34 protein-coding genes and 2 pseudogenes are annotated in these 44,045 nt (G+C 45.1%); 16 read left to right on the top strand and 20 right to left on the bottom strand.

From position 1 onward, the window contains the following. Positions 1–321: 321 nt before the first annotated feature. The 3 genes from IEY09_RS18255 to IEY09_RS18245 all read left to right on the top strand — a co-directional run bounded on the left by IEY09_RS18255 (position 322) and on the right by IEY09_RS18245 (position 2,942). Complete coding sequence (locus IEY09_RS18255; RefSeq protein ID WP_188872178.1) at positions 322–1,110, top strand: type IV toxin-antitoxin system AbiEi family antitoxin; 789 nt, start codon at positions 322–324, stop codon at positions 1,108–1,110. Continuing rightward, positions 1,103–2,038 (top strand): nucleotidyl transferase AbiEii/AbiGii toxin family protein, encoded by a 936-nt coding sequence (locus tag IEY09_RS18250; protein WP_188872176.1) that lies wholly within the window; start codon positions 1,103–1,105, stop codon positions 2,036–2,038. The genes IEY09_RS18255 and IEY09_RS18250 overlap by 8 nt, the downstream gene beginning before the upstream one ends. A 331-nt stretch (positions 2,039–2,369) precedes the next feature. Next, positions 2,370–2,942 carry a tyrosine-type recombinase/integrase gene (locus IEY09_RS18245; protein ID WP_188872174.1) on the top strand — a complete coding sequence of 191 codons (573 nt, stop codon included), beginning with the start codon at positions 2,370–2,372 and terminating at the stop codon, positions 2,940–2,942. A 77-nt stretch (positions 2,943–3,019) separates the two neighbouring features. Here IEY09_RS18245 and IEY09_RS18240 read toward each other — a convergent pair whose 3' ends face one another. From IEY09_RS18240 to IEY09_RS18225, 3 genes and pseudogenes are all read right to left on the bottom strand, one after another. After that, complete coding sequence (locus IEY09_RS18240) at positions 3,020–3,184, bottom strand: hypothetical protein (protein WP_014610884.1); 165 nt, start codon at positions 3,182–3,184, stop codon at positions 3,020–3,022. A 21-nt stretch (positions 3,185–3,205) separates the two neighbouring features. After that, complete coding sequence (locus tag IEY09_RS18235; RefSeq protein WP_188872173.1) at positions 3,206–3,931, bottom strand: zeta toxin family protein; 726 nt, start codon at positions 3,929–3,931, stop codon at positions 3,206–3,208. 156 nt (positions 3,932–4,087) lie between these two features. Further along, positions 4,088–5,311 (bottom strand): annotated as a pseudogene (locus tag IEY09_RS18225) (IS3 family transposase). Between the two features lie 259 nt (positions 5,312–5,570). Between IEY09_RS18225 and IEY09_RS18220 the strand changes: the two are divergent. The 9 genes from IEY09_RS18220 (at position 5,571) to IEY09_RS18180 (ending at position 21,497) form a co-directional block, all read left to right on the top strand. Further along, positions 5,571–6,023 carry a MerR family transcriptional regulator gene (locus IEY09_RS18220; RefSeq protein WP_188872169.1) on the top strand — a complete coding sequence of 151 codons (453 nt, stop codon included), beginning with the start codon at positions 5,571–5,573 and terminating at the stop codon, positions 6,021–6,023. Further along, positions 6,001–8,178, top strand: coding sequence for a VIT domain-containing protein (locus tag IEY09_RS18215; RefSeq protein ID WP_188872167.1), 2,178 nt, complete (start codon positions 6,001–6,003; stop codon positions 8,176–8,178). Before IEY09_RS18220 ends, IEY09_RS18215 begins: the two co-directional genes overlap by 23 nt. A gap of 74 nt (positions 8,179–8,252) precedes the next feature. Beyond that, positions 8,253–8,420 carry a hypothetical protein gene (locus tag IEY09_RS18210; protein ID WP_156143203.1) on the top strand — a complete coding sequence of 56 codons (168 nt, stop codon included), beginning with the start codon at positions 8,253–8,255 and terminating at the stop codon, positions 8,418–8,420. A gap of 375 nt (positions 8,421–8,795) precedes the next feature. Further along, positions 8,796–9,503: a DUF3944 domain-containing protein gene (locus tag IEY09_RS18205; protein WP_188872165.1), complete on the top strand. Its 708-nt coding sequence runs from the start codon at positions 8,796–8,798 to the stop codon at positions 9,501–9,503. Positions 9,504–9,526: 23 nt separating this feature from the next. After that, on the top strand, positions 9,527–10,492 hold the full coding sequence (locus IEY09_RS18200; protein WP_156143204.1) for a hypothetical protein: 966 nt from the start codon (positions 9,527–9,529) through the stop codon (positions 10,490–10,492). 747 nt (positions 10,493–11,239) lie between these two features. Beyond that, positions 11,240–12,136 carry a WYL domain-containing transcriptional regulator gene (locus IEY09_RS18195; protein WP_188872162.1) on the top strand — a complete coding sequence of 299 codons (897 nt, stop codon included), beginning with the start codon at positions 11,240–11,242 and terminating at the stop codon, positions 12,134–12,136. Between the two features lie 2 nt (positions 12,137–12,138). Further along, on the top strand, positions 12,139–15,027 hold the full coding sequence (locus IEY09_RS18190; protein WP_188872160.1) for an SNF2-related protein: 2,889 nt from the start codon (positions 12,139–12,141) through the stop codon (positions 15,025–15,027). 36 nt (positions 15,028–15,063) lie between these two features. Next, the gene (locus IEY09_RS18185) at positions 15,064–18,099 is read left to right on the top strand and encodes a site-specific DNA-methyltransferase (RefSeq protein WP_188872158.1); all 3,036 of its coding nucleotides are present in this window, start codon (positions 15,064–15,066) and stop codon (positions 18,097–18,099) included. 2 nt (positions 18,100–18,101) lie between these two features. After that, a complete protein-coding gene (locus tag IEY09_RS18180; RefSeq protein ID WP_188872156.1) occupies positions 18,102–21,497 on the top strand; it encodes a DEAD/DEAH box helicase family protein in 3,396 nt (1,131 codons plus the stop codon). Positions 21,498–21,556: 59 nt separating this feature from the next. On the opposite strand, the gene IEY09_RS18175 is transcribed toward IEY09_RS18180, so the two are convergent. Next, entirely contained in the window at positions 21,557–21,859 is a 303-nt protein-coding gene (locus IEY09_RS18175) for a hypothetical protein (RefSeq protein ID WP_188872154.1), read from the bottom strand. Between the two features lies 1 nt (position 21,860). On the opposite strand from IEY09_RS18175, the gene IEY09_RS18170 reads away from it, so the two are divergent. The 3 genes from IEY09_RS18170 (at position 21,861) to IEY09_RS18160 (ending at position 25,213) form a co-directional block, all read left to right on the top strand. Next, a complete protein-coding gene (locus IEY09_RS18170) occupies positions 21,861–22,160 on the top strand; it encodes a hypothetical protein (RefSeq protein WP_188872152.1) in 300 nt (99 codons plus the stop codon). A gap of 104 nt (positions 22,161–22,264) precedes the next feature. Then, complete coding sequence (locus IEY09_RS18165) at positions 22,265–24,988, top strand: ankyrin repeat domain-containing protein (RefSeq protein ID WP_188872150.1); 2,724 nt, start codon at positions 22,265–22,267, stop codon at positions 24,986–24,988. Between the two features lie 84 nt (positions 24,989–25,072). After that, positions 25,073–25,213 carry a hypothetical protein gene (locus IEY09_RS18160; RefSeq protein WP_023268020.1) on the top strand — a complete coding sequence of 47 codons (141 nt, stop codon included), beginning with the start codon at positions 25,073–25,075 and terminating at the stop codon, positions 25,211–25,213. 446 nt (positions 25,214–25,659) lie between these two features. Here IEY09_RS18160 and IEY09_RS18155 read toward each other — a convergent pair whose 3' ends face one another. Together IEY09_RS18155 and IEY09_RS18150 are read right to left on the bottom strand one after the other, a co-directional pair. Then, positions 25,660–25,983 carry a hypothetical protein gene (locus IEY09_RS18155; protein WP_188872146.1) on the bottom strand — a complete coding sequence of 108 codons (324 nt, stop codon included), beginning with the start codon at positions 25,981–25,983 and terminating at the stop codon, positions 25,660–25,662. A 186-nt stretch (positions 25,984–26,169) separates the two neighbouring features. Next, the gene (locus IEY09_RS18150) at positions 26,170–26,361 is read right to left on the bottom strand and encodes a hypothetical protein (RefSeq protein ID WP_188872144.1); all 192 of its coding nucleotides are present in this window, start codon (positions 26,359–26,361) and stop codon (positions 26,170–26,172) included. A gap of 130 nt (positions 26,362–26,491) precedes the next feature. On the opposite strand from IEY09_RS18150, the gene IEY09_RS18145 reads away from it, so the two are divergent. Continuing rightward, entirely contained in the window at positions 26,492–26,806 is a 315-nt protein-coding gene (locus IEY09_RS18145) for a helix-turn-helix domain-containing protein (RefSeq protein ID WP_229778027.1), read from the top strand. 1,724 nt (positions 26,807–28,530) lie between these two features. Here the strand turns inward: IEY09_RS18145 and IEY09_RS18135 are convergent. The 14 genes and pseudogenes from IEY09_RS18135 to IEY09_RS20400 all read right to left on the bottom strand — a co-directional run. After that, positions 28,531–28,881: a YdbL family probable chaperone protein gene (locus IEY09_RS18135; RefSeq protein ID WP_023267320.1), complete on the bottom strand. Its 351-nt coding sequence runs from the start codon at positions 28,879–28,881 to the stop codon at positions 28,531–28,533. Positions 28,882–28,905: 24 nt separating this feature from the next. Continuing rightward, positions 28,906–29,106: a YnbE family lipoprotein gene (locus IEY09_RS18130; protein WP_011716849.1), complete on the bottom strand. Its 201-nt coding sequence runs from the start codon at positions 29,104–29,106 to the stop codon at positions 28,906–28,908. 13 nt (positions 29,107–29,119) lie between these two features. Next, positions 29,120–32,287 carry an intermembrane phospholipid transport YdbH family protein gene (locus IEY09_RS18125; RefSeq protein WP_188872141.1) on the bottom strand — a complete coding sequence of 1,056 codons (3,168 nt, stop codon included), beginning with the start codon at positions 32,285–32,287 and terminating at the stop codon, positions 29,120–29,122. 258 nt (positions 32,288–32,545) lie between these two features. After that, positions 32,546–33,733 carry an aromatic amino acid transport family protein gene (locus IEY09_RS18120; RefSeq protein ID WP_188872139.1) on the bottom strand — a complete coding sequence of 396 codons (1,188 nt, stop codon included), beginning with the start codon at positions 33,731–33,733 and terminating at the stop codon, positions 32,546–32,548. 715 nt (positions 33,734–34,448) lie between these two features. Continuing rightward, positions 34,449–35,108, bottom strand: coding sequence for a bifunctional phosphoribosyl-AMP cyclohydrolase/phosphoribosyl-ATP diphosphatase HisIE (gene hisIE, locus IEY09_RS18115; protein WP_229778025.1), 660 nt, complete (start codon positions 35,106–35,108; stop codon positions 34,449–34,451). 44 nt (positions 35,109–35,152) lie between these two features. Further along, positions 35,153–35,926, bottom strand: coding sequence for an imidazole glycerol phosphate synthase subunit HisF (hisF, locus tag IEY09_RS18110; protein WP_188872137.1), 774 nt, complete (start codon positions 35,924–35,926; stop codon positions 35,153–35,155). After that, a complete protein-coding gene (gene hisA, locus IEY09_RS18105) occupies positions 35,908–36,645 on the bottom strand; it encodes a 1-(5-phosphoribosyl)-5-[(5-phosphoribosylamino)methylideneamino]imidazole-4-carboxamide isomerase (RefSeq protein ID WP_188872135.1) in 738 nt (245 codons plus the stop codon). Before hisA ends, hisF begins: the two co-directional genes overlap by 19 nt. A 104-nt stretch (positions 36,646–36,749) precedes the next feature. Next, on the bottom strand, positions 36,750–37,400 hold the full coding sequence (gene hisH, locus IEY09_RS18100) for an imidazole glycerol phosphate synthase subunit HisH (RefSeq protein WP_188872133.1): 651 nt from the start codon (positions 37,398–37,400) through the stop codon (positions 36,750–36,752). 146 nt (positions 37,401–37,546) lie between these two features. Further along, positions 37,547–38,638 carry a bifunctional histidinol-phosphatase/imidazoleglycerol-phosphate dehydratase HisB gene (hisB, locus tag IEY09_RS18095; protein WP_188872131.1) on the bottom strand — a complete coding sequence of 364 codons (1,092 nt, stop codon included), beginning with the start codon at positions 38,636–38,638 and terminating at the stop codon, positions 37,547–37,549. An 82-nt stretch (positions 38,639–38,720) separates the two neighbouring features. Beyond that, on the bottom strand, positions 38,721–39,911 hold the full coding sequence (gene hisC, locus IEY09_RS18090) for a histidinol-phosphate transaminase (protein ID WP_188872129.1): 1,191 nt from the start codon (positions 39,909–39,911) through the stop codon (positions 38,721–38,723). A gap of 66 nt (positions 39,912–39,977) precedes the next feature. Further along, a complete protein-coding gene (gene hisD / locus IEY09_RS18085; RefSeq protein WP_188872127.1) occupies positions 39,978–41,294 on the bottom strand; it encodes a histidinol dehydrogenase in 1,317 nt (438 codons plus the stop codon). A gap of 3 nt (positions 41,295–41,297) precedes the next feature. Continuing rightward, positions 41,298–42,197 carry an ATP phosphoribosyltransferase gene (hisG, locus tag IEY09_RS18080; RefSeq protein ID WP_169547694.1) on the bottom strand — a complete coding sequence of 300 codons (900 nt, stop codon included), beginning with the start codon at positions 42,195–42,197 and terminating at the stop codon, positions 41,298–41,300. 662 nt (positions 42,198–42,859) lie between these two features. Next, on the bottom strand, positions 42,860–43,687 hold the full coding sequence (locus tag IEY09_RS18075; protein ID WP_188872125.1) for a hypothetical protein: 828 nt from the start codon (positions 43,685–43,687) through the stop codon (positions 42,860–42,862). A gap of 65 nt (positions 43,688–43,752) precedes the next feature. Next, positions 43,753–43,908 (bottom strand): annotated as a pseudogene (locus IEY09_RS20400) (DUF7716 domain-containing protein); the annotation flags it as partial. Between the last annotated feature and the right edge of the window lie 137 nt (positions 43,909–44,045).

The raw sequence follows: 44,045 nt of genomic DNA, 5'->3' as shown, positions 1-44,045 counted from the left end.
AGCTTACGCGATGATTAGGGCTTTGAACAAACTTACTGGGCTAGGTATGCCTGAAACCCACTATGTAGCTTGATATTTGAACAATGATGAGAGTGTTGTTCGCTCACTCGATTTAGGAAACAAAGCCGCTCAGGGGTTAAGTTTAACGTTTTAAGTAAGTATCCCTCCTTAGCCTTTTACTGGTAACTAATCTTCCCCTCATTCTGCTAGTTTGCATTTTTCGATAAACATGTACCTAAGGTACTAAGTAATTGCAATTTATAAACTCTGCTTCTATAGTTGGTTTAATTTACTCTATATTTTGGTACTTATGGTGCAACTATGTCATCAAAAATAAACTGGCTGATTAATCATACGAGTCCTGGTGCGGTAGTGCTTCAGTCGTGGTTGACACAAAATGAGATCAGCTCATCTTTGGTGAGAAAATATGTGCAGAGTGGTTGGTTGTACAAGATAAGTGCGGGGGTTTATGTTCGTCCTAAGTCAACAGGCAAGTTACAGCCTCATTGGGTTGAAGCGCTCAAGGCTGTGAATGAGCAGCTAAAGCTTCCTGTTCACCTTGCGGGAGTCAGTAGCCTAACGCATCAAGGGCTTAGTCATTATCTTCAACTAAGCAGCAAACAAGTTTGGGTTGGCTGTCAAAGTAAGCAGGCGTTGCCAAAGTGGTTCCGCGAATTGGAGGAGCAAAATTGGCTTTTCTATACCAGTAGCAAGCTGACCCAAACGTTGGAAAAAGACTTTATTACTATAGGGGTGAACAATAGGGAAGTTAAGGCAAGTTGTGCGGAGCTTGCCGCCTATGAGGTCGTCAATGCCATTGGCAAACATATCAGTTTTGAGCATGCCGCGGAGCTGTTTCAAGGGTTAGTGAATCTCAGCCCACGTAAAATACAGTCAATACTAAATCGAAGTGAAGCCGTACAAGCTAATCGCGTATTTCTCTTTTTAGGCCACTACTATCAACACCAGTGGAGCAAAAGGCTAGATGAGCAGCAAATCACGCTTGGTGCGGGAAAGCGTCAGGTGGTGGCTCATGGCCGTTACGATGGGCGGTATCAAATAACAGTGCCAGCATCGTTTATTAAGACAGAAGAAAATCAATATGAATAAGTCATCGATATACTACCAGCAAGTGACCTTGCTTATTCGGATGTTGCCGCTCGTCGCCCAAGAGAAGGTATTTGCCCTAAAGGGCGGTACGGCTATCAACCTATTTGTACGCAACTTCCCACGCTTATCGGTCGATATCGATTTGGCTTATCTTCCTTTGGAGCCAAGGGAACAAGCGCTACAAAGTGTGAAGGAAGCGCTTGGTCGTTTGACTGCGCAGATCAATCTACAACCGAACCTTAGTGCAGTATTTCAAGACAATAAATATGATGAGCTCAGGGTTGTCGTGACAAGTGATAGAGTCACAATAAAAATTGAAGTCTCTCCTGTTGCGAGAGGTACGCTACACAAAGCGGTATTAATGCCAGTCGTTGAGTTAGTTGAAGAAGAATTTGGGTACGCAGAGATCCCCGTTGTAAGCCTGCCTGATCTATACGGTGGTAAGTTATGTGCAGCGATGGATAGACAGCACCCAAGGGATCTTTTCGATGTGAAAATGCTGCTGGCGGAAGAGGGGATCAGTCGAGATATTTTAGTCGGCTTTCTCACTTATACACTTAGCCATCCAAGGCCCATTAATGAAGTGATGTCTCCACGCTGGAAACCGCTTGATGAAAGCTTTCAAACTGAATTCAATGGAATGACGACAAAGCCGATTAAACTCAATGAGCTGCTTTTAACTCGCTCAGAAATGCTAACAGCGTTGCAGCATCACTTTACTGCAAAAGATAGAGACTTTTTATTATCCTTTAAACAGGGTCAGCCTGATTGGTCATTGTTTGATGAACCGAGCATTGCGGCACTACCTGCGGTGAGATGGAAGTTATTGAATATCCAAAACCTAGCGAAAAACAAATCCAAGCATCAAGAACAACTCATTAAACTGGCTGATGTATTGGAAACGTGGGTTGCAGGTCGGATACTGTAATGTGCAGTATATTGCCGATTTTATCTGATAGTTCGCTGTTTGTGGGCGTTGGCTGCTTAGATGTGAGTAAGGGTTTAAGCAAAAAGGTTCGCTAGTAGGTGATTATTGAGGCGCGTTAGATTGTGCTTCAATCATCTGCTTTTCCCAATATTGTTCCGCGGCTTCAAAGTAGACTGTCGGGTGATACCCTAAGACATACTCAAACTTTGCGGCAAATAATTGGAAAAAACTTGTTATATCATCAACATACATGAGTATAAGTTATCTCAGTGAAGATCCTACGTTACGCTTTAAGCTTCCCAGGCTACCACGAAGACTCCCAAAAGGTTTTTTGGTCGACGTAGAGATAGATGCCATTTTTAAACAGACGGCAATGCATGGTGATATTGGTCTACGTGATCGTGCGATTTTGGAAACCTATTATGCTACAGGGATCCGCAGAGCCGAATTGGGGCGATTAAAGTTAAATGACATTGATTTTGAAAATTTTGTTGTGCGAATTGAACAAGGTAAAGGCAAGAAAGATAGGGTTATTCCGATCGCAAAACGTGCATGTCAGTGGGTTAAGCAGTACGTTAACAATGTTTGCCCCAGCTTTGCCATATTCGCATCAGGTTCAGTGTTATTTTTGAATAATGACGGTCTCCCATTTACCGATAGGCAGCTTACCGCTTTGGTGTCTAAGTACGTGCGGCGGGCTGGCGTAGATAAACCTGGTGCATGTAATTTGTATCGACATACCACCGCTACCGCAATGTTAGAAAATGGTGCCGACATTCGCTATATCCAAGAGCAGGTAGGCCATGCAGATATTTCGACAACACAAGTCTATACCCAGGTGACGATTGGTAAGCTAAAGGAGGTTTATCATCATACGCACCCTGCAGCACGAGAGGGGGAATGAATCTTGAAGAGTGTTGGTGATGATGCAGAGGAAATAGGAAAAGCCCCTAACGGGGCTTTATTCACAAAACCAATGAATTACACTGCCATGGATTTGGCTTCAATAATCATTTTATTCTGTGACTCAGTCGCTTTCTTGATAACTTGAGTATACACACGTTTTTTCTCTGCTGAACTTGCGTTCATAACAAAGGCTGAAAGCTTGGATGTAGTAACGTTAATTTTAGCTGTATTGGTCGACATAGATTTCTCACATAAAACAGCCTAAAAAATAGGCTCAGGTGGCAAGTTTAGCAGTCTTATTAATTCTGTGCGAGAGTATTTTTTCTTTATATGATGCTCAACATCCGTAATGTTATCATGGTAAATACGAGTGCTACCATCATTGTTCTTTATCAGTAAATCTATCTTGATTGCCGCGCCATATTTGGCTTTGACTTGCCGGACTACCTCTTGCGAATTTAAGAATTGATCGATAAATGTAGTAGGTAAAATGCGTCTGCCTTCAAGCTTTTCTCTTGCTTGGACAAACTCCCAGGCTAGTGTAGGTTCTTGATAAACAAAGATGATGAGCACGGCTCGATTTCGCTTTAGTGAGCGCTCGATATTTTTACAAGCGATATCAAAGTTTGAAAAAGTACCATCTAAGATGAAACTTTGGTTGTTGTTAAAAATTCTGTCTAGGGTTCGTTCAACAATAAGGCTGACAGCTTTCTGAAAGAGGAATGAATTTTCACCAGTGTACTCTTGGAAGAAGACTCTTAGCTCATCAGGGTCAAGCCTAATAATTCCCGTTTCATCAAACATTTCAAGAAACGCTTTTGAAGCTTCGGTTTTTCCAGCGCCAGGAGAGCCGCACATAAAAATAGACACAGGTTGTTGATCAGCTGGAAACTTGTCCAAATCGGTCAGTTCTCGAGCTATCCGAGTACGATTTGCTTTCGCATAGGTGACCGCTTGAGTTTCAATTTCTGTTTCTTGCTCTGTCATAGTCAGTGATAACGTTACCAGATTTAAACAACATGATATCAGCCAACTCAAGTTGAGTATAACTTATCATAGCTTGTATGCGTTCATATGAACGGCCGGATTTACGACTATAACCTTGGCAGGTTTATGTCGGTGGACCCGTTTATTCTGTATTGGTCAACCCAAACTGGACACTTTTACTTGAGAATTTTCAAACTCTACCGGTGACAGATCGTCATTAGCAGAATGCAGCCGCTCCAAGTTGTAATATTTCATGTAAGCAGTCACATCTTGCTTCATAAACTCCCTTGTTGGTTGATTAACTTTAAAAATCCAATCGTGTTTTAAGCTGTCAAAGAATCGCTCAACAACGGCATTATCCCACGACTCCATGGATGCAGGAGGTAGAGCAACGCAGGAGCAGTTGCCTAACACGCCCCCACATCACCCATGCTGGCTCGGATACCATAGCTCGATAGCAGCCTACCGAATTGCTTACTGGTATATTGCGAGCCTCGGTCACTGTGAAATACCAGCCCTCGCGCTGGTTGTCGCAGGTTGTAGGCTTTTATTAATGCCTTAGATATCAAATCTGTGGTCATGCGTTTGTCTATGTGCCATCCCACAATCCGGCGTGAATATAAATCCATCACCACTGCTAAATACATCCAGCCCTCACCCGTCTTTAAATAGGTCACGTCACCCGCCCAGACCTCATTAGCCGATACTGGATTAAAGTTCATATTTAACAGGTTATCAGCCACTGCGTCTGAGTGTTTTCGCTGCGTAGTCACCTTGTAAGCGCGTCGCTGGGTTGCTTTAAGTCGAAGGCGGTGCATAATATTACGAACGAGATAGCGACCAACGTGGTAGCCTTCCTTGCGTAATTTCTTCACCATTTCACGATTCCCTAAGCTGCCTCGACTTTGCTTAAATAGCTGTCGAACAAGGCGATAAAGCTTCAGTGTTTCAAGGCTTATCACGTTTGCAGGGCGTTTATGCCAATCGTAATAGCCTGACTTACTGACAGTCATTACTCGACATAACAGTGCTATGGGAAACAGGTGAGATTGCAGTTTGATGAAACGAAATCTTACTTCATTTCTCTCGCAAAGAAGGCGCTTGCCTCGGCGTGCCCCTTGGGTATTTTAGAATTTCTTTCTCCATTCGTCATTCTTTGTTTTCTCTACGCAATCGCTTCAACTCATCACGCTCAGACTCTTCTAAGGTGACACCTTGTTTCAGGGCTTGGTGCTTTTCCTTCCAGTTGTAAAGCAGGCTCGTGCTAACTCCAAGAGACTTTTCCGCATCGGCAACGCTATAACCTTGTTCTAGCACCATCAAGACAGCTTCATCTTTAAATGCCTGCGGATAACTCTTATGTGATTTCTTCAGACTCATATAGACCTCTTAATTTATTGACCATACTGTCTCAAAATGGATTAGACCAGAACAAAATAAGATGGGTTTAGATATTACATAGAAAAATTTTAATACCAGAAAGAACATGGGTCACCGATAGAGTTTGAAGCTAATCAACCTATCCTTATTGTTAATTTTTTCTCTATTGATTCAAACGTCATAAAAATTATTATTCATTACACTTGATCTATACATCTCTAGTGTATACATTTGAGTGAAGTTTAAATGGAGGTACAGGATGCAAGAAAAATATGGCATCAGCGATCTGGCAAGATTGCTCGACTTTCCAGTTAGAACGATCAGGTTTTATCTGCAAAAGGGGCTGATTAAAGGGCCTCATGGCGCTGGTCGTGGAGCCTGGTACGACACAGAACATGTTGAGCAATTGCTAAAAATTAAACGTTGGCAAAGTGCGGGGCTGTCTTTAGAGCGAATTCAAGAATTACTGAATTATGCAAATGAACCTGAGTTGCCTGATATGCAACCCAAAGCAGGGGACATGCGTGTAATTAGTCATTTGTATCTGGGCCAAGGGCTGACACTAATGATTGACCCAGTTGCGGCAGGTGTGAGTAGTGAGCAGTTAAGGATGTTAGTTCCTGCAATGGTAAGTAGCTATCAGCAGGTTATGCAGTGCTCTTTGCCTAAAAATAATGGTGGGGTGGAAAATGAACAACAATGTGATGAATAACATAGCGCTAGGTAATTCTGAAGGATTTGGGTTTAATCATGACATTGTTTTAAAGCACAGTTTAGTTAATGCGCAACTGAATGGAGCTATCAGTGAAGTCGAATTGGTTCACGAATTTGTAAATCGTGAAACTTGCCCTATTGAAGCCATATTCTCATTTACGTTACCACTAGATGCGGTCATTTTAGGGTTATCTATGGCGATTGGTGAGCGTCAGTTCACAGGTGAAGTGACGCCAAAAGCTATCGGAACTGATAAATACGAAGGTGCCATAGCAGAAGGTGACAGTGCAGTATTACTGGAGCGGTTGAATGATGGGTTATATTGTCTCAATGTTGGTAATTTGCTACCTAATGATGACGTTACCATTTCTATTCAATATGCCCAAGTCCTGAACTGGCAAGACCGTAAACTGCGGTTTTATTTTCCGTGTACAATTGGTGACCGTTACGGACATCAGCGATCAGCAAATTTACAAGATTATCAACAGATTGAGCACACACTAGATAATGGCGCACGCTTAACATTTAATCTGACGGTTAATGGTGAATTATCTTCCTCATTAGTTACCAGTCCAAGTCATTCATTAACAGTAAAACGAGAAGAGAATTCTTTAATTTTATCAGGGGATAGGGTTATTCCTGATAGGGACATCATAATTACACTAGAAGCATTACCTTCATTTACTGGCGAAATTCTAGTTGAAAAGAGTGCTTTTGGGTTGCAGTACTGCGCCAACCTGCTATTACCATCCTCAGATAACCACAATGAGTCAGCTCAGTGCTTCCAGTTTATTGTTGACCGCTCAGGTTCAATGTGCGGAGATGCCATTGAGCAGGTACGTAAGGCCTTCGTCGCAATTAAAACACTTCTCAAGCCATCAGACTGGTTCAACATCATCTCCTTTGGGTCTCAAGCACAAAGTTTGTTTCCATCCCCTGTTCCTGCCGATAGTGAGCATCTTGCAAAACTTCATGCATACATCAACCAGCTAGATGCCAACATGGGGGGAACTGAAATTGCAGCAGCATTAAACTTGGCTCGCAAAACTGGACGGCATGCAGAATTTGCGACGCAAATGTTGCTGATCACTGATGGTGAAGTGTGGGATACCGCGGCAATAATCGCGGATGCAACAAAAGCAAATATACGATTATTCAGTGTGGGCGTGGGTTCTGCAGTAAACGAAGCTTTTCTGAATAAATTGTCACGCAGTACTGGCGCTTCAGCCATCTATGTATCGCCAAACGAGTCGATGGCAGATGCGATTGTGGGACAATTTAAACGATGCCGTCAGCCAGAGATAACAGATCTTAAAATACATTGGCCGATACCAATTAATGAGCAAGTTGATAAACAGTTACTGTTTACGGGTGATGGATATCAATGCTATGCCACATCTGAGACTGAAATATCACCAAAAACCTACGTGAATATTGAAATTATGCAGCAAAATCAGTCAATCCCGGTAAGACATTTTCGAGGGATTGGTAATGCAACTCTATCACGTTTGGCTGCTTACCAAAGATTGTCGAGCAGCAAGAAACCTGAGGAAATTGCCGTTAAGTATAGTTTGCTTTGTGAGCAAACCTGCTGTGTGTTGGTCGCCGTACGTGACCAAAAAGCTGACGGTTTACCAGAGTTGCGAACTATAAGGCACACTCGTGCAGCCGGTGAAGCGGGGTTTGGTTCGGTAGGGGCAGGGGTTGTATCTCTTTGTTTTGCCGCGCCAGTGTATAGCAGTTCAGTGCTTGATTGCCTTGATATCCCAGCATTTCTACGCAAACAGGACGTAACGTTTGTAGATGATATTGCTGAACCAGTTGATAGTGATATGACTGCAATCGCCAATTGGCTAAAGATTTTCAACAAAGCTGCGTCCAATGGTTCGTTGGAGTTGAGTTTTGCTTGTATTAAATCATTAGGCATTGATTTGCAGAAAATCTTGATGATTGATATGAATTTTTATCCTGACATACCGGAAAAACTTCTAGTGTTTGAAATCCTACTAGCATTCCTTGAAGTATCTAATGCTGGAAGAACTGGTCGAAAGTTAAGGCATTGGTTACAGCAACAACATGTTATTGATCAAGTCGATCCCGATATTGCGATAGATCTTCGCGCTAATCTAGCCTTGCATCTCACTGGTAGTTGAACGGTAAAAAGCTTTTTCGCCCGGCATATACTAAATAGTCATTATAATCATTCTATTACGAAGGATTCATTTCTATGGACTTGTTTGTTGGAATGCTTATTCGATTCATGCCTTTGATTCTCATCATTGCTGTGTTGCTTGTAATTAGGTTCGTTATTCTTAAGCCTGATTATGATGCTTTTAAGGCATATAAGGAGAAGAGGAAAAATGAAAAACCTTGGTGGGATTTTACTGATGAATAGAACAGGTATTAAATTGATTTACCTCTCGTTTTTTGGCTGTAAAAACCTGTATTTTGGTTGGCAAATATCCATCTCAAACATTCACGTTTTTAAGTCAAAGAGATACCATGCCACCCAATGGTTTTTAAGCTTAATTTAGTATTTCGTGTCAACACCAGCCTGCCGCGCTGGCTAGTGTGAATAACTTTAATCGATTTCGGTTGAGAAGTTTCATCGCGAACTGACCGCCGATTAGAGTGCAACCCACTTTTAGCTTAACCGCGCCGAGGTGTTGCTTGCGAAAAATAAAGTTGAGCGTTTAGCGATTTGCCCTCTGAAAAAATTAGGTAGTGAAGAAGACGTCAGTATGCAAGCTGTTTATAAAAGGGAACTAATATGGATTTTGTGAAGCGGAACTACATGTACCGGGAAGATGATGATTTACAGTTTCTTTCCCTTTGCACTCATAAGCAACTGACACCACTTGTTAAATATTTGACTAAAGACAAAACTGGTAAACTTAGAACCACTGAGACACTAACGACTAACCCAAGGTTTAAAAAGAATAAGCATGACTTGGCGCTAGTATGGCAAGAGATCTGCGCTGAATTGCAAACTTTTGGTAATTCAACAGTGATGAATCTTATTACCGGAAAGGGGGGAACCTATCTCAATTTACTGCAATATACTGCCCGTTCAATTGGTTGCTCGGTCAGTGCTAAAGATAAAGATAGTGCTCTTGCAATTGAAAAAGCTATTGTCGCTAAGGTCATGAAATTGCAATTGGACAAGATGACGCAAGCTGATCGTTCGGCATTTGTCGAGAGAATGAGTAAAGATTATCAATGCAAGATTGATAATGCGCTTGACTGGAGCAGCAAAGATTTCGCTATTGTAACTAGGGTCCTTGCATCGGCATTTGGTGGTGCAGCGGTTGGTGCGGCACTCGTGCCAAGAGTGCTGATGATATCAAGTCCATTGGGAGTATTGGGTGGGATTTTTAGTGTATTTGCCGATGCCCCAAATGTTAACGTTACTTTACCCTGTGTTATTCATATTGCAATGCTCCGAGAACTGCGACGTAACGATAATCCATTCAAATAATATTTGCTAAACAAGGAGTTGTAATGATTAGTAATACAATTAGAACAATAATGGTACCAGATTGGGACAAGGTTGATCCGGAAATCATTGAGCTAATTAAGTCAGGTCACATGCGGTTGCGCGAGGGTATTGTTTACTGGTCAAAAGGCAAGAAATTAATTGATGGTGCAGGGAGTATTGTTAAGCATTTACCATTCAAGGAGATGACTGTAGATCTTAGTGAGGGGGTTAACGTAGTAGAGCTTGCAAAAGCAAGCGCTGCAGTTAAGCAAAGTATCTTTCTTGCCGCAGGCTTATCGACAGGAATCATTCTTGGTGCGATTGTTATCCAAACGGTATATTTATCGAAGAAACTGGAAAAAATTCAAGCATCCATCGACAAGATAGCCGTCGAAATCCAAACGCAAAATCAATTGTTTTATCTTGAAAAACTTTCGTCTTATATTGGTAGTGTAATGGCAGCACATGAGTTGCTAGGTATTTATCAAGAACATGAACCTATACCTGAGATTATAGCTCCTTTGTTGGTCACTTTGGCGCAGCAACGGAATGAGCTTTGTACCTTTTTGATGAAATTGATCGGGTGGATCGAGCAGGGGAATAATCGAAATGGTAAAAATACCATAACCCAAGAACATGCAGCTTTAATAATTGATTTTATCACTCATGTTTTAGATATGATGCCCAAAGCTATTTATATTGAGTCAACTCTTTACACTAGATTAGGTCATTACCATCATGCGGATACCTTAGTCGAAACTGCTGGAGCTAAATATACCATGGTGCTTCAAGCTTATCGTAGATGGGCTAGAGATTCTTACGACAATTTATTGACTGGTTTATCATCTAGTCACAATAATCGTTTGTTAACCAATAAGTTTAATGACATAAATAGCTTACTTAACTCATTGGAAAACAATATTTTGCTTGGTAAAAATGAGCAGTTGAATCAGCAAGATGAGAAGCTGGTTATTGCTTTACCAGTGTAAGTCACTCGTAAAGTGGCATAATTCTGAAGATATAGTACAAGTCATTTCTATTGCTCTTACTGAGTTTAAGATGCTATTCCAAGTACCATATTCACTTAATTCAATGAGGAAAAACCAGCTATAACCCAGTAATAAAACGAACCTTAGTATAGCTATGTCATACGCGAAAGGCACAATCGTGTACAAGCATTCTAGATAATTGTTGAAAGTGGCTTTAGTTATAATTCCGCACCTAATTATTTGAACGCGTCGAAAGTTAAATGGAATTGACAGGTATCCTGGCTGAATTCCAATATCGTGCCGAAGTCTATTATCGGCAAACCTTTAACAGTAGTTAGGGTCTTACGGAGCTTTCTTCGGATTGTGTGTTTGCTAACCAAGAAAAATTGGCCTAAGACAGGGATATATTGACGGTGCATGTGGGCCATATAGCCTCTTAATGGGGTTAATTTACCATGGCGTCATCACGCGTGCAGAAGTGACTAACCTTGATAGAGTGGATTTAAGGATTATTAGACTGATCTCAGGTTGATTAATGTCTGATGAATTGAGTTAAGACTATGAATACTTGATTGAAATTTCAACACTCCTAAGAAAACTTAATTTTTGCTTCAAATCACAATCTAACACACGATAGAAGTAGCCGCGGGATAAACTAGTTGGTAGTATTGGCCTACTTAAATTCGGTAGGCTGTATAACAATTCTGAGTTTGTTTTACTACCATGCGAGCGTGCTAAGGATAGACCTTGACTCAATTAACATTGGAAAGTTTAACGCTTGCGCAGCGCGAGCGACTTGCTCACATTGATTTTGTGTTGATGTTTAAAGGTGAGGCTCGTCGAACTGATCTCGTTGAACGATTCAATATTGCCCCTTCTGTAGCGACCCAAGACTTTGCCCGTTATAAAGAGATAGCGCCACAAAATGTGGTTTATGATGAAAAGCGTAAACGACACCTCAAGGCCGCGTCTTTTGTATCCCTGTTCGATTTCGATGTAATCAGAACTCTAGCCACCTTAAGCCAAGGCTTTGGTGATGGTTTTTCTGGCCAGCTAAAACCACCTCTTGCGTGTGAAGCGCCTTATCACCTTAACAAGCCGAGTCTACCGATAGTGGCGAAGGTTACCGAGGCCATACACAAAGGCAAAGCCTTGAGTATCACCTATGTGTCGTTATCGAGCGGTGAAACAACGCGTGAAATTGTACCGCATACGCTGGTGGACAATGGCCTGCGTTGGCACGTTCGTGGCTTTGACCGCAAGCATAGTGAATTTCGTGACTTTGTCCTGACCCGAATTAAAGCAGCGCTTGTGCTTGAAGACTCCACTTTGTCGCCCTCTGTTATCAAAGAAAGTGAACTCGAAACTCAGGACCGGCAATGGAACCGCTTTGTAGAGCTGGAGTTAGTACCACACCCACGTATTAAGCACAGCGAAGCAATTGAACTGGACTATGGCATGACGGGTGGCGTGATGAAAGTGGAGATTCGGGCAGCAATTGCAGGTTATTTACTGAGGCTATGGAATGTTGACTGTTCACAAGAGCATTTATTGAAACAACCTGAATATCAACTTTGTTTAAAAAACAAACAAGCTTTATATGGTGTAGCAAATTTAGCAATAGCGCCTGGCTTTGAGGAATAATAATGATTGATATAACACCATATCACGCCAAATACTTTGCCCACGAATTATCCATTCTCCATGCCAACAACGGTGTCGATAGGCTGTCTCAGTCCTTGTTTGATGCCAGTGTCGATCTCAATCCTCACCAAATTGAAGCCGCACTGTTCGCCATTGAAAATCCATTGAGTAAAGGTGTTGTTCTCGCGGATGAAGTGGGATTGGGTAAAACCATCGAAGCCGGTTTGGTGCTGTGCCAGTACTGGGCTGAAAGAAAGCGAAAGCTGCTGATCATCTGCCCTGCGGCTTTGCGGAGACAGTGGGCGAGCGAACTGTTCGAAAAATTTAACCTACCAGCGCATGTACTCGATGCCAAAACCTTTAGTCAGCTGCAAAAGGATGGGATTTATAACCCGCTAAATAACAAGCAAATTGTTATCATGTCATACCACTTCGCTGCCAAGCTGGAGGATAAGCTGGTGGGTGAAATGTGGGATTTGGTGGTGATAGATGAAGCGCACAAGCTCAGAAATGCGCACCGCGAAAGCAATAAAATGGGCCAGGCACTTAAGCGCGCACTAGACGGTCGAAAAAAGCTATTGTTGACGGCGACACCGTTACAGAACTCCTTGATGGAGTTGTACGGCATGTCGACCCTGATTGATGAGCATACTTTTGGGGATCCCAAGGCTTTTCGTAAGCAATTTATGCAAGCAGATAGCGATATCCTGGAGCTTAAAGAGCGCTTAGCAGGCTTTGTAAAGCGCACCTTGCGCAAAAATGTTCTTGAGTACATTAAGTACACTGAGCGTAAAGCCATCACCATCCCTTTTTATCCAAGCGAGCAAGAGCAAGAGCTGTACGATCAAGTGCAGTTACTGCTGGAGCGGGAAGACAGTTACGCCTTGCCCAAGCGGCACAGACACTTAACCGGGCTTATCCTCAGAAAGCTGTTGTCGTCCAGTACCAAAGCCGTGCTCAACAACTTACAGGTACTAAAGTACCGCTTAGAAAAGCTTGAGCGTGATGGCGTTGCTGATGATGATATCGACATCATCAAGCAAATTATCACAGATGATGACCTTGAAGATGACTTTGTCGAAGAAAGCGATATCCAAGAAGAGGTCACAGAACCCAAACCTGTTGATAAAAACGCACTGCGAGCAGAAATCGCAGAGCTTAACATGCTGATAGCCAAAGCAGAGCTCATTGGTATAGACACCAAGTCCAAAGAGTTGCTCATTGGTCTGGATAAGGGATTTGCGCAGCTGGCAGAGATGGGGGCCGCAAGAAAGGTCATTATCTTCACTGAGTCCATGCGTACGCAGCAATACCTTGCCCTGTTTTTAGAAAACAATGGCTATGCAGGCAAAGTGGTTACCTTCAGTGGGTCCAATACTACGCCACAAGCCAATCAAATTTATCAGCACTGGCGCGAAGAATATCACGGCTCATCGCGCGTCACCGGTTCTGCACAAATCGATAAACGCACAGCGCTTATTGATTACTTTAAAGATCACGCCGAAATCATGATAGCCACAGAGGCGGCGGCAGAAGGGGTAAACCTGCAGTTTTGCTCGTTGCTCATCAATTACGATTTACCCTGGAACCCGCAGCGTGTTGAGCAGCGCATTGGTCGTTGCCACCGTTATGGTCAAAAGTTTGATGTGGTTGTGGTCAACTTCCTCAATGAGCGAAATCAAGCTGATCAGCGCGTACTCGAACTGCTCACAGAAAAGTTTAATCTGTTCGATGGCGTATTCGGCGCGTCTGACAGCGTGCTTGGCAGCATTGAAAGTGGTGTGGATTTCGAAAAGCGTATTCAAGCCATTTATGAATCTTGCCGGACCCCGGCAGAGATTGAAGCCGCCTTTGAAACATTGCAAAAGGAACTCGAAGACGAGATAAACAGCAAAATGCAGCATACCCAAGCACAGCTGCTAGAGCACTTCGATGAAGATATTCACGATATCTTAAAGCTTAAGTTGGACGAGGCCAAAGACCGCTTGGATAAGGTTGGCCGCTGGTTTTGGGCGGTAACCCATCATCAGTTGCAGCCCTACGCAGCCTTTGATCATCAACATTACCGTTTTACCTTGCAAAAGCCGGTACATCATCAGCCCATGGGGCAATATCAGCTGCTTCGCAAAGCAGAAAATGGCAACAGTGCCTTGCAAGTGCAGGATAATCACAGCTTTGCTTATCGCATCAACCATCCTCTCGGTGAACATGTCATTGACTCTGCCAAGTCGGAGCCGACGGCGAATGCCCATTTGATTTTTGATTACAGCAAACATCAAACCAAAATCTCAGTTGCCGAGCAGCTCCAGGGCCAATCCGGGTGGTTAACCTTAAATATGCTGGCGGTGGATGCTTTCAATCGGCAGGAGTTTCTGCTCTTCACCGCCAGAACAGATAAAGGCCAGCTGATTGACAATGATGCCTGTAAACGCTTGTTCAATCTTGACGCAACCATTAACACCACGGCCCACGCCGTTGACGTAAACCAACCCCCAGCTGACTTAGTGGTGCTGAAAACCCGTCAAATAGAGGCCAAGTTGGCTGAAGTCATGGAACAAAATAATGCACTGTTTGAGGTCGAACGCGACAAACTGGAAAAGTGGGCCGAAGATAAAATGTTTGCCGCCGAAGAGTCACTGCGCGACACCAAGGCGCAAATTAAGTCGGTAAAGCGCGAGTCTCGCTTGGCGCAAACGACTGAAGAGCAGAAGCAAACCCAAGAAAAACTCAAGCAGCTTGAAAGGCTACAAAAGCGCCAGCGGATGGCCATTTTCGATATTGAAGACGAAATAGCTGATAAGCGGGACGAGCTCATCGCAGCCCTGGAAGCCCGTATGAAACAAAAGACCCACATTTCCGAGTTGTTTACCATCCGTTGGCATGTGGCATAACCCTTTACGATTTAAAAAGTGATTCGAGATAACCCAATGAGCAAATACAACGAGCTAGTAAAAAAACTCAAAGAGATTTTTCAGATTGACCGTCCAGAGTTGGATTTTGGCATTTATCGTATCCTTAACGCCCGTGCTGATGAGATAAACGATTACCTGGATAACAAACTCAAAGCCAAAATTCAGGCTGCGCTCAAGGATGCCGGAAATGCTAACAAAGCTGAGTTAGAGCAGCAGCTGCAAGCGGCGATTAAAGCGACAACCGATGCGGGCTTCGAGCCGGATCAAAGCCCAAAAGTGCAAGATTTAAGAAAGCAGTTGGCAGGTATGGCGTCAGGTAGCGTAGAGCATGAAAATGCCGTGTTCTCACACCTACTCACCTTTTTCTCACGCTACTACGATAACGGCGATTTTATCAGCAAGCGCCGCTACAAAGGCGATACTTATGCCATCCCCTATGCCGGTGAAGAAGTCATGCTGCATTGGGCCAATAAAGACCAGTATTACATCAAAAGCGGTGAGAACTTTGCCAACTATGCTTTTAAGCTTGATGATGGTCGCAAGGTTAGTTTCAAGTTGCTGGCGGCCGATACCGCCAAAGACAACCGTAAAGATAACGATGCCGATCGTCGCTTTGTGCTGATTGAGCCACATACCCGTACCAAGATTGATGAAGAAGGCGAGGAGTTTGAGCAAGCTTACCAGCCGGTTGAAGTGATCAAAACCACAGGGTTTGTTAATGGTGAAGCCATTGAAACCGAGGAATTGGTCATTCATTTTGAATACAAGGCAATGAAAAAAGGCACCAAGCAAGATGCCTTGGTGCAATCTGCGATTGCTACTATTCTTTCTGAACCCCAAGTGCAGCAGTATTGGGCCGAGCTTGCCAAACGCGCGCCAACCGAGAGTAACCCAAGTCGCACAGAACTTGAACGCCACCTGACAACCTACACTCAGCGCAACACCGCAGATTACTTTATTCATAAAGATCTCGGCGGATTCTTAACCAATGAGCTGGATTTTTACATCAAAAATGAAGTGATGAATCTGGATAACCTGCAAAATGCGCAGGTGTTTGCCAATATCGAAAAACAATTGCGGATGATCCAGTGTTTGCGGGCAGTGGCCCAAGAGTTGATCACCTTCTTGGCACAAATCGAGAATTTTCAGAAGAAACTTTGGAATAAGAAAAAGTTTGTAGTTAACACTGATTATTTAGTGCCACTTCAAATTCTTCCAGAAGATATCAGGAATAATTTTTTGTCTTACAATAACACAATAGTTGATACATCTCTTTTAAGTTTTAAAGAAAGGCAGCAAGTAATTAATTCAATATCTGATTTTGAATTAAGAACAATTGGTTTGTTGATTAAGGGTGATAATGCGCATGGTTTGCGGTTACTTTCATCACGACAAAAAAAATTTGATATGATCCACATTGACCCTCCATATAACACGGAGACTAGTGGTTTCTTATACAAAAATAATTTTAAAAGCTCATCATGGTTGTCAATGATGGAGGATCGTCTGGAGCAAAGTTCGGTACTTCTAAAGGATGATGGTGTTTTTTGTTGTCACATCGATGAACATGAATTTGAACATTTATCAATTCTAGCATCTAGCATTTTTAGTCAAGATTTAGGTAATATGATTTGGGATAAAGGTTCTCCAGTGACAGGAACTCATGGGTTGGCAACTCAACATGAATATATTTTGTGGAGATCTAAATATCAAGCAGTTAAGTTGAAATCTCAAAAGGAAAATATTGAAAAAATGCTTTCTCAAGCAAAAAATCTGACTAAAAATATTAAAGATGCAGATGAGCTCAAAAAAGCATGGCGCTTATGGCTTAAGTCTCAAGATTCTCTTTCCAAAGCAGAGTTGATTTATGACAATGTGGACTGTAATGGTGAAGTATTCAGATCTGCGGATATGACTGCTACGGATCAACGAACAGATCCTAAATATTTTATACCTTTAATACATCCCATAACAAAAAAAGCGTGCCCTGTTCCAAAATATGGTTGGCGTTATAAGCCAGAAACTATGAATTATCATCTAGAAAACAATGCAATATTATTTGGTGATGATCATAATAAAATACCGAGAAGAAAGGTATTTCTTCGAGATAATGAAAGTAGTCAATTGCCTAGTATGCTTAGAAGTGGATTTAGAGGTAAGCAAGAATTAGATAATTTGGGTATTTCTTTTCCATTTGCTCATTCATCTAAACTTTATTCGCGTTTGATCTCATCGTTGGAACACGATAAAAACGCTGACGTACTTGATTATTTTGGTGGTTCTGGAACAACAGCACATGCAATAATAAGTTTAAATGCAGAGGATCGAGGTGAACGTAAGTTTACTTTAATCGAAATGGGGGCTCATTTTGACGACACTCTTAAGCCAAGAATTACAAGGTTGTTGATGTCTTCTGAGTGGAAAAATGGTGAGCCACTGACTGATTTTTCGTCTGAAAAAATTGTTAAGATAATTAGTCTTGAGTCATATGAAGACACGTTAAACAATATTTCTTTAGCGAAAAAGGATGTGGATTTATTTAATTTCCTGTCTGCAGAAGTCGCTGATGATTACTTGCTGAAATATATGCTAGAGGAAGAAAGTAAAGAATCTTTGCTTAATATCGATAATTTCCGCAAGCCTTTTAACTATCAAATGGATATTGCGACTGATTCGGCTGGCGCGACAGAGCGAAAGCCGATTGACTTGGTAGAAACTTTTAATTTCCTGATTGGTCTGCATGTTAAATCGGTTGAGTCCAACATCGAACGCGGTTATGTGCGTATTGAAGGCACATTACCAACGGGCGAACGCACCCTGATTTTGTGGCGTGATTGCGACAAAATTGGCTATGAAGAGTTAACCAAATATGCCAATCGTTTCGATCTCTATGCCAAAGAGCAGACCTTTGATGTGATTTACATTAATGGCGACCACAATCTGCCAACCGCCTTTACGGTTGATGGTGACGACGCTGAAGTGGTGCGTAGCCTGAAATTGCGCCAGATAGAGCCAGAATTCTTAAGCCTGATGTTTGCAGAGGAGGCGTAACCATGGCGCGTGCTCCACAAACAAAAAACACAGTAGGCAAGGGCAAGGCGGTAAAAAAGGTAACCAACAGCAAGCTCAGCTTCCATAAGCAGCTGGTGCTGAATCGCTTTATGTTCCGCTTTTTTAAAGATGGCAGCTTACACGGATTAAAACTGCGCTTGGGCGAAGACCGCTTCGAGGGCATTCATGAGGATGGCCAGAGCCTGTTTTTTCATGAGCTGTGCAGTAACTTGTTTGAGGTGGATTTAATCGACCTTGATGAGCTGCGTCGCTACGACTTGAACATTGTTAAGCACTGGCAGCAGATCACCGAGCACCGTAACCGTAAAGAAGATACGGTACTGAATATGAAGTATTTTCAGTACCTTTCCTTGCTATTTACCGAGATTTACCTCGACTGGCATTTCAACCGAAAGCAAGAGTTGCTTGATGGGTTGAATCGCGAGCTGACAAGCTACAACAGCGAAAACAGTGCAACGGCGAAAGATAAAGCTAACCAGTTTAGAGACTATATACTGGATGACTTGAACAAGCTGGCATTTTGGAATGCGACGGGCTCGGGCAAAACCCTGCTGCTGCACGTCAATATTTTGCAGTATTTACATTACTTCCAAAATGGCAATGCCAGCCATTACCCTGACAAAATTATTCTACTGACGCCGGATGAGCGCTTGTCGCAGCAGCACATGAATGAGCTGTATGACTCGGGTTTTTCGCATATTCAGCTGTTTGATAAATCTAAGCCGACGCCATTTAAAGGCACGATAGAAGTGATTGATATCAACAAGCTTGCCGATGACATGGGTGACAAAACGGTCGCTGTTGAAGCTTTTGAAGGTAGAAACCTGGTGCTGATTGATGAAGGCCATAAAGGCACTGGCACTGCTGCAGGGGCCTGGATGCGCCGCCGTGACAAACTGACCCGCGATGGCTTTGCCTTTGAGTATTCCGCCACCTTTGGTCAGGCCGTATCTGACGGCAAAACTGTCGATGCATTGGAAGAGGATATCCGAAAGAAAAAGGCCAAGATGCTGTTTGATACCACAGCCCTGGGCAAACTTTCAAATGAGCAATTAGCGCAGCTGGCCTTAGACACGGAAGAGCAGCGCGATGCGCGTATTCAAGCCACGCGGGAAGTGTACGGTAAGTCAGTGCTGTTTGATTACTCGTACAAATTTTTCTATGAAGATGGTTATGGCAAGGAGTCGCTGATCCTTAACCTGAACCCAGAACAGGATAAGCATGATGAACGGCGCTATGAGTACTTCACAGCCTGTTTGTTAAGCTTCTATCAGCAGCAGTACTTGTTTAATAAGCACAAAGATAAGCTGACTGAGTTCAATATTGAAAAGCCGCTATGGGTATTTGTGGGTAACACCGTTGGCGGCGAAGATTCTGATATTCATGCCGTACTTAAATTTTTAGCGTGGTTTTTAAACCATGAAGCTCAAGCGAGGGCATGGATTAACGATCTTGTCGCTAACAAGGCCAGGATCCTGGACAGCAAAGACAGGAATATCTTCGAAAACCGCTTCACGGCCTTGATGAATGGCCCTACCGATATCTATGCCGACATTTTGGCAAAGTTGTTTAACACCACTCACTCAGGTCAACGTTTGCGGGTGCTGAACCTGATTGGCAGCAAGGGCGAGCTTGCCTTGCAAGTGGGTGAAGCATCAGCGTTTGGATTGATTAACATTGGTGATTCACCTTCGCTTTACGCCATGTGTGAAGAAGATGAGACCTTTGATTATCAGCGGGATGACTTTGCCAAAACCCTGTTCCATACCCTGAATGACAAAGATTCTAAATTGCATATCTTGATAGGGTCGCGCAAGTTTACAGAAGGCTGGAGTAGCTGGCGAGTATCGACCATGGGCTTGTTGAATATGGGCCGTGGTGAAGGCTCGCAGATCATTCAGCTATTTGGTCGTGGAGTACGGTTAAAAGGGCGTGATTATTCGCTTAAGCGCAGCACCCCGGCACAGCGTCCAAAGGGTATCCATCTTGATAAGCTCGAAACGCTGAATATTTTTGGTGTACGCGCCGACTATATGGCGACCTTTAAGCAATACCTTGAAGCAGAAGGGATTACGCCAAGCGATGAAATGTTGGAGCTCAATTTTGAGATCCGGCCAAACTTGCCTGTGACTTCGCTGAAAACCTTAAAGCTTAAGGATGGCTATAAAGACAACCAAAACCTTGGATTTAAGCGTGTGCATTTTCCTGAGCTGTACCAAGTGCCAGCGGAGTTTGAGGGCAAAATCAAGCTGCCACACGTCAAACTGGATCTGTACCCCAAGCTCGAAGCCATTGATACCAGCCGAAAGGGCACTAACACGCCTGTGAATGTACGCCACGAAGGAAAGCTGGACTGTAAAGTGGTAGCTGCGTTTGACTTTGAGCGTTTATACCTCGCAGTTCAGGATTTTAAATTGCAGCGAGGCTGGTCGAATTTACGGCTTGATAAAGAGCGGCTGATGAAGTTTTGTTTGGGTAAAACTATGGCTTCTAACGGCTGGTATACCTTGCTGATCCCTGCGTCTGAGTTGGAAATAAGACAGTTCTCGGATGTAAAAAAGCAAGAGGACATTATGTTGCGTCTGTTGCTGGATTATACCGACCGCTTTTATAAGACATTGAAAAACGCTTATGAAGGCCAGTTCTACCAGGTGACTCAGGTGCAGGAAGATGACCCTTGCATGATTAAGGTATATCACTTTGAAATCGAAGAGTCGGATGATGGCCTTGATTACGCTGAGCGTTTGGAGCAATTGCAGCAACTTGTTGTTAAAGGTGACATTGGCCAGGCCAAAGCCTGGGATGCGCCGGGTATGATTGCCATTACCTTTGATAGGCACTTGTATTATCCACTGCTTTCACTTGAGCGAAATGCCGATTTGCCACTGAAGATGCGGCCTGCCGCCTTCGATGCGCCCAGTGAAGTGGCGTTTATTAAGGACTTACAGGCTTTTATCGAAACGCCAAAAGGCCAAGAGACTATTGGAGATAAAAGCCTGTATTTACTTCGTAACGCGGATACTAAATCAAGAGGCTTAGGCTTTGCTACCGCAGGTAATTTCTATCCGGATTTCTTGCTGTGGCTGGTTGATGATGTGACAGGTAAGCAATGGTTAAGCCTTATCGATCCCAAGGGTATTAGAAACCTGAATTTGGATGATGCCAAATTCGGGTTATACAAGGAGATTAAAGTGCTAGAGCCAAAGCTTGCAGACAAAGACTTGAGCCTGAGTGCATTTATCGTGTCAGAAACCTTGCATTCTGACTTACTGAACGTGTCTGCACCTAAGCATGAGCTTGAAGAACGAAATGTGCTGTTTATGGAAGACTCGGGTCCTGTGTATTTGGAGAAGCTATTCCGTAAGATGGTCGCCTAATCTTGAGGAAAAGTTACAGGCAGTCGCATGCATAAGGGAGCTTGAGCTCCCTTAACTAATTATCGCCAATGCTCGGGAATGATTAACTCGAAGCTCCCGGCAACATACTGAAGCATCGTGATGATCTCACGATGCTTTTTTTCATCGTAGGGTAAGCCATTTTGTTTTTGGGCGATTAGAGTTTGCAGCTCAGGCAGTTGAAACATTTCCAGACGATAAAAATTGCCCCAGCTAGGCTCACCAAATAGGTTGTAAATGACCTGGGTATCATCCCGTTCACTGGCTAGGCGCTTTGGCCCTTGCACCTTGGTCAGAGCAACTTCGGCTTCGTCTTTGTCTTCGTAAGTGTTGAGGAGTTTCATAATGAGTTCGGTACTGGATTTTTGGGAAGCGGACATTGAACTTGATATGGGGAGTAATTGCAAATTCTGGTTTCGATTTTGTCTGATAGACTTGGCAGATACATATGGATGTATTTCACAAATATCAGCGGATATCTTTAGTTTAAGTATTTTAAAAAATCCACTCTTAGAACCAGAAGTAATCGAACACGCGGTTTATATCGATTTGGATAGGTCTAGTACAAAGGAAGAATTTGAGATTGTGGTTCAAGCAAACACTTCAACCAAATTAGTTGAAAGCAATTATAAAACAAGTATATAAAGCAGTTGCTCATTTGTTTTATAGGGGGATACATCAGGTTTCAGTGAAAACAAGGAATGTAATTGCCAGAATGATCAGCAGTCGGTCAGCTAAAGGAACTAACGATGAGCAGTTTGCCACTAATTGAGTCTATTTTGCTTGAAATCCGCCAAAGTGCGGGGATTCAAGGTTACCCAACCAATAAAAAAGATAAGTTTGCCAAGGGCCAGTTAAGCCTAGATATGCACAGGGTGATGTGCGTAGAAACCTTAGAGGCTGTCTTTGACGCCTTTGACATGGATCCGCGAATGCAACTCAATGCAATGGATAACCTAATGGAGTTTGCTAATGCTTATAAGCATATTGAGCTCAATACATGGACCTTTGCTGCAGACCAGCGGCAAATTGTCTGGGATATGTTGGGCTATTTTCTCGTGCCAGGCCTTGCACGTCGAGTTGCATTTTGGAACCTGCCTAAGCCGTTAGATGCGGGTATGCCGGGCGGTCGATTCTGGTATCTTCCTGAGATTATTGAACATAACGGAAATGCCACTTTATATATGCCAGTTGCGCAAGTGGTAGACTGGTTGCTTGACTTGCTCGGAATGCCACTAGAAGTGTTCTCTGATCAACGTAGTGATTCTACTGATGGCCAGCATGAGGCGATGAGACGGTCTTTATATAACTGGCGATCTGCCACACCCATCAGCCCTGATTCTATCGAAAAGTATTTTGCAGATGATGCGCAACTAAGCTTCGCAGGCGCATTTCAACTTGATAACTCGCAAACACCTGCCCAGCAGTTCGATACCGCGTTAGCCTTTGTTAGAAGTAAAAACCTTTCAGCTGAGCTGCTGCGTATGGAAATCCCGATGACTCAACCAGGGCTGTTGGAGGCCATATTAGCTGGCAGTGCCAGTGAGGAAGAGCAAGCCAGATTTATGGCGTGCATAACGCAACGCTATGCTACGCCGTCAATGAAAACCATCCGCCAGCGCCTTCTGCTTGCGCGTACTGTGCAGGATGGATACTCGCGCTTATTGAAGTTTCTGTGTCCTGATATTGATCGTCAGTGCGTAGATGAACAGCAAAACAAAGTACTGCAACTATCTGGTATTTATAAATTTGTTTATAACACGACAATTGGAGCTTGGCGTAATTGTGCTGATCAAGGTGTGGCTGCAGAAAATCGTTGGTTTGAGGAGCAGCTTCCTGAGTGGGATAAGTTCGGTATTTTCCTGTCAATACTCCCGTCACGATATACAACGGCCAATCAAGAACTAGCACAACTGCTAACTCGTCGTTTTTATGCCATGCAACCTGGCGAGCCGTTGGAATGCCATATTGGCATGAATTCAGAGTCGGTAGCTAAAATTATCCGGCGTAATGTTGAGAGAGCTGAGTTGTTCTTTTCTGAAATGGAGAGAGCTGATCAGCTGCTATCGAGAATGCAAGTTGCCTCTCCCTGGAGAGCATTGCAGCATGAACAAAGTTACTGGGTGGTAAGTCAGGTTGCTGCGCATCCTAGGCTGTCTACTAATGCAAGAACCCTCGCTACAAATCGTTTGCGTGAGCTAGCTGCGTCGCCTGCTGAAACTGTTCAAGCCATTCTTTTAGAATTGGGTGGTTTTTTGAATGGTGATCGTAAGCAAAGACCAAAAGACACTGCCGCAAAAGTTGCTTTGCTTCTTGCCGAGGTAGATGAAAACAAAGGCAATGAACTCTGGAAAGCGCCTATTCTCCAGTATAAAGCTAAGCATTTGCTGGCTTGCAACCAATTTGAAGATGCAGCGAAATGCTTTAGGGAAGCTCTAGATGCTGTAAATGATCGCAACTACGGTCCGGTGCGTGGCGAGATTGCCAGAGATGCTTTCGCTTTATCGGTCGCCAATCAAAAACTAATTCATAACAACCATGAAAAGTTTTATCGTGAGATGCTTGCTGGTGGAATGATGAGTGAGTGTGATCAAATACCTTCAATTGAAGATACAGCGCGGTGGGTATCTGATTATTTTTGGGAAACACTTTATAAACCTTATCCGGGTGTGCCGGCAATTGTCAGAGGTAACAGCAAGCAATTTGATAGGGCTTTCAAAGAAATCGTGAAACTGCTTGTTGCAGGCACAGAAAGCGAGCTGTCCCAGTGGATTAAATCTAACCGGCAGCTACTCAATTCAAACTTACCGGAAGTGGACGGTAACACTGTTTTAATGTTGCTGTTTAAAATGAGAAGTAACTTTGTTGAGCGGTTACCAATTATTAAGCAAATTGCCCCCCTTGAGTTACAGGGCGAAGTGGACAGGTTTAATTTGTGGCTCAAAAAGTGGCGGAACTTTATTGGCCAACTTGCAAAAGAGCATCCTAAACAACTTAATATCGTTGATATTAAAGGGCAAACACCTTTAATGCTGGCGGCTCAAGCTGGTGATGCTGAATTGGTCAAAATCATGCTTGAGGCGGGTGCCAATCCGGATTTACAAGACATAAAAGGTATGACAGCTCTTCATTCAGCAGCTAAATCAAACAGCGTTGATTGTGTGAACTACCTATTAAACCTGCCATGTCGTTTAGATTTGGTCACCGTTGATGGGAGAACTCCGCTTCATACCGCTACCTGGATGGGTAACTTGCATGCAGTGCGGCAGCTAATTGCGATCGCACCTAAAATGGCCTGGCAGCGTGACGCCGGCAAACAGACGCCATTAGAGTTAGCAGAGCATTTGCTTGAAAATCAAGACGAGTTTGAGCAACTGTCAAAAGAGAGGGCGAAATTTGGCTCACGATGTGCAACGCCTGAAGAATTAGAGCAAGTAGTAAAGGCATTAGAAAATGTTGTTGCAGTCAGTTAAAGGGCCGAGCTATTTCGCCCAAACATTAGGCTTTCTCATAGCAATTGTTCAAACACTTAAATTTAAACTTCGAGGAAAACCATCATGAGCAGAACACCAAACGATGATCGTAGTGACAGCATGAATCCAAATAATGATGCTTACTGGGATAGCCTCGATAACCATGCTAACCAGTTAAATCCTAACCATGATGAATACCAGGGTTATGATGAGGAAGAGGATTAGAATTAGAATTAGAAGAAGGTAACGTCACCATTACAAACAATTCCTTAGCTTGTGGTGGTGACATCTCAGTGTTGAGTTTGTCTTGGCATTATTGAAGATGCCGATATATTCGGCGACTAGGCTATATTGTTCGGGGCATTGACGGCCGAGAGTGAATTGTCTCCGAGGGGATCTCTCCTCCGCAGAAGCAGTACGAGCAGAAGTGCGGTAGCCTTTACGAGCTATTGAGGCACAGTTGACGGTTATGTAGCATGTAATGCTTAAGTAAATAAGGCTGGCTAGACTTAAATGCACAATGCTAACTGGCGTTACCCAATAAGCCTTTTTGTTGAGGCTTTTTGATGCGTTTTTCAGAATAGGGCTCTAGCTATTCAAGATGGCTTGTACAAAGGATTTCGTTTGCTAGCACAGGAGGTTAGCACCTCCTGTATCAGATTAAGGTCAACTCAGTAGGTAACTGTCCAGCTCCCATTATTGGTTACTACGTCAACTTGTGTTAGATCACACGAGCCTCCATAAGAGACTGAAGTAGATTGACCAAATTTAAGCTGTTTGGGAAAACCTTTTTTTTCGAAAAGGCTTTCACAGTTGCCTCTGTTTACAATGATGTCGTTTACGATGACATCATCTTCAATAGCCTTGACCTTCACTTCGATTGATTTGATATAAAAACCCGCTCTGTCGTAAACTTCAATTTCAACATTCGGTTTTGAATCACTGCAAGCGCTAGTCATCCCGAGCAGCGCAAAAGTAAAAAGCAATTTCTTCATCTTAAACACACCTTAAATTTGTGATACACAGCTAACGATGAAGGGCATTAAATGGAATTTTAATTGTGTAAATTGGCATTGCATTTATAGCGCTAATCGTCGCTGTACAGTATTTCACTTTGCTACTAGCTGATTGGTAATCAGTAGATTGAGGCCCCTATCCACATTAGGGGCACAATTGATTGTTTAGGTGGCGCTATTAGCTGCATTTTTAGTTTTAACAAAAACAGTGATGGAATACCCAATCCCGTATAAGGCGGCAAACATCCCCCATCCAGCTGAAGCTTCTAGATCGATGTCTGCAAATGCAGAAGCAAGAATGAGGCATAAAGGGAAAAACACCATCCCTATGATTGACATGGTTTTTACGACTGACATGTGTAACTCCTTTTAATTAGCGTGTTTAAAGACACTGCTTGTTCTGAAAGAAAATATTTACTTTCTATCGGTAGGTGTTCTTAATGTAAAAAAACAAAATGAACACTATACAGGTCTAAATGTAATGTTTATGGCGTGGTTTGTCTATCATGAGTCCTTGAGAATTATCCAGTATTCAATATCCTGGGGTTCTCAAGTGAATGATGATGAAGTGTTAAAAATTGGGTTGGCCTTCGGCCGAGCAATTAAGTTGCGTCGTGTTGAGGTGGGGATTAACCAAGAGGAGCTAGCAGATAAGGCCGAACTTGCTCGTTCGTTTGTATCAAGCGTTGAACGCGGTGTGGCTAAGGCATCTATCGCTTCAGTGTGGAAACTAGCCCAAGCGCTAAATTGCAATCCATCGGATTTATGGATAACGGCAGAGAGACTTTATGATGTGCGTTGAGGTCCGTGTAAGCCTTGAGGATTATGCTTAGTAACGCAATCAATCACTTTATAATTCAAAGTTTAACCAAAGCTGACACCACTTACAGGTAGCTGTACAAAGGTTATTGTTGTGAAAGTTATTAATCAAACAATATATTAAAGAGCCGATTTTAAAAATTATCATTTAATTACAGGTATTTAATCGTTGATTTTATTTGATGTCATACTGGATGATCGTGCAGCATGATGCAGGTTTGCGAGGTATTAATGATTACCAAGTGTCGTAAGGTCAAATCGACCGCTTTCTCTGATTTTGTGCGCAACGCATCATCCAGGGAGAAAAGAAAGTTTTTTGCAAAAGTTATCGAAGAGGCGACCCAAAAGCAAACAGAGGTGATAGCCAAAGCGAATGAGATCGATGGTTAAGTATATGGCATGCTATATTTATTTACAAATGTCGCTACAAAAACAGCTTTAGTTACAAGAGACTTAGCGGCTTGTCGCATAAGTCGATGCCGCCAAACAACAAGTCTTTGTTCGGTTGTTCGCAAGGAAATACTGCCGGATATCGGCATCTGATTGACGTTCTGTCAATTCGCATTTTTAGCTTGATGGGATATGTATACTGTTAGCAAGTCGAAGTACATGAAGCTATAGAATGATAAATAGAAAATTAGAAATTTACGGGGTTCAAGTGGTCACAAGGCCGAAGATCAAAGCGACCAAGCAACTTGATTTATCTGGTGACTTTGGGCGTCAAATCGTGAAGTCAGAAACGGAACGAGTATTAAGAACCCATCCTAAAACTTTCCAAAAACTGGCTGATATGTAATTTGTGGCAGAGTATACTTGTCGTTGTCCACTAAAACTTACAGATCATGCAAGCGTTATCTCACGTTTGCCAGTCAGTGATGAAACCGTTACTGAAACGATGTCTGATCTAGACATTGAAGCTATCAAAATAAGTCACAGATGTGCGAATATTGGTTAAAAATGACGACTAGCGTTATTTGTTTTAAATTTTTATTGACTTTTTTGAAATTGAATTAAATCCATTAAATACAATTGGTTATGTTGTTATTTTGAACAGAAGTTAAGGAGTCGAATTCTCAGGGTAAGTCATTGGTCTAATTGAAGAAATTATCAAAAACTGGAAGTAATGCAAAAAGTAATGCTGTCCTGTTATGCGTCTTTATTAGTTATGTTTTTCAATGTGTTAAGCCTGTAGTTCGACTCCCTCTCTCGCCACATTCTAAGAACCCGATCACATGGTCGGGTTTTTTCTTTTCTATCATAAACCTATGAATTATAGTTGCTAAATCCAATGGCTCACCAACCTTTGGCACCTTAAGGTGGTACAAAAGGGTGGTACAAAACGATGGCATTTATGACTCAACCACACCGCGATCCAAAGTCTGGGATCTGGAAAATCCGCAAGGGTGTTCCTAAGCATTTACCTCCGTTCCTTGATGACAAATTCACTATGCCACTTCAGTCTAGAGACTAATGATGCCTATATTGCCAAAACAACTGCGGGTGGTGTGATTGTGGAGTTTGAGTCAGCTATAGCTTTGTTACGTCAAGAAAAAGAGCAGAAAATAACACCTGTACTGTTAGTTTGAGGGAGCAAAGCCATCAGGAGGATTACCATGCTCGTGGCGGTCGATCTCGATAAACAAAACGCCTGCAATTGCAGGCGTTCTTCGATGGGTTTAGTCGGTGCTCAATTGTCATTAAAAAAGGCTATTTCTTAACCCATTTGCCTTGAGCATTTTGCACATAGTTGCCTTTGTCTGTAGCCGCGATGGCTTTTTCACCAGCTAATTTGGCGACATCTGCGGCAGAAATATTGTTCTTTTTAGCGATGGTTTCGTAATGGGCGCGGCGTTTGTTATTCACATCGTCCATCACGGCCTTGGCCTCGCTATTATTTTGCACTAGGCCTAAATAGCCATTGAGCTGTTCACCTAAGTAACCTTGGGCTTTGGCTTCCTGCAATGACATGGCAAAGGCATTTAAGCTGAATAAACTAAGGCCGAGCAACAGCAGTAATGTGGGCTTTTGTAGCAGGGTTTTGAGTGGTATTGATTTCATTGTATATTCCTCAATTCTTTGTGATTAGAACAACTTATCATCTGATAGAAGCTGATCTAGCTCCTTATCCACTTTGATTTTTATCTCGTGTTCAATTTTCACATTGAGATTAATCACAATCGGTTTGTCAGGCGGCTCAATCTTTACTGTTGGCGCACAGCCTTGCAATGCCGCCAGTAGCAGCAATGTACCTAAACTCACTTGCTGTAATTGAATGATCTTCACTGAGGTTTCCTTGTTACTTCACGGATTTTTCGATTCTGTCCTGCAGATCGTTACCAATCTGAAGACTCCTGAATAATTGCAGCATGTTCTCTTCATGAGAGTAATTCAAGTGGATGGGGCGTTCAATCCCTCGGCTGTGGCCTTTGACTTCCACTAACAAGTTGGCATCGCCGGTTTGATCCATATCGAAACTACTGGATAACTGGCTGTATTCTAAATGTTCTAGTGCCGAAAATACAAAGTCGAGATAAGGCTGCGATTGGCGCATTTGATCGACCGCCGGATTGCCTGAAATCGCAATAAGGCCGCCGGGCGCACGGGCCGCCAGTTGGCCATCGCTGATCGAGACTTTGCCATCGACCAAATCCACGGGTAATACACCATCGAAAATACCATCGGCATAGATACCAATTTGCGGCTGAATGCGCAGCACTTCCTCAAGGCTCATGCCCTGCAATAATAGATAGGCGTGGGATTTGTCCTGCAATTTTAAATTAAAATCAGGCAGTAAGAACTGGCCGCTCAATACTTTGCCCCTAGCAGTCATCGACACGTCGGTATCACTCAAGCCCGTGAGTTGTTGCAGCCAATTGTCGGGAAGCTTTTCGGCATCCTTGGCGAGGACAATATCGGCCTCCACTTCGATATCGGTCAAGGGGAAGCCGGGATCGAACAAGTTAAAAGTCATCATGGTCTGCGGGCAGTTCAGCCGACTTAAACTGCTGAAATAGCCTGGCGCTTGCGGCGACTTATAGGATTGCCCCCAGGTGAACTCGCATTGGGCCTGTAATTTCCCGCCTTCAAAGGTCGTGTCTTGATAAAAACCTTCCAGCTCTGTCATCGACTGGGTAATTTGCATGGCAAATTGGGTCTGCTCTGGCTCATGTGTCAGCTTAAATTGTGCCTGTAATTGGTTATGACCGGTCACATTTAACTCAGCGGGCAAGGGCTGGGTTTGATTAAGCAAAGACAAAGCCTCTGTCATGCTGGTATCGACAACCCACTGGCCCGTTAACAGCAGAGGCTTGTGAGGCGTGGCGAACTGTAATTGATGATCGCTTTGTAGCTCAACCGTGCCGACTTGCCACTGTTCATGACCGTTAATACGCTGGTTTTGCCAGTTTAACGTCTGCGCGAGTGCCAAATTATCCAGTTTAAGGACAGTCTGCTTACGTGTTCGGCCTTTGGCGCTGAGCTGCTTTTCAATCAAGAGTTGCTGCGCTTGCCAGTTAACTTGATTAGTCAAATGACTCGATTGAATAGTATTTGCAATGGATTGCAATGACGAGTAATCGAGGAGCATCGGCTTTGATGTCTCAAGGGTGAACGCCTTGAGGCTAATATCGTTGCGACTGCTCTGTATTGCGGTCGCGGCGGTGCCCGCAAGATTCTCTACCGTTTGGCTCACGCGCAGCTGCGACAAGGCAAGTGAGAGCGGCGGCAGCTTGAAGGCAAACTCGGTCGATTGTGCGCCAGTCGTATCCTTAGCCGCTAAGGGAGTTGCGCTTGCGGCCATGGGGGCCTTGGCGTTGAGCTGAATACTGCCAAGGCTTAACTGCGTCTGTTTAGTTTGATGCTCGGCGGCTTGCGCCGTTTGCTGTAGCTGCACATCTTCCAGCGCAAATTGCAGAGTGTCACTTGAGTCACTCGTCACTGGCGCAGTGCTGATTTGCCAATTCAGCCCTTGAGGTGACTGAGCAACACTGACATGACCCGCCGTTTGCAGCATTCCCGCGCCCCAACTGAGATCCTGCGGGGCTGCGCGCCAGAGCTCCTGCAGCGACAGTGGGGTCGTTTGCTTAAGCACCAGTTGCCAGCGGCTCTTGACATTCCAAGCATCTGGCGTGGGCGTTAACTGGATATCTTGTAAGTGAATACGCGTCTCAAGCTTACTGCCTAGGGTGGTTACCTCTAATGCGGGCATCGGTATGGGTTTATGGGTGTTCGCTTGAGATGTCAGTGCATAGTGCAGCGGCGCCGTCATCGAAAGGCCAAGGCCCACGGGCGCCTCGGTGCTTTTCAGCCCCGAGAGCAGGGTAAGGAGCGCTTGATAGTCCACATCGCTCAATTGCAGAGACTGATTAAGTGCCGCTAATAGCTGGGTGTGCTGTGCCGCATTCGGCGTAAGCGCAAGGCTAAAGGGCTCAAGGGTGAGATTGAGTGAGGCAAGTGATCCACTAAGCTCAAACCCTAAAGCCGGCTGCGGCGCGAGCGTTAAGTCGGCAAAATGGCTTAAGCTGATGCTGGGTTGCTGAATGCGGTGGCGGCTTGTAATTTCGCCGCTGGCGAGTGTCATTGCACTCTCAGAACTTAATTGCCCACTTAATCCTATCCCAAGTTGTTGCCACTGTTGATCCCACAGGGTTAATTGGCTGAGGATGCTCCCTTGGGTTTGGCGCAGGCCAATTTGATGCAGGTTTTCCAGTAGCGGCGCGATATTCAGTTCGCTCTTCAAGCGCCATTGTTCGTTGCCAAGCGTCGCGGCAAGCTGGGCTAACGGTTCACCCTCAGGGCTGCTAAAGGCTGTGGTTAATTCAGCTTGATGATTCAGGCTGAGTTTATCCATCACCAGCTGATAGGCCGGAAGCTCTGCTTGCGGCGCTAATCTGAGTGTGGTTTTACCTATATCAATTAAAGGTAAAGATTTGATATTTAACGCCAACGCTGGCGTTTGTTCATCGGCGATGGTGGGGCTTCGCTCCAGCAGTGATGCGCCGAGTTCAACGTCTATCTCGCCCGTACTAATGCGCTTGATTTTTTGAGTCAAGCTCTCAACTTGGACAAGTTGCTTCAGTTCTTCAAGGCTTTTGGGCCAGTTGAGTTCAAGCTGAATATCCAGGTTATTGATCACTAAATACGAGTCATGTACACGCAGGCTCGCAGAGCGAATGTGCCAATGTTCTAAACCCATGGGGCCTAAACGAATATCGCTAAGCTCACCGTCCATGCCGCTTAAGGCATAATTCGCGACGCGAAGGATCAGGGCTTCGGTTTGGCTGTTGACTATCCAAATGGTTAGCGCCGCGCCAGCTAACAGGCCAGCCACAGTGGTGGCTATCAAGCTTTGTTTTAAGCGCTTTTTGAGTGTAGAACCGCGACGGTGCGTCGCCGAATATGGCGCTGCGACCGCAGTCGTCTCTTGAGGCATCGCCTGATTTGGCGATGTCGGCGTGTTAACCATGGGGTTCGAATATCATCCTTATCATCAGCGCCTAGCGATTGCTCCCCGTGGGAGCGTGAGGCGATTTGGGGCTGCCGATGCTCAGCGGCAAGCGGGATTAGCGGCAGTTTAACATCCAAGCCGCTGGCTGACTAATAAAGAACTTGGCAATCTTGCGCGAAGCAAGACTGAGTGCCTGTCATTATTCATCATGATTTTACAGGCACTTATACGGCTTAAGCTAAAATAGCGTTTATCCCGATTGTTTATCCGTACAGCTTATCCCAAGAGCTGAGCGCCAATCACGGCCACTCCGCAGAGCATAGCTAACAGTAAACCGAGCTTCCCCCCTGCGACGCGGTAACCTTGTGGCAGTTTTGCTTTATCGCGGGCTTGTCTTTGTACCCACACCATGGCCACGGGTAAAAAAATCGCGAGGATCACGAGTGCGATTGCCGCATAACCGAGGGCGGTAATAAATCCCTGCGGGTAAAAGAGGGCAAACCCCAGAGGAGGCACGAAGGTAATGGCGGCGGTAACACTGCGACCCGCGGCATTATCCTGCTGCCTTAAATTCGCCGCCATAAAGTCAAACAGACCTAGGCTGACCCCTAAAAAGGAGGTGGCCAGCGCCAGATCGGCAAACACACTGATGGCAGAACTTAAGTATTGGCTGTGCAGTACACTGGCTAACTGATTGATAAAGCCTGAAAGACTTTGATTCGTCATCAGTTGGCTTTGGTTGAGCACGCCTTGACTGCCCAGTTGCCACAGCAGGTAAATCAGCAGTGGTAACGCCGAGCCGAGCAGCATGATTTTACGCAGGCTTTTTACCTCAACGCCTAAGTAGCGCACCACGGATGGAATCGAACCATGAAAACCAAAGGAGGTAAAAATCACTGGAATGGCTGACACGATAAGCCCTTGCTCTAGTGGCAGTTCGAGTAAATGTGTGCCTTCGACCTGTGGCAGTAATAAGGCCAGCATTAGGATTAACGCAATGATTTTTAAACTAAAGAGTACGCGATTGATCAAATCGACACAATGGGTGCCTAAGCCGACAATGGTGCCGACTAACAGGGTAAAGAAGATGGCACCCGCCTGTGGTGGCAGATTTAATCCTAACCAAGCATTGAGCTTTTGATTAACTTGCTCGCCGCCACCTGCGATATAGGCGGCGCACAGGGCGTAAAGTAAAAACATTAACGCAACACTGGCAATCACTTGGCCCTTGGCGCCCAAAAGCGTGCGGGCTAATTGGTTCAGGCTCGCATCGCTCGGGGCAAATTGATGGATTTCAACCATCAGCAGAGCGGTGTAGGCCATCAGCGCCCAGAGGAGCAACATAATCAGGCTCGATACACCAAAACCGAGTCCTGCAGAGGCGATAGGAAGTGCGAGCATACCCGCGCCAATGGTGGTGCCTGCAATTAGTAGCAAACTGCCGAAAAATTTATTCTGTGTCATAACTTTACGCTCAAACGTCTTTATTAATGGCTCAACTGTCTCAGATGAGTGCTTTATTGAGGAGCTGTGCAGAATGGCGCGTGATACTGGGATCTAAAGGGTACGTGGTGTACCTGTATTGTGATCGTGGCGCAATCTGCGGATCGTTGGGGATATGGCCACAATGGAAGGTCAGGCGAGTATGCCTATCTATGCCATTGCGGCTACAGATAGGGATAATAAGCTGTGGTAATACGCATAAAACTCGCCTTTGCTTGGGGTTAATTCGGCACTTAATGACATCGAGTAACTTGACCACATCTAATGGCTTGGTCACATCACATAACAAAGACAATTTGCCCTGTTTTTTAAATTTATCTTAAATGTTAATAAGTTGCGACAATGCCTCGGTGTTGGTTCGAGGACGCTGGCTACGATAGGCAGTTAAGGTGTACTTGTCAACCATTACAACAGTATTTTGCTGATTTTTTGTCAGGGGCCAGGTGTACAATTTGCGTGACGTCGTGTGGTTTTTAGGTCAGGTTAAGGGTTACAAGACGGACTGTGGAGGCGAGGCTTTGGTTAGCACTAGAAGGGGTTGGCAACAGCAGGGATTAAGTAAAACCGGGGTTAGCAACAGCAAGTTAATTGGCCGTCACTGAATGCAAAATGGAGAGTACTCTGCCGTAGACCAAAAGGAATGCGGCAGAGAGATACCGTGATGTTTGAAAGCGGACTACTTTTGCTGCGCCTTTTGATGGCGGGCGAGCAAATTGGCGTTGATATCACTTAAGCTTAGTGATTGATCTTCAAGTAAGACTAATATGTGATACACCAGATCCGATGCCTCGTTAATCAGCTCTTCTTTATCGTGAGTCGCAGCGGCCAAGGCGGTTTCGAGCCCTTCTTCACCGACTTTTTGGGCGATGCGTTTGGTGCCACGGGCAAAAAGGGAAGCGGTGTAGCTCGACTCTGGGTTTTGCCCCTTACGCGAGGCGATAAGCTCGGCCAGATTGTTTAAAAACGGGTGAGCATTGCCATCGAGCCAGCAGCTTTCGGTGCCTTTATGGCAGGTTGGGCCATTGGGTAACACCTGTACCAGCAAGCTGTCGTTATCACAGTCTTTATCGATGGCGACCAATTTTAGGGTATGGCCTGAGGTTTCGCCCTTGGTCCATAAACGTTGTTTAGAGCGGCTAAAAAACGTCACATCACCGGTCGCCAGCGTGTGCTGTAGCGCGGCTTTATCCATAAATCCGAGCATTAATACCTTGCCCGATAGATGGTTTTGAATAACCGCAGGGATAAGCCCCTGTTGTTTTTCCCAGTCGAGGCTATTGACCAGTTCTGCACTTGCTGGGCCTTGGCAACAGCTTGAAGTGGTTCCAGTTGTCATATCTGCATACCTTATTATTTGTATCAATCGCTACTGATGTTGAGTTACTGGCGAATGGCGATGCCTTCGGCCGCTAAATACTGTTTTAACTCGCCGATATTGATAATGGCCTTATGGAACACGCTAGCCGCCAGCGCCGCATCCACCTTTGCCTCGATAAACACATCGCGAAAATGCGCCATAGTGCCAGCGCCGCCCGAGGCGATTAGGGGCACATCGCACAGCTGGCGTACTAGGCTTAACTGTTTGATATCATAGCCACCGCGCACGCCATCTTGGTTCATCACGTTGAGCACGATTTCGCCGCAGCCGCGTTTTTGTACTTCTTCGACCCAATCCTGGGTGTACCAAGCGGTTTCTTTGGTGGCGGCTTCATCGCCGGTAAATTGCTTCACTTTATAACTGTCGCTTGCCGCATCATAAAATGAGTCGATGCCAATCACGATACATTGGCGGCCAAACTCATCCTGCAGGCGTGAGATTAAACTTGGGTCGCTCAGGGCAGGCGAGTTGACTGAAATTTTATCCGCGCCAAAGGCCAGTAACTCCCGGGCTTGGCCGATGGTTTTAATGCCACCAGCGACGCAGAAGGGGATATCGATTTGCTCCGCCACTCGGCTCACCCAAGACTTATCGACCACTCGGTCGTGGGCACTGGCAGTGATATCGTAAAACACCAGTTCGTCGGCGCTCTCTGCGGCGTAACGCGCTGCGAGTGGTACGATGTCGCCCACAATTTCATGGTTGCGAAACTGTACACCTTTGACCACGCAGCCATCTTTCACATCTAAACAGGGGACTATTCGTTTGGCCAGCATTGGATTGCCTCCGCCACATTAAACTGATTGATAAGTAAAGCTTTACCGATAATGATCCCCGCGGCGCCACTGTCTCTGACGGCGGCAACATCCTCAAGGGTGGCAATGCCACCCGAGGCTTGCCAAGCGATATTGGGATAGCGGCTGGATAGCTCGCGGTAGAGTGCGGTATTGGCGCCAGTGAGGGTGCCATCGCGGCTGATGTCAGTCACCAGTGCATGTTTAAGTCCCACTTGGCTAAAGTCTTCAACGATAGATTCTAGACTCTTGCCGCCACCGTTTTGCCAGCCAGAAACCGCGACGATTTTCTCGCCGTTCTGATTGATATTCACATCCAGTGCCAGGCAAATTGCCTCGCTGCCAAACTTGTTAAACCAGCCTTTGACTAGCTCAGGCTCTTTGACGGCGAGCGAGCCTATCACCACACGTTTAACCCCAAGGGATAATAACTCGGCGACTTGCTCTTCAGTGCGGATCCCGCCGCCCACTTGAATATTGGCGCTTAGTCCCGCAGTCAGCTTGGCAATCAAAGTCGTTTGGCGTTTAGCGGGTTCTTTAGCGCCGGTTAAATCCACGATATGCAGCCAGCTTGCCCCTTGGTCTTGGTAGGATTGCAACTGGGCCAGCGGACTTAAATCGAAGGTGGTCTGCTGCCCATAATCCCCTTGGTAGAGCCTAACTACTTTGCCATCAATTAAATCAATTGCTGGAATGATCATCTGTTGTCCTTAAATTCTTTTTGGTGCATTTGCTGCCGCGCTTTATTGCCCAATGTTATGGCTGAAAAATACTGGTTCATCCCAAACACAATAAGCGATTGCATTTACTGCATTTTTAAAAAGTTACCTAGGATTTGTGCACCCACCGCGGCGCTCTTCTCAGGGTGAAATTGCACGCCCATAAAGTTGTCTTTACCGATGGCGGCGCTAAAGTCTTCACCATAACGGCATTGTGCCAAGGTGTAGTTGCTTAATGGCGCGCGGTAGCTGTGCACAAAATACACGTAACTGCCGGCTGGAACACCGGCGAACAGCGGGTGAACCTGAGACGGATTGCTAAAGGTCAGTTGGTTCCAGCCCATGTGCGGCAGAGGTAAACCTTCGGCCTTCAGTATTTGACGGTCTAGCTCGTCAATCTCGGTTGGAATAATGCCTAAGCATTGGCAATCCAGCGCTTGGCCGCCACGTTCTTTAGAGAGCAGCGTGAGCATTTGCATCCCTAAACAGACCCCCAGCACGGGTTGAGTTAACCCTTGAATTAATTCGACTAAGGTTTTTTCAGATAATGAAGCCATCGCGGCGCCAGCGCTGCCGACACCTGGCAGTACCACCCGTTTAGCGGCTTTAATGCTGGCCTTGTCATCGGTGACTAACACCTTAGCGCCGAGGCGCTCAAAGGCGAACCGGACCGAACTTAAGTTGGCGCAACCTGTGTCTATGATGACAACATCAAATTCATCTATGTTTGCTGACATTGGGTTTTCCTATTGATGGGTCAGCGGGGAAGTGGTTTATCGCCACATTCCCGAAACTGCCCCTCGTTAAAATCATCAGACTTTGTATTATTCGTTAATCAATCTGCATCAGGTCATTACACACCTAACTCAGGTTGAGTGAGGTGTTAGAGCACGCCTTTACTCGATGGCAACACATCGCCTTCAACTTTGACGGCCTGACGCAGCGCGCGGCCCAGTACTTTAAATAGCGCTTCGACCTTGTGGTGATCGTTATCTCCTTCGGCTGCGACGTGCAGGGTGCAGCGTAGGCCATCGGCAAAAGATCGGAAAAAGTGCGGCACCATTTCGGTGGCCATTTCACCGACTTTTTCCCGTTCAAATTGGGCGGCGAATTTAATAAAAGGCCTGCCGGAAAGATCCAGTAAGCATTCGCCCTTGGCCTCATCCATCGGCAAGCTAAAACCAAAACGGGCAATACCACGTTTATCACCCAGCGCTTGGCGCAGCGCATCTCCAATTGCCAATGCGGTGTCTTCAACGCTGTGGTGATCGTCTATCTCAAGATCGCCATCGACATTCACCTCCATTTTGAAATTCCCGTGGGTGGCGATTTGATCCAGCATATGGTCGAAGAAACCAATACCAGTGTTAATGGCGCCTTTGCTGGGATTGTCGAGATCGACTGTCACGCGAATATCGGTTTCCTTGGTGGTGCGTACCACAGTCGCGCTGCGGCCCTTGTTGAGTAAGGCATCGGCAATGGCGTTCCAACCTAGACTGCCTCGCTGATATTGAAAGCTGTTAATCCCCATGGCATTGCCCAGTTCCACATCTGTGTGTCTGTCACCAATCACAGCGGACTGGGTAAAATCGATGGTGCCTTGGGTCAAAAAGTCTTTCACCAGCCCTAGTTTTGGTTTGCGGCAGCTGCAATTTTCATCGTTAAAGTGCGGGCAGATGAGTACATCTTCAAACTTAACCCCTTGGCTGGAGAGGATTTGCATCATCATATTGTGCGGCGCATCGAAATCTTCCTGCGGGAAGGAAGGGGTACCGAGTCCGTCTTGATTGCTGACCATTACTAAACGAAAACCGGCTTTTTGGAGGCGCAGTAAGGCGGGGATCACTTGGGGCTCGAATACCAGTTTGGCGAGGCTATCGACCTGTTTGTCGGTGATAGGCTCTTCAATCAAGGTGCCATCACGGTCGATAAAGAGTATTTTCTGGGCGACATTTGGGGTAAATACTGGGTTCATGCTGCTACCTTTCAATTCAGTTTGTTATCTTTATAAAATCAGTTTATTAGGCCAATGCTGCGACAAGACTTGCGCTAAACGCTCACAGCTTTTGCGATTCAAATAGCGACACTAAGCGGTCAGTGTCAGCCTGAGAGCTGAAGCTAAAACGAATGGCTTTAGCCAATCTAGGGTCCTTATAGGCCCGCGCGACAATGCCATTATCGATAAGCAGCTTTGCCACTTTTGCGACGTCGTCAAATTCGGCGAGCACATAGTTGCCATTGGGTGTTAGTACGGCGCCGCCCCATTGCTCGCAGTACAAATTCAGCGCCGCCGCGAGTCGCTCTCCCTGAGTATTGAGCGCTTTGACTTGGGTTTTCATCCGCGCAATTCCAGCCGGTGACAATGCTTGCACGGCCACTTCACTCACGGGCAGTGGCACGGGATAGGGTGCAATCACCCGCATGATGATTTCGATAATTTCTTCATTGGCGAGCAAAAAGCCGCAGCGGGCGCCTGCTAAGGCAAAGGCCTTTGAAAGGGTGCGCAGCACCACAAGGTTTGGGTAAGACTCGAGTAAATCGGCGACGCTATATTCTAGGCAAAACTCGATATAAGCCTCATCGACGACAACTATGGCGTCGGGTAGGGCTTGGATGGCTTGCTCTATGCGCGCCTTATCAATCACAGTACCGGTTGGGTTATTGGGATTGCAGATAAACACTAACTTAGCGCCGCGTGCGGCCGTCGCAAAGTCACTTGGGAGACCGTACTCAGCCGTTAAGCTTAATGCCTTAACGCCCACATTAAAGGTTTGCGAGCTAATGGCGTACATGCCGTAAGTGGGCCCAAAGGTCGCAATGGAGTCGATGCCTGGGACACAAAAGGCACGAATAAGCAATTCGATGGCCTCATCGGCGCCGCGACTGGCGACAATTTTGCTCTCTGCAACACCACTATATTGGCTGTAGGCATTGATCAACGCGGGCGGTTGGCACTCGGGGTAACGATTTAATTTAGATAAATCGAGTTCAGTAACGGCTACATTATTGAAGGGCGATTCGTTAGCGTTGATCCAAATATCCCCACGACCACCTAGCCTGCGAGCACTTTGGTAGGGCGTTAACTCGAGCAGTTCGGGCCGCGCAAGACGTGCGGCAAGGGGTGTTGGCTCGATGCTTGTGTTATCGAGAGTATTGTTGTCGAGAGTATTGCTGGCGCGATTGGCGCTCGGAATGTTTGTCACAGGCACATTGCTCGTCGGTGCTGGGCTCGTTGGTGCTTGGCTCATCCTATTCATCCTAAGTCTTGCTATGGCGTTAATTAAGCGTACTGTTGATTGCGTTACTTATTTCCATCAGTCCTTAAGACTGGCTAAGCGTATCGCGACTGCATTTTTATGGGCATCGAGTAGCTCATTGCTGGCAAGGGTCATCACCGCTTGTCCGAGTCCGAGCAGGCCCTTGGCACTGAGCTCTTGCACCGTAAAGCGGCGACTAAAGTCGGCCAAGGAGAGGCTCGATACCGCGCGGCTGTAACCATAAGTCGGCAATACATGGTTAGTGCCACTGGCATAATCCCCAACCGATTCAGGTGTATAGGCGCCTAAAAACACTGAGCCTGCGGCGCGAATATGATTTAGTACGTCCCGTGGGAAGCGGGTTTGAATAATTAAGTGTTCAGGCCCGTAACGATTCGATACCTGTGCTGCTTCCAGCATATCTTTGACTAAAATGGTGCGGCTACTGTTTAGGGCGGTTGCGGCAATCTCTTGGCGTGGCAGAGCGGCCAGTTGTGACTCGAGTGCGTGATTCACAGCTTGTGCTAATGGCTCCGAATCCGTGACTAAAATGACCTGCGAATCAGGACCGTGCTCCGCTTGGGAGAGTAAATCCGCGGCAATAAACTGCGCATTGGCATCGCTATCGGCAATCACTAATACCTCGGAAGGGCCTGCTGGCATATCGATAGACACTGTGCAGCGGCTATCCTGCGAGACTAAGCGCTTTGCCTCGGTGACATAACGATTGCCCGGGCCAAAAATCTTATCGACGCTGGGAATCGTTTCAGTGCCAAAGGCCAGTGCGGCAATGGCCTGCGCGCCGCCCACTTGATAAATTTCAGTGATCCCACAGGCGTTTGCCGCATACACAATCGCATCGTTAATCGGCGGCGGACTCACCAATACGCGTTTTTCGCAGCCAGCAATTTTGGCGGGCAGGGCCAACATCAGTACGGTTGAGATTAATGGGGCGCTGCCACCGGGAATATATAAACCGACTTTTTCAATCGGTTCGCTACGAAGCTCGCAGCGAACCCCCGCTTGGGTTTCAATGTCGATGGGGCGAAATTGCTGCGCGCTGTGGAACACATCAATATTGGCCATCGCTTGGGCAATGGCGGCTTTAAGTTCGGGCGATACCCGCGCGCTGGCGGCGCTAATCTCGCTTTCACTTAAACGCAGACTGTCGATATTGGCGCTACTCATATTTGCAAACTTAGCGCCATCAAACTTTTGATTAAACTCTTTCAGCGCCGCATCGCCACGGCTAGCAACGGCATCGATAATGGCCCGAACACTTTGTTCTAAGCCGCTGTCACCAATTAAAGGTGAGCGTTGGAGCGCGGCTTTTTGTTCATCGGTGGATAACGCTGCCCAAGTCAAAATATCCATAGATCACCCCATCATTTTTTCAATTGGCATGACGAGGATTGAGCTGGCACCGAGCGCGGTGAGTTCTTCCATGGTGTCCCAAAACAGATCTTCAGTACTGACGGCGTGAATGGCCACTCGATTAGTATCGTCGTTTAATGGCAATACAGTAGGATTTTCGGCACCGGGCAGCAGGGCGACAATTTGATCTAAAGTTTCAGTGGGCGCGTGCAGCAAAATATATTTACTTTCACGGGCGCGGATCACGCCGTTTACGCGGGATAAAATGCGATCGATTAAGGCTTGTTTGCTCGGCGTTTGGGTTTGGGTTGATTGAATAATGCAGGCCATGGAGCGGTAGATGACTTCAGTCTCGTATAAACCATTGGCTTCAAGGGTTGCGCCAGTGGAGACTAAGTCACAAATGCCATCGGCAAGCCCTGCACGCGGTGCAACTTCAACCGAACCTTTTAACATACAATCGCGATAATTTATGCCTTTTTGTTGCATAAAACGGCGCAACAGATTGGGGTAGGAGGTGGCAATTCTCAAGCCTTCTAGGGATGAGGCATCGGCATAGCTAAATTCGGTTGGCACGGCTAACGAGAGACGACAGGCGCCAAAATCTAATTGGCGTAATTTTACATATTCGGCTGGCTTATTTAGGGTTTGACGCTCAATTTGCTCTTCTTCGAGCACGTTCTCACCAATAATGCCTAAATCGACCACGCCATCCATCACCAGTCCTGGAATATCATCGTCACGTACTCTGAGTAAATCGATAGGCATGTTATCTGCGTGTGCGATAAGACGTTGTTCGTTAATGGAAAACTTAACACCGCAGCTCTTGAGTAATTGCTGAGAGTCGGTCGATAGGCGACCCGATTTTTGAATGGCAATACGTAAACGGTTTGATTCGGTCATAATTTTATCTCGCTCAAAGTTAACAAATTCAAAATGATATTCTTTCGTTTCACGCTTTAACTGGTTTATCGGCACCGCCAGTAAATGTGGCGGTTAACATATTGAAATTAAGTACTAATTATCTATTAAATCGTTAGTTAAAAAGCCCAAAAGCAAAAACCCCCGGAATTCCTTCCAGGGGTTTATGATCATCTTTGAATCAGTCCGCCAGAAGGATATAGTCCTTCGGCAGTGAGCGTCCGAAGGCTACCGCATATGGTGGTGATGATGGTGGATAGCGTTCAGTAGTTGGCTCATATGACTCTCTATACTCTGTGATTCTGTTGAATTTGGTGTCGGTGGATACTTATCCATCGAACGTTTTTTTAAGCTAACCGCTTTCTGTGCCGTTTGCAACAGCTAATTTTAACTAAATAAGAATATTTATGCGCTTTATGAAAATGTTTCATCTTGGTGGTCGCAGGACGATAATCTGCTTATCGCAAGGAGGGGCGAATACTTGAGGTTATTTAGGGGATGGGCACAAAGCCGATGCTGCGTTTAGACAAATTCGGCTGGCGGTATGTATGGTAAATCTTGTCTAGCAGCGTTCAATCTAGACTGGCGGTTGTGGCTAAGTGTTAGTCAAAGCGCTAATGCTGGATTAGCCCGTGACATCCCTTTTACCCTGTTAAATATTCTCCAAACAGGCGAACAACTGTTTGTTGGCAATATTTGTCTTCACCACGCCAATATTCGGCAAATACCCAGTCATTTTTGCCTTGGCGTTGTCTATCGACAGTATTGGGTTTTAATATTCCCAGACTGGCTAATATTTCGATTAATATTTGTCGCTCAGCTTTACTCGATTTAATCACATTCGCTAATCTTTTCTCCAATGCGCTGGGATAATCGCTCGGCTCAGATGTTTCGATAATCGTTAATATTTCCCTAAAACAGGCAATATCGGCTGTTGTTGGCTCTGGAATATCGGCATTGATAAATTGGCTTAAATCAAAATAGGTATACAAAATATCCCCATGGCGCACGCCGCCCCATTTAATGCGCTCGAAATTGAATACGTTAATATCCATCTTGTTATAGGATTCACTTCCTCGGATGCCATATTGACTGTCTCGGCAAATGCCACAGGTATAGGAGTGTGCAGTTGGTTTGCCATCCTTATAAGAAGAGCCTGAAATGATAGGTGTGTATTGATGAAATGGGATTTTTTGGGCGATCGCATAGGATGCAATGGATGAGCGCCAATCCAATCGCCGAGAGGTTAAACTGCTTAAAAATCCTTTTGTTACTTGTGCTTGCGAAATGCCTTTTACTAGCGCTGCGATGTCAAGGATACATTCATCATGGGAGATAGTTAAAGGATCAAACATTAATCCTTTCGATTTGGCGTAGATAAAGTCGGGCTCGGAGAGACTTCTGTTTTTTACGTCAATCCAACCATTCTTCCAATAGGTGGAGAATAAAATCCTTTTTGCTTTTTTATCCATAGCTGATTCTATTTTATCCTTTAACAATTGTTTTAATTTATCTTATAAAAGCGCAATTAAATCGGTTAGCTCTCTAAATTCATATAAGCATCGTCTTGATAGTAATAACTGACAGCATGAATTATGTCATGCAAGGTAGCATGTGGCAGCTGTTGCACCAAATTAGCCTTGATGCTTTGCAAATCCGCAATGCTTAAAAAGTATTGATAACCTTGAGTTTGCGGGTAGAGAGGGCTTTGTTTCCTAAATCAGTTGAACTAAAACCATAGCTGGTGATCTGATCGGCATAGCCTATCAACTCACCCATCAATCGTGTCAAAACCTCGCTATAAAACAACTAACTGGAAGCAATACAATC

It is taken from the genome of Shewanella xiamenensis, assembly GCF_014647135.1.
GTDB classification, from domain to species: Bacteria; Pseudomonadota; Gammaproteobacteria; order Enterobacterales; family Shewanellaceae; genus Shewanella; species Shewanella xiamenensis.
The sequence above is the reverse complement of the archived record's forward strand: the minus strand, read 5'-3'. Positions and strand labels throughout refer to the sequence as shown.

Bases quoted from the DNA above. Each gene is read 5' to 3' on its own strand.
- hisG (WP_169547694.1), bottom strand. From the start codon at position 42,197: ATGACCGAATCAAACCGTTTACGTATTGCCATTCAAAAATCGGGTCGC.
- hisF (WP_188872137.1), bottom strand. From the start codon at position 35,926: ATGCTGGCCAAACGAATAGTCCCCTGTTTAGATGTGAAAGATGGCTGC.
- IEY09_RS18250 (WP_188872176.1), top strand. From the start codon at position 1,103: ATGAATAAGTCATCGATATACTACCAGCAAGTGACCTTGCTTATTCGG.
- IEY09_RS18255 (WP_188872178.1), top strand. From the start codon at position 322: ATGTCATCAAAAATAAACTGGCTGATTAATCATACGAGTCCTGGTGCG.
- IEY09_RS18215 (WP_188872167.1), top strand. From the start codon at position 6,001: ATGAACAACAATGTGATGAATAACATAGCGCTAGGTAATTCTGAAGGA.
- hisD (WP_188872127.1), bottom strand. From the start codon at position 41,294: ATGGATATTTTGACTTGGGCAGCGTTATCCACCGATGAACAAAAAGCC.
- IEY09_RS18200 (WP_156143204.1), top strand. From the start codon at position 9,527: ATGATTAGTAATACAATTAGAACAATAATGGTACCAGATTGGGACAAG.
- IEY09_RS18220 (WP_188872169.1), top strand. From the start codon at position 5,571: ATGCAAGAAAAATATGGCATCAGCGATCTGGCAAGATTGCTCGACTTT.
- IEY09_RS18185 (WP_188872158.1), top strand. From the start codon at position 15,064: ATGAGCAAATACAACGAGCTAGTAAAAAAACTCAAAGAGATTTTTCAG.
- hisIE (WP_229778025.1), bottom strand. From the start codon at position 35,108: ATGACAACTGGAACCACTTCAAGCTGTTGCCAAGGCCCAGCAAGTGCA.
- IEY09_RS18155 (WP_188872146.1), bottom strand. From the start codon at position 25,983: ATGAAGAAATTGCTTTTTACTTTTGCGCTGCTCGGGATGACTAGCGCT.
- IEY09_RS18160 (WP_023268020.1), top strand. From the start codon at position 25,073: ATGAGCAGAACACCAAACGATGATCGTAGTGACAGCATGAATCCAAAT.
- hisH (WP_188872133.1), bottom strand. From the start codon at position 37,400: ATGTCAGCAAACATAGATGAATTTGATGTTGTCATCATAGACACAGGT.
- IEY09_RS18190 (WP_188872160.1), top strand. From the start codon at position 12,139: ATGATTGATATAACACCATATCACGCCAAATACTTTGCCCACGAATTA.
- hisA (WP_188872135.1), bottom strand. From the start codon at position 36,645: ATGATCATTCCAGCAATTGATTTAATTGATGGCAAAGTAGTTAGGCTC.
- IEY09_RS18150 (WP_188872144.1), bottom strand. From the start codon at position 26,361: ATGTCAGTCGTAAAAACCATGTCAATCATAGGGATGGTGTTTTTCCCT.
- IEY09_RS18210 (WP_156143203.1), top strand. From the start codon at position 8,253: ATGGACTTGTTTGTTGGAATGCTTATTCGATTCATGCCTTTGATTCTC.
- IEY09_RS18125 (WP_188872141.1), bottom strand. From the start codon at position 32,287: ATGGTTAACACGCCGACATCGCCAAATCAGGCGATGCCTCAAGAGACG.
- hisB (WP_188872131.1), bottom strand. From the start codon at position 38,638: ATGAACCCAGTATTTACCCCAAATGTCGCCCAGAAAATACTCTTTATC.
- hisC (WP_188872129.1), bottom strand. From the start codon at position 39,911: ATGAGCCAAGCACCAACGAGCCCAGCACCGACGAGCAATGTGCCTGTG.
- IEY09_RS18180 (WP_188872156.1), top strand. From the start codon at position 18,102: ATGGCGCGTGCTCCACAAACAAAAAACACAGTAGGCAAGGGCAAGGCG.
- IEY09_RS18170 (WP_188872152.1), top strand. From the start codon at position 21,861: ATGAGTTCGGTACTGGATTTTTGGGAAGCGGACATTGAACTTGATATG.
- IEY09_RS18120 (WP_188872139.1), bottom strand. From the start codon at position 33,733: ATGACACAGAATAAATTTTTCGGCAGTTTGCTACTAATTGCAGGCACC.
- IEY09_RS18075 (WP_188872125.1), bottom strand. From the start codon at position 43,687: ATGGATAAAAAAGCAAAAAGGATTTTATTCTCCACCTATTGGAAGAAT.
- IEY09_RS18165 (WP_188872150.1), top strand. From the start codon at position 22,265: ATGAGCAGTTTGCCACTAATTGAGTCTATTTTGCTTGAAATCCGCCAA.
- IEY09_RS18240 (WP_014610884.1), bottom strand. From the start codon at position 3,184: ATGTCGACCAATACAGCTAAAATTAACGTTACTACATCCAAGCTTTCA.
- IEY09_RS18135 (WP_023267320.1), bottom strand. From the start codon at position 28,881: ATGAAATCAATACCACTCAAAACCCTGCTACAAAAGCCCACATTACTG.
- IEY09_RS18175 (WP_188872154.1), bottom strand. From the start codon at position 21,859: ATGAAACTCCTCAACACTTACGAAGACAAAGACGAAGCCGAAGTTGCT.
- IEY09_RS18145 (WP_229778027.1), top strand. From the start codon at position 26,492: ATGGCGTGGTTTGTCTATCATGAGTCCTTGAGAATTATCCAGTATTCA.
- IEY09_RS18205 (WP_188872165.1), top strand. From the start codon at position 8,796: ATGGATTTTGTGAAGCGGAACTACATGTACCGGGAAGATGATGATTTA.
- IEY09_RS18235 (WP_188872173.1), bottom strand. From the start codon at position 3,931: ATGACAGAGCAAGAAACAGAAATTGAAACTCAAGCGGTCACCTATGCG.